At 42.4% G+C, this 46,667-nt stretch carries 43 protein-coding genes, 2 tRNA genes and 1 pseudogene; 38 read left to right on the plus strand and 8 right to left on the minus strand.

Features of this window, described 5'->3' with window-relative positions; all coding sequences use genetic code 11:
* The first annotated feature begins 177 nt into the window (after positions 1 to 177).
* The 5 genes from BLW31_RS12865 (at position 178) to BLW31_RS12885 (ending at position 3,099) form a co-directional block, all read left to right on the plus strand.
* On the plus strand, positions 178 to 1,023 hold the full coding sequence (locus BLW31_RS12865) for a helix-turn-helix domain-containing protein (protein ID WP_010538635.1): 846 nt from the start codon (positions 178 to 180) through the stop codon (positions 1,021 to 1,023).
* The gene (locus tag BLW31_RS12870) at positions 1,020 to 1,994 is read left to right on the plus strand and encodes a ketopantoate reductase family protein (protein WP_010538634.1); all 975 of its coding nucleotides are present in this window, start codon (positions 1,020 to 1,022) and stop codon (positions 1,992 to 1,994) included. The genes BLW31_RS12865 and BLW31_RS12870 overlap by 4 nt, the downstream gene beginning before the upstream one ends.
* A gap of 38 nt (positions 1,995 to 2,032) precedes the next feature.
* Positions 2,033 to 2,272, plus strand: a complete 240-nt coding sequence (locus tag BLW31_RS12875) for a hypothetical protein (protein WP_074759576.1) — start codon at positions 2,033 to 2,035, stop codon at positions 2,270 to 2,272.
* Complete coding sequence (locus tag BLW31_RS12880; protein WP_029425613.1) at positions 2,226 to 2,645, plus strand: RteC domain-containing protein; 420 nt, start codon at positions 2,226 to 2,228, stop codon at positions 2,643 to 2,645. The genes BLW31_RS12875 and BLW31_RS12880 overlap by 47 nt, the downstream gene beginning before the upstream one ends.
* 130 nt (positions 2,646 to 2,775) lie before the next feature.
* On the plus strand, positions 2,776 to 3,099 hold the full coding sequence (locus tag BLW31_RS12885; protein WP_010538631.1) for a helix-turn-helix domain-containing protein: 324 nt from the start codon (positions 2,776 to 2,778) through the stop codon (positions 3,097 to 3,099).
* 66 nt (positions 3,100 to 3,165) lie between these two features.
* On the opposite strand, the gene mobA is transcribed toward BLW31_RS12885, so the two are convergent.
* Positions 3,166 to 3,615, minus strand: a complete 450-nt coding sequence (gene mobA / locus BLW31_RS12890) for a conjugal transfer protein MobA (protein WP_010538630.1) — start codon at positions 3,613 to 3,615, stop codon at positions 3,166 to 3,168.
* Positions 3,616 to 4,102: 487 nt separating this feature from the next.
* Here mobA and BLW31_RS12895 point away from each other — a divergent pair, with 487 nt between their 5' ends.
* From BLW31_RS12895 to BLW31_RS12910, 4 genes are read left to right on the plus strand one after another with little or no spacing between them, the layout of a single operon-like run.
* Positions 4,103 to 4,402 carry a DUF3408 domain-containing protein gene (locus BLW31_RS12895; protein WP_010538629.1) on the plus strand — a complete coding sequence of 100 codons (300 nt, stop codon included), beginning with the start codon at positions 4,103 to 4,105 and terminating at the stop codon, positions 4,400 to 4,402.
* Positions 4,399 to 4,716, plus strand: a complete 318-nt coding sequence (locus BLW31_RS12900) for a helix-turn-helix domain-containing protein (RefSeq protein WP_010538628.1) — start codon at positions 4,399 to 4,401, stop codon at positions 4,714 to 4,716. Before BLW31_RS12895 ends, BLW31_RS12900 begins: the two co-directional genes overlap by 4 nt.
* Before the next feature lie 10 nt (positions 4,717 to 4,726).
* Entirely contained in the window at positions 4,727 to 5,029 is a 303-nt protein-coding gene (locus BLW31_RS12905; protein WP_010538627.1) for a DUF3876 domain-containing protein, read from the plus strand.
* Between the two features lie 40 nt (positions 5,030 to 5,069).
* Positions 5,070 to 5,363, plus strand: a complete 294-nt coding sequence (locus tag BLW31_RS12910) for a helix-turn-helix domain-containing protein (protein WP_010538626.1) — start codon at positions 5,070 to 5,072, stop codon at positions 5,361 to 5,363.
* Positions 5,364 to 5,597: 234 nt separating this feature from the next.
* Here the strand turns inward: BLW31_RS12910 and BLW31_RS12915 are convergent, their stop codons facing one another.
* The 4 genes from BLW31_RS12915 to BLW31_RS12930 all read right to left on the minus strand — a co-directional run bounded on the left by BLW31_RS12915 (position 5,598) and on the right by BLW31_RS12930 (position 7,836).
* A complete protein-coding gene (locus BLW31_RS12915) occupies positions 5,598 to 6,104 on the minus strand; it encodes a DUF6680 family protein (RefSeq protein WP_010538625.1) in 507 nt (168 codons plus the stop codon).
* Positions 6,105 to 6,159: 55 nt separating this feature from the next.
* Complete coding sequence (locus tag BLW31_RS12920; protein WP_010538624.1) at positions 6,160 to 7,389, minus strand: site-specific integrase; 1,230 nt, start codon at positions 7,387 to 7,389, stop codon at positions 6,160 to 6,162.
* Positions 7,390 to 7,632: 243 nt separating this feature from the next.
* Positions 7,633 to 7,706: transfer RNA gene (locus BLW31_RS12925), tRNA-Asp, on the minus strand.
* 56 nt (positions 7,707 to 7,762) lie between these two features.
* Positions 7,763 to 7,836 (minus strand) — tRNA-Asp (locus tag BLW31_RS12930).
* Between the two features lie 441 nt (positions 7,837 to 8,277).
* Between BLW31_RS12930 and purU the strand changes: the two genes are divergently transcribed.
* The 11 genes from purU to BLW31_RS12985 all read left to right on the plus strand — a co-directional run bounded on the left by purU (position 8,278) and on the right by BLW31_RS12985 (position 21,729).
* Entirely contained in the window at positions 8,278 to 9,135 is an 858-nt protein-coding gene (gene purU, locus BLW31_RS12935; protein WP_055268964.1) for a formyltetrahydrofolate deformylase, read from the plus strand.
* Positions 9,135 to 9,725 carry an imidazole glycerol phosphate synthase subunit HisH gene (hisH, locus tag BLW31_RS12940; RefSeq protein ID WP_010538621.1) on the plus strand — a complete coding sequence of 197 codons (591 nt, stop codon included), beginning with the start codon at positions 9,135 to 9,137 and terminating at the stop codon, positions 9,723 to 9,725. Before purU ends, hisH begins: the two co-directional genes overlap by 1 nt.
* Before the next feature lie 111 nt (positions 9,726 to 9,836).
* The gene (hisA, locus tag BLW31_RS12945; protein ID WP_010538620.1) at positions 9,837 to 10,556 is read left to right on the plus strand and encodes a 1-(5-phosphoribosyl)-5-[(5-phosphoribosylamino)methylideneamino]imidazole-4-carboxamide isomerase; all 720 of its coding nucleotides are present in this window, start codon (positions 9,837 to 9,839) and stop codon (positions 10,554 to 10,556) included.
* A gap of 55 nt (positions 10,557 to 10,611) precedes the next feature.
* Positions 10,612 to 11,367, plus strand: a complete 756-nt coding sequence (hisF, locus tag BLW31_RS12950) for an imidazole glycerol phosphate synthase subunit HisF (RefSeq protein WP_010538619.1) — start codon at positions 10,612 to 10,614, stop codon at positions 11,365 to 11,367.
* A 120-nt stretch (positions 11,368 to 11,487) separates the two neighbouring features.
* Positions 11,488 to 12,099, plus strand: coding sequence for a bifunctional phosphoribosyl-AMP cyclohydrolase/phosphoribosyl-ATP diphosphatase HisIE (gene hisIE, locus BLW31_RS12955; protein ID WP_010538618.1), 612 nt, complete (start codon positions 11,488 to 11,490; stop codon positions 12,097 to 12,099).
* Positions 12,084 to 12,809: a cell division ATP-binding protein FtsE gene (locus BLW31_RS12960; RefSeq protein ID WP_010538617.1), complete on the plus strand. Its 726-nt coding sequence runs from the start codon at positions 12,084 to 12,086 to the stop codon at positions 12,807 to 12,809. The genes hisIE and BLW31_RS12960 overlap by 16 nt, the downstream gene beginning before the upstream one ends.
* Positions 12,810 to 12,822: 13 nt before the next feature.
* Positions 12,823 to 14,142 (plus strand): aspartate kinase, encoded by a 1,320-nt coding sequence (locus tag BLW31_RS12965; RefSeq protein ID WP_010538616.1) that lies wholly within the window; start codon positions 12,823 to 12,825, stop codon positions 14,140 to 14,142.
* Between the two features lie 79 nt (positions 14,143 to 14,221).
* Positions 14,222 to 15,382 carry a diaminopimelate decarboxylase gene (gene lysA, locus BLW31_RS12970; protein WP_055269036.1) on the plus strand — a complete coding sequence of 387 codons (1,161 nt, stop codon included), beginning with the start codon at positions 14,222 to 14,224 and terminating at the stop codon, positions 15,380 to 15,382.
* A 121-nt stretch (positions 15,383 to 15,503) separates the two neighbouring features.
* Positions 15,504 to 15,983, plus strand: coding sequence for a ferritin (locus BLW31_RS12975; protein WP_010538613.1), 480 nt, complete (start codon positions 15,504 to 15,506; stop codon positions 15,981 to 15,983).
* Between the two features lie 175 nt (positions 15,984 to 16,158).
* Positions 16,159 to 19,449 (plus strand): TonB-dependent receptor, encoded by a 3,291-nt coding sequence (locus tag BLW31_RS12980; RefSeq protein ID WP_029425611.1) that lies wholly within the window; start codon positions 16,159 to 16,161, stop codon positions 19,447 to 19,449.
* A 15-nt stretch (positions 19,450 to 19,464) separates the two neighbouring features.
* Entirely contained in the window at positions 19,465 to 21,729 is a 2,265-nt protein-coding gene (locus tag BLW31_RS12985; protein WP_010538611.1) for a sensor histidine kinase, read from the plus strand.
* Positions 21,730 to 21,808: 79 nt separating this feature from the next.
* On the opposite strand, the gene BLW31_RS12990 is transcribed toward BLW31_RS12985, so the two are convergent.
* Positions 21,809 to 22,213: a DUF2721 domain-containing protein gene (locus BLW31_RS12990; RefSeq protein ID WP_010538610.1), complete on the minus strand. Its 405-nt coding sequence runs from the start codon at positions 22,211 to 22,213 to the stop codon at positions 21,809 to 21,811.
* 122 nt (positions 22,214 to 22,335) lie between these two features.
* Complete coding sequence (kbl, locus tag BLW31_RS12995) at positions 22,336 to 23,523, minus strand: glycine C-acetyltransferase (RefSeq protein WP_010538609.1); 1,188 nt, start codon at positions 23,521 to 23,523, stop codon at positions 22,336 to 22,338.
* Between the two features lie 136 nt (positions 23,524 to 23,659).
* Between kbl and BLW31_RS13000 the strand changes: the two genes are divergently transcribed.
* The 5 genes from BLW31_RS13000 to BLW31_RS13020 all read left to right on the plus strand — a co-directional run bounded on the left by BLW31_RS13000 (position 23,660) and on the right by BLW31_RS13020 (position 28,958).
* Complete coding sequence (locus tag BLW31_RS13000) at positions 23,660 to 24,616, plus strand: NAD-dependent epimerase/dehydratase family protein (protein WP_010538608.1); 957 nt, start codon at positions 23,660 to 23,662, stop codon at positions 24,614 to 24,616.
* Positions 24,613 to 25,461 (plus strand): DUF4348 domain-containing protein, encoded by an 849-nt coding sequence (locus BLW31_RS13005; RefSeq protein WP_010538607.1) that lies wholly within the window; start codon positions 24,613 to 24,615, stop codon positions 25,459 to 25,461. The genes BLW31_RS13000 and BLW31_RS13005 overlap by 4 nt, the downstream gene beginning before the upstream one ends.
* A 20-nt stretch (positions 25,462 to 25,481) precedes the next feature.
* Positions 25,482 to 26,477, plus strand: coding sequence for a UDP-N-acetylmuramate dehydrogenase (murB, locus tag BLW31_RS13010; RefSeq protein WP_010538606.1), 996 nt, complete (start codon positions 25,482 to 25,484; stop codon positions 26,475 to 26,477).
* Between the two features lie 60 nt (positions 26,478 to 26,537).
* Positions 26,538 to 27,296 carry an MBL fold metallo-hydrolase gene (locus BLW31_RS13015; RefSeq protein ID WP_010538605.1) on the plus strand — a complete coding sequence of 253 codons (759 nt, stop codon included), beginning with the start codon at positions 26,538 to 26,540 and terminating at the stop codon, positions 27,294 to 27,296.
* An 84-nt stretch (positions 27,297 to 27,380) separates the two neighbouring features.
* Positions 27,381 to 28,958: a DUF3352 domain-containing protein gene (locus BLW31_RS13020; RefSeq protein ID WP_010538604.1), complete on the plus strand. Its 1,578-nt coding sequence runs from the start codon at positions 27,381 to 27,383 to the stop codon at positions 28,956 to 28,958.
* 740 nt (positions 28,959 to 29,698) lie between these two features.
* On the opposite strand, the gene BLW31_RS13025 is transcribed toward BLW31_RS13020, so the two are convergent.
* Positions 29,699 to 30,073 (minus strand): DUF3127 domain-containing protein, encoded by a 375-nt coding sequence (locus BLW31_RS13025; RefSeq protein ID WP_010538603.1) that lies wholly within the window; start codon positions 30,071 to 30,073, stop codon positions 29,699 to 29,701.
* A 152-nt stretch (positions 30,074 to 30,225) separates the two neighbouring features.
* Between BLW31_RS13025 and dnaN the strand changes: the two genes are divergently transcribed.
* The 13 genes and pseudogenes from dnaN to BLW31_RS13090 form a co-directional block, all read left to right on the plus strand.
* On the plus strand, positions 30,226 to 31,350 hold the full coding sequence (gene dnaN / locus BLW31_RS13030; protein ID WP_010538602.1) for a DNA polymerase III subunit beta: 1,125 nt from the start codon (positions 30,226 to 30,228) through the stop codon (positions 31,348 to 31,350).
* A 151-nt stretch (positions 31,351 to 31,501) separates the two neighbouring features.
* Positions 31,502 to 32,281 (plus strand): 3'-5' exonuclease, encoded by a 780-nt coding sequence (locus BLW31_RS13035; protein WP_074759572.1) that lies wholly within the window; start codon positions 31,502 to 31,504, stop codon positions 32,279 to 32,281.
* Complete coding sequence (gene coaBC / locus BLW31_RS13040) at positions 32,281 to 33,483, plus strand: bifunctional phosphopantothenoylcysteine decarboxylase/phosphopantothenate--cysteine ligase CoaBC (protein ID WP_010538599.1); 1,203 nt, start codon at positions 32,281 to 32,283, stop codon at positions 33,481 to 33,483. Before BLW31_RS13035 ends, coaBC begins: the two co-directional genes overlap by 1 nt.
* Before the next feature lie 38 nt (positions 33,484 to 33,521).
* Positions 33,522 to 35,189: a DNA repair protein RecN gene (gene recN / locus BLW31_RS13045; protein ID WP_010538598.1), complete on the plus strand. Its 1,668-nt coding sequence runs from the start codon at positions 33,522 to 33,524 to the stop codon at positions 35,187 to 35,189.
* A gap of 33 nt (positions 35,190 to 35,222) precedes the next feature.
* A complete protein-coding gene (gene rlmB / locus BLW31_RS13050) occupies positions 35,223 to 35,966 on the plus strand; it encodes a 23S rRNA (guanosine(2251)-2'-O)-methyltransferase RlmB (RefSeq protein WP_010538597.1) in 744 nt (247 codons plus the stop codon).
* Position 35,967: 1 nt separating this feature from the next.
* Entirely contained in the window at positions 35,968 to 37,674 is a 1,707-nt protein-coding gene (locus BLW31_RS13055) for a serine protease (protein ID WP_010538596.1), read from the plus strand.
* Positions 37,675 to 38,291: 617 nt separating this feature from the next.
* Complete coding sequence (locus BLW31_RS13060) at positions 38,292 to 38,864, plus strand: UpxY family transcription antiterminator (protein WP_010538595.1); 573 nt, start codon at positions 38,292 to 38,294, stop codon at positions 38,862 to 38,864.
* A 43-nt stretch (positions 38,865 to 38,907) separates the two neighbouring features.
* Positions 38,908 to 39,276, plus strand: coding sequence for a UpxZ family transcription anti-terminator antagonist (locus BLW31_RS13065; RefSeq protein WP_010538594.1), 369 nt, complete (start codon positions 38,908 to 38,910; stop codon positions 39,274 to 39,276).
* Positions 39,277 to 39,293: 17 nt separating this feature from the next.
* On the plus strand, positions 39,294 to 41,705 hold the full coding sequence (locus BLW31_RS13070; protein WP_010538593.1) for an SLBB domain-containing protein: 2,412 nt from the start codon (positions 39,294 to 39,296) through the stop codon (positions 41,703 to 41,705).
* Between the two features lie 16 nt (positions 41,706 to 41,721).
* A complete protein-coding gene (locus tag BLW31_RS13075; protein WP_010538592.1) occupies positions 41,722 to 42,846 on the plus strand; it encodes a GumC domain-containing protein in 1,125 nt (374 codons plus the stop codon).
* 38 nt (positions 42,847 to 42,884) lie between these two features.
* Positions 42,885 to 43,988 (plus strand): MraY family glycosyltransferase, encoded by a 1,104-nt coding sequence (locus tag BLW31_RS13080; protein ID WP_010538591.1) that lies wholly within the window; start codon positions 42,885 to 42,887, stop codon positions 43,986 to 43,988.
* A 284-nt stretch (positions 43,989 to 44,272) separates the two neighbouring features.
* The gene (locus tag BLW31_RS13085) at positions 44,273 to 46,090 is read left to right on the plus strand and encodes an aminotransferase class I/II-fold pyridoxal phosphate-dependent enzyme (RefSeq protein WP_010538590.1); all 1,818 of its coding nucleotides are present in this window, start codon (positions 44,273 to 44,275) and stop codon (positions 46,088 to 46,090) included.
* Positions 46,091 to 46,134: 44 nt separating this feature from the next.
* Positions 46,135 to 46,578, plus strand: a pseudogene (locus BLW31_RS13090) (lipopolysaccharide biosynthesis protein); the annotation flags it as partial.
* Between the last annotated feature and the right edge of the window lie 89 nt (positions 46,579 to 46,667).

The following is a 46,667-nucleotide window of genomic DNA, read 5'->3' on the forward strand; positions in this document are numbered from 1 at the left end:
TTTTATTTACTCCTAATTTGCTTTGTACTCTTTCAATAATTCTATGGCAAACGGAGATTAAAAATCAATTCTGATACATTTTTCTATTAGCATTTAGGGCTTTTTTGTTAGAATGTCCCTTTTTTACACCTATTATCAATCTAAGAAATCTTACTTTTGTCTGATAGTTAAGGCAAAATGGAGAACATTCAAGTAATACAACCTACCAAATTGCTCGCTCCTTATATAAAGCAATATTGGTTTTTAAGGATAGATGATGTAAAGCAAGGCTTTCAGCGTTCTATCCCGGCGGGTTGTGTAGCACTTGTTTTTCATAAAGGAAATAAAATTATTTCTTCTTTTCATAAGGGAACGCAGCCACAATCCTATATAAGTGGGCAAATCAGTACTTATTCAGACATAGAGTTTTCTTTCTTGGATATGGTCATTATTTTATTCCAGCCTATCGGATGCAGGATATTTTTTCCATATCCTATGGAAGAGTTTACTAATCAGAATATAGGCATTGATTTGTTAGATAACACCTGTTTAGTAGAATTGGAAGAGAAAATAAATGAAGCATCAGATAATTATCAAATAGTCAGATTGATAGAAGAATATTTATTAAATAGACTATGCGAAAATATATCATGCAACGCCAATAGGATGATGGCTACTATACACAATATCAATGAAGGTGAAGGAAATATATCCGTTTTATCTCAAACGGCTTGTTTAGGATATAAGCAATTTAAACGGATATTCGCTGAATATGTAGGACTAAATCCAAAAGATTTTATCCAAATCACACGATTTAGAAAGGCATTCAATATTTTGCAACCAACTCCACAAATCAGTATAAGTAAGGTTGCCTATGATTGTGGATATTATGATAAATCACATTTAATAAAAGAGTTTAAAATGTTCACGGGCTATACCCCTAAACAACTACTTGAAATTTGTGATACTTATACCGAAAATCTATCGGTATTCAACTCTGTATTTATCAACGACAACAAAGAACTTAATAATATCGCTTTATGAAAATATTGATATACGGTGCTGGCGTAGTGGGTTGTACTTATGGCTGGCAATTATCCAAAGCTGGATGTGACGTTACTGTATTGGTGCGTAATGGACAAAAAGAATTTGTACAAAAAAATGGTATTCACATTATTTGTTCTGACTTTAGAGAGAAAGTAAGAAAAGATACAGATATAATCTTTAAGCCTACAGTAATAGACGAACTTTCGTCAAATAATGATTTTGAATACATTATTGTCTCCACCAATAAATTGCAATTATCAACTATATTGCCAAGTCTTTCAAAGTCAGCAGGAAAAGCAAATGTTGTATTTTTCCAAAATAATTGGGATGTTTTTACTGAAATAGATAAATATTTAAAACCTGAACAATACTTTTTTGCTTTCCCCTTTATGGTCGGAGGTGGAAAAGAAGATAAAAGCATACATTGTGCCATTTCAGGTCTAAAATATTCCAATACCCCGTTAGGGGAAAAAGACGGGCGGACAACTCCACGAGTAGAAAAACTTTCTATAGTACTGGATAAAGCAAACTTAAAGCCTACCATTTCTAATCAAATATTAGTATGGCTAATCACACATTATGCTGTCGCTGCCGGTCTTTCAGCGGGAATAATGAGTGCCGGAAGTGCCTCTAAATTTATAGAGAATACAGCTATTATTAAAACCACTATGAAAGCTATTCGGGAAGGCTTAGCTATTTGCAAAAGAATGGGTATCAATCCTAAAACAGAAAAAGCAAACAGATTATATCTTTTACCTTTATTTATCAGTGTGCCAATAGCAAAGAAAATTTATAGTAATGATGCTCTGCAACTTATGTTTGAAGGACATATAAATCACTCCCCTGCTGAAATACGGCAAATGATAGATGATATAATAGATAGTGGTGTAAAATATGGTGTTACAACTCCTAATCTAGCACAATTAAAAAGTTATATATCTTCTAATCAAACTAATAAAAGTAATTGAATAAGACTATCAATTCGATAGCCATTAAATATAAGCGTATGAAAGATATATTACAAGAGAGATTTTTCCGATTATTATTGGAATGCTCACAGCGTAAAGTTTCTGTAACAGAGTTTACAGAGGCTATTGAAGAATTGGCTACACATTTAGCTGATTTCAGTTTCAACGAACAGGATTATAGCGTTTTACTTCGCTATTTCTCCTTTGGTTTGCATCGACTTAAATCGTATCGTGTGCGGTTTGAGCAAGAAAAAAATGCCCTACTTGCATTTAATTGATGAAGCAATAGGATTACTAAATAATGAAATGCGTATTATCAAACTGCGCATAAAATATCCTGAACAGTTCCAGCAACATGCAAATAAGCTCTTTATTTCCCCTCTCCATTTAGCTGACAAAACAAGCCTTATCAATATCATGGAAATAGTCAGCGGCTTATTCCTTTCAAAACGTGTAATATATCAGAATGGAAAACCTATTCACTTGACGGACTTAGGCAAAACCTTTGAATGGCTTTTCAATATCAAGTTAGGTGATTATCACCAAAAGTACATGGATGTCATCAAGCGAAAGCCAGCCAAACTAACGGAGTTTCTTAATGAACTGGCAAACCTTATTCACAAAGAACACGAAAATAAAGGGTATAGATAATCAAGCATTTAGCATCAATTTATACGGGGTAGCGTATGCTACCTTGTAATTTGTTTGCTTCCCTTTGCCGAACTTTGCTTCATCAATCGATTGGTAATCATATAAGTATAACCTGAAAAATGAAGCAAATATGTATGTAGATAATTATGAGTTTAAAGACTGGATGCAAAAACTACTTGATAAACTGGAAGAAGTAGGAAAAGATGTAAAGAGCTTGCAAACCAATCCCGAAGTAATGCCGGGTGACAAGCTATTGGATAATCAGGATTTATGCCTATTGTTCAAAGTGAGTACCCGAACATTACAGCGATTGCGAAGCAAGAAACTACTGCCCTTTATGATGATTAGCGGAAAAGCCTATTATCGGGCTTCCGATGTGCGTGAGTTTATAAAGGAACGGTTTGATGTGGGAACGCTCCGAAAATTCGAGAAAGAACACGGAGCAAATAAGTAACAGTGAAATTCATCCCGAAGCTGTACACGTGGCAGCTTCGGGATGTTTTTCTTTTGGCAAGTACATCTACTTCTCTGCCGATATTATTCCCTCCTCTTTATAAGATGCTTCAAACTGTTTGGTAAGCGCAATAATCTGCTGGTTCGTCTTTACCAGTTCAACAGTGTATTGTTCCAGTTTGTAAAGCTGGGCAAGTGCTTTCTTTTCCGCAAAATTGGAATGAAGTTCTTTCACTACCTGATTATAGTTATTGCCTATGCTCCTGAATTGGGTAAATAACTGGGAGAGTTGAATATAATAATCAACCTTGCTTTTATCAATTCTAAGCACCTTAAACGACTTCCCGAAAATACAGTTCTTAATGAAATGTGCCTTTACCTTGTAACCTGACTGGTCGTAAAAAGCTAAGAACTTGGCGTTCTCCACATCGTCCAAATTCAGGGAATAACGGTGCGTTCGTGGGTCAAGTTTAGGCTTGCGCCCACCTTTGTTAAATGGCTTCTTTTTCTGTTCCATAATTGCAATTATTTACTGGTTTTACGACTTCGGAGTAAAACCAACCACCTTTTAAGGTGGCAAGGTTTTGAGGCACAAAAAACGAAGTGCGGGCCTCAAAACACAACTTGCTGTTATCATGTGATAACAAAAATCTTCCCTATGGTCAGATTACAAAAGCAAGCGGTTCGGCTTCCTCCTATGTCTATTTATCGGTTACAAAATTACAGACAGCAGTTTGCCCCTGAAAGATGGGCTATTACGCCAAACTGCGACACAAACGGACAAAGTACCCCCATTTTAAAAAGCATCTGTTTTTACCCTTTTCTTTGCTGAAAATTGATTGAATGGTGGTAATCTATAAGACAGTCTAACAAGGTTTGAATATGGCTTTAAAACATGTTTGAAAGGCGTTTAACGATTTGGCAATACTGCCATGAAACTGGCTTACCACTTTTAAATCATTATCAAAAATCAATCTATTCATAAACCATTAAAAATTGAAAGTATGGCAGAAGTAAAACAATCATTACAGGAAACAGCAAGTAAGGAACGGGAAAGCTATAAATCGGTATTCCTTAAAAAGCGGTCGGTTTGCAACCGTCAAAGCGTGTACATAAGTGGAGAGATACAGAAACGTATCATGCAGATTGTAGGCGTGATTACAAACAAACAGGTAAGCATCGGAAGTTTCATTGATAACGTACTGGAAGAGCATTTGAATACGTACAATGATGTCCTTTCGGTTCTCTACCGGGAAGAAATGCAAAAAGGAATATTCAACCAGCCAAAAGAGAATAAAGAATGAATATAATAACTATTGAGGAACAGACCTTTAAACAGTTATGCAGTCGGTTCGCCAACTTTGCTAATCAGGTGGAACGCATTTGCAGGTTGAACAATCATCAGTCCGATAAATGGTTGTCAGGTCGTGAAGTGTGTGCCCTGCTCGGCATCAGCATCCGAAGTTTGCAGAACTACCGGGACAGTGGTAAACTGGGTTACTCCCAAATCGGGAATAAGCTGTACTATAAATCTGTCGATATTGAAACACTGGTTGCTGAATGTACAGTTAACCATCTTTCAGGAAAGAAAAACAACTATATACCAACCAATAAATAAGTATCGCCTTATGACAAGAAAACAAGATGACAATTCAGAAGCAAACCAATCTTTTACCCTCCCGGCTATTGTGGGTACATGGGAAAGTTTAAATCTTCATCCTACGGTGATGATATATCCAAGTAAGAAAAAGTATCTCCTTTCGATGCTTCATGTATCGGATAACGGACAGGCGCAACCCGCTACTTACGAGATACAGAAAGAAGATAGCCGTTACTTTATTGTTTCAGCCTTTAAGCGGCTTTATATCGGCTATGACAAGGCAAAAGACAGCCTTTCCATTTCTTACTATGGCAATTATCTGCGTAATTGAAAATGTATATACTAATCATTCAAGCTAACTATAAATCAATATGGAACTAATAAACAGCAACAGTGAAATGATAAAAGAGTTCTTTCAATCTATGGATAGAATGTTAGACGGTATCAGCCGACTGGCAAAGGAGAGCAGACCGCATTTGAACGGCGAGAAGTTTCTAAGCAACCGGGAAGCAGCCAAATATCTGAAAGTAAGCATCCGCACGCTGCAAGAATGGCGAGATACGGGCGTTATCCCTTACATTCAGATAAAAGGCAAAATAATCTACCGTCAAAGCGATATAGAACGGCTTTTGCAGACCTACTACAACAAGGAACGGCAGGAATAACCCACCGTCCTAAAAAACACATTTTTTTCCTAAACTGACTAAGAACATTAACTCTATCAGTGTAGTATTCCGTCTGTGCAAGCCTTTGGAAGAAAATACTACCCGGAGCGTAGCGCAGGCGTGGAGATTTTCTTTCAAACCCGTAGGGCTTGGGCTTGAACGGACGGAATACGAAGCTTACCTTTGTTAATGTTTTATTCAGCTTTGGAAGAATCTTCGCTAATCAGTCTGTATTTACTCAAACTTCTTCTCTTGCTTATTGTCATTTTTCATGCCACTTTCACTCAATGATTGTGATATAGAAGATGTAATTGTTAATTGGGCATTTTTAAAATTAGCTTCTTGTTGATATTGAATGCTTAGCCATTGAGGGAAATAGAATGACTTTACATTTTCCCATTTTATGTTTGTATAATGTAAATCTTGCGCCATTGCTTCTATTAATAACAACTCTTTATCAAAAATCAAATTGGAATTTGGAGTAGGATTTTGCAATACAGAATAATAGTCACTCCATGCTTTTCGCACTTTCTTACTATCATAAAAAACAACATCAATAGAATTAAGCGCACGAACATATTCTATTGTACACCTATTATAACGTGTTGCCATTAATATCTTAAAAATTTCCATTTTATCTTTTTTCTTATCAGTTCTGATTGATAAATACCTTGTTATAAGAACTGCTATAATGGGTGATAAAACAATTGCTATTATATTTATAATATTCTGTATATCCATTTTTTACTTATTTTGAGACGAAAATAGAAATTATTTATCAAAAAAGCAATAAAATTCAGCTTATTGAAAAATTCTTTTCCACATTCACCATATCACGCATAATGGAGCTATCTAAAACCTTTGCATAATGCTGTGTCATTCTGATATTGGAATGTCCCAAAATCTTAGATACATTTTCCATTGATACATCATTAGCGAGAAAAACAACTGTAGCCGCAGTATGTCTTGCAACATGAGTAGTTAGGCGTTTGGTAATGCTGCACAAATCAGCGATTTCCTTTAGATAGGCATTCATGCGCTGATTACTAATTACAGGCAAAAGCACACCTTTCTTTATGCACTCTGCATTATCTTCATATTTCCTTAATATCCTTTGAGGAATAGATAAAACAGGAATATTGCACATTTGATTAGTTTTCTGTCTTGGCTTGCGTATCCATAAAGTACCGTTATTGTCTTTTATCAAGTGCTCACGGCTTAACTGCTGCACATCGACAAAAGCAAGTGCGGTAAAACAGCAAAAGACAAAAATATCCCTTACCTGCTCCAAACGTTTGATAGTAAATCCTTTGTTCATCAAAACATCCAATTCTTCACGTGAAAGGAACTCTACATTAACTTCTTCCTGCTTGAAGTGGATGCCGTAAAACGGGTCTTTCTTTATCCAGTCGTTAGCCAAAGCAATACGAACAACTTTTTTCAAGTTCTTCAAATGCTTCAATGCGGAATTGTTTTGGCAATGCTTATCCGTTTTCAGCCAAAAATCAAAATCACGGATAAATTGCCCGTCCAGTTCTGCCAGCATTATATCATCACGGTGGTAACAACTACGGATATATTCTTTCAAGCGGTTTATGGAAGTATCAAACTTGGTAACTGTGCTTTCCGTATATTCCTTACCAATCAGGGCACGGCATTTCTCGTTATGCTCCGCATACACTTCTAGCAAACTGCGCTGCACCTTGTCCCGTCCGTAGAAACAATCCTTTATTGTATCGGCTGTTATCGGTTTGTTGTCTATTTCCAGTTCACGGTGTATCTGCAATACTTTGGCACGAATCGTATTGATATAGTGGTTCAGTTCTGTAGCTACACGGTCTTTTCCTTTGGAACATTCCTTTTTCTGATTCCATAAATCTACGGGAATGCTCCGTTTAATCATAACTTCGACTACTCGTTTGTTTACGGTGATGCGCATACAAATAGGAGCTTCACCGTTTTTCAAAAGTTTCGCTTTCTTGATAATGAACAATACGCTTAGTGTGTTTCTTTTCACTGCTCCCATAATTCTTTGTTTTTTAAGTGGTACAAAATTAGTTTGCTACACTCAAAAACCAGCTACGCAAAAAGCTGACAATCAAAGACAAAAGCGTCAATTCGTGGGAGCAAAAACAGTTTTCAAAAAGTCCCACGAATAAGCCACGTGAGAACTGCTTTAAACCGCTATTTTTTGCCTAAGCGGGGAAAAAGAAAAAGCTCTGAAATCCTTGAATTTCAGAGCTTTGCTTTAATTTGCTATTTGCTTTCGCGGTGCGTACGGGACTCGAACCCGTGACCCCATGCGTGACAGGCATGTATTCTAACCAACTGAACTAACGCACCAAATTTTAATTAAACTAACTCATCTTATTCTTCCTGCTTCTCTATTACTTAAGAAGCGGTCCGGACGGGACTCGAACCCGCGACCCCATGCGTGACAGGCATGTATTCTAACCAACTGAACTACCGAACCAGAATGTCAATTTGTTAATCTGCATCTCTCTTGATTGCGGGTGCAAAGGTAGATGTTTTTTGTAAATCTGCAAATGTTTTGATGAAATTTTTTTTCAATAAAAAGCAAGAAAAATGCTTAGTGTCTCATTTTGAGTACTTTTATAAAGAAAAAAAAGTTGTTTTTCCTTCTGTCAGGATGGTGACGCTATCCGGTCGTCATAGTGACGGTATCCCATCAAGATAGCGTCACTATCCGAAGGTGATAGCGTCACCATCCTGAAACTTGTCATCCTCATCATAGGAAATAACTTTGGATATCTTTCTATCTGTAAGAAATCACCGTTTTTATATCAACTTTCTGCTTGAATAATTCGTAGTTTTGCAATAAATCGTTATTTTTGCACCCTAAAATAGGAGAGGTAGAACATTTTCTGCCCGGAATAGTAAATTAGTAAAAAGAATGATGACTACAGCCAAACTGTTATTGCACTGTCCCGATAAACCGGGAATCCTTGCGGAAGTGACAGATTTTATTACGGTAAACAAAGGAAATATTATTTATTTGGATCAGTATGTAGACCATGTGGAAAACATATTCTTCATGCGTATAGAATGGGAGTTAAAAGACTTTCTGGTGCCGCAGGAGAAGATTGAAGATTATTTCAGAACGCTTTATGGGCAGAAATATGAAATGGATTTCCGTCTTTATTTCTCGGATGTGAAACCGCGTATGGCTATATTTGTCTCTAAAATGTCCCACTGTCTTTTTGATATGCTGGCTCGTTATACGGCAGGCGAATGGAATGTAGAAATACCTCTTATTATAAGTAACCATCCGGATTTGCAGCATGTGGCTGAACGTTTCGGTATTCCTTTCTACTTGTTTCCTATCACCAAAGAGACAAAAGAAGAACAGGAACGTAAAGAAATGGAATTGCTTGCCAAACATAACATTACCTTTATCGTATTGGCACGTTATATGCAGGTGATCTCCGAACAAATGATTAATGCGTATCCGAATAAGATTATTAATATCCACCACTCTTTCCTTCCGGCATTTGTGGGAGCAAAGCCTTATCATGCCGCATTTCAGAGAGGTGTGAAGATTATCGGTGCAACCAGTCATTATGTGACTACGGAACTGGATGCCGGTCCGATTATCGAACAGGATGTAGTGCGTATTACACACAAAGATTCTATAGAAGATCTTGTAAATAAAGGAAAGGATCTGGAAAAAATCGTTCTTTCGCGTGCGGTACAAAAACATATCGAACGTAAGATTCTGGCTTATAAAAATAAAACAGTAATATTTAGTTGATGAAAGTAGCAGTCGTAAAATACAATGCCGGAAATATCCGTTCTGTGGATTACGCCTTGAAGAGGTTAGGGATAGAAGCAGTGATTACTGCTGATAAGGAAATTCTTCAATCTGCCGATAAGGTGATTTTCCCCGGAGTAGGAGAGGCGGAAACTACCATGAATCATTTAAAGGCAACAGGACTTGATGAACTGATTAAGAATCTGCGTCAGCCTGTGTTCGGAATTTGTCTCGGTATGCAGTTGATGTGCCGGTATTCCGAAGAAGGAGGGGTAGATTGCCTGAATATCTTTGATGTGGACGTGAAACGTTTTGTTCCGCAGAAGCATGAAGACAAAGTTCCGCACATGGGTTGGAATACAATCGGGAAAACAAATAGCAAACTGTTCGAGGGATTCACCGAACCGGAATTTGTCTATTTTGTGCATAGCTTTTATGTGCCGGTTTGTGACTTTACTGCTGCTGAAACCGATTATATTCATCCGTTTAGTGCGGCTTTGCATAAGGATAACTTTTATGCCACCCAATTCCATCCGGAGAAAAGTGGAAAGACGGGAGAGAAGATTCTGAAGAACTTTCTGGATCTCTAATAAACGTTGCAGCAGTTTATAATAAACTCCGCTATCGTTTATAATAAACTCGGTTGTCGTTTATAATAAACTAAATAGTAAATCGTAAATTATCAAATTGTAAATAGACAGATGATAGAAATTATTCCAGCCATTGATATTATTGACGGGAAATGTGTACGCCTTTCTCAGGGAGATTACGACAGTAAGAAGGTATATAACGAGAGTCCGGTGGAAGTTGCCAAGGAGTTCGAAGCGAATGGAATTCGCAGGCTTCATGTGGTAGATCTGGACGGAGCTGCTTCTCACCATGTAATCAACCATCGGGTATTGGAGCAGATTGCTACGCGTACCTCTTTAATAGTAGATTTCGGTGGTGGAGTAAAGAGTGATGAAGATTTGAAGATAGCTTTCGAAAGCGGTGCTCAGATGGTGACGGGTGGAAGTATTGCCGTGAAAGATCCGGAACTGTTCTGTCATTGGCTGGAAGTATATGGCAGTGAGAAGATCATCCTCGGAGCAGACGTCAAAGAACATAAGATTGCTGTAAACGGCTGGAAAGACGAAAGTGCCTGTGAGCTTTTCCCCTTTCTCGAAGATTATATGAATAAAGGTATCCGGAAAGTTATTTGTACGGATATTAGTTGCGACGGGATGCTGAAAGGGCCATCTATTGACTTATATAAAGAGATGCTGGAGAAATTTTCGGACCTCTACCTGATGGCTAGCGGCGGGGTGAGTAATGTGGATGATATCATTGCCTTGAACGAAGCCGGAGTCCCCGGAGTTATCTTTGGTAAAGCATTGTACGAAGGACATATCACGTTGAAAGACCTGAGAATCTTTTTATAATCGGGCTTTCGGATAGGAAAATTACAAATTGTCAAATAGTAAATAAGATAGTATTGTGTTAGCAAAAAGAATTATACCTTGTCTGGATATAAAAGACGGACAGACCGTAAAAGGAACGAACTTTGTCAATTTGCGTCAGGCCGGTGATCCGGTGGAACTGGGGCGGGCTTACAGTGAACAAGGAGCTGATGAACTTGTTTTTCTGGATATCACTGCGAGTCATGAGGGGCGTAAGACTTTCACGGAACTGGTAAAGCGGATTGCTGCCAATATCAACATCCCGTTTACCGTAGGGGGAGGGATCAACGAATTGAATGATGTCGACCGCCTGCTGAATGCCGGTGCAGATAAGATTTCAATTAACTCTTCCGCTATTCGCAATCCTCAGCTGATTAATGATATTGCCAAGAATTTCGGGTCTCAGGTTTGTGTGCTGGCGGTAGATGCCAGACAAACGGAAAACGGATGGAAATGTTATCTGAATGGCGGACGTATTGAAACCGATAAAGAATTACTTTCGTGGACCAAAGAAGCGCAGGAGCGTGGAGCCGGTGAAATCTTGTTTACGAGCATGAACCATGACGGTGTAAAGACCGGCTACGCAAACGAAGCGCTTGCCTCTTTGGCGGAGCAACTTTCGATTCCTGTGATCGCTTCGGGTGGTGCGGGACTGAAAGAACACTTCCGTGATGCCTTTTTGGTGGGAAAAGCAGATGCGGCATTGGCTGCCAGCGTTTTTCATTTCGGAGAAATTAAAATTCCCGAATTAAAATCGTATCTTTGCGGCGAAGGAATAACCATCAGAGGGTGAGGTACCCCGGGCAGGCTTCCATGCAGATAGGAAGCATAATAGGACGTGGACTGTGAACAACGGTATGATGTCACACAAACGGCATAGTAATTTGAAATAGTAATTAGAACTTAAAATAAGATGGAATTGGATTTCGATAAGATGAACGGACTTGTTCCGGCTATCATACAGGACAACGAGACACGTAAAGTCTTGATGCTGGGTTTCATGAATAAAGAGGCCTATGACAAAACGGTGGAAACCGGAAAAGTAACTTTCTTCAGCCGTACCAAGAATCGTCTGTGGACGAAAGGAGAAGAAAGCGGTAACTTCCTTCACGTTGTTTCTATCAAAGCAGATTGTGATAACGATACCCTGTTGATTCAGGCAGATCCGGCAGGTCCTGTTTGTCATACGGGCACAGATACTTGCTGGGGGGAGAAAAATGAAGAACCTGTCATGTTCCTGAAAGCATTGCAGGATTTCATCGACAAACGTCACGAAGAAATGCCCGAAGGATCTTATACCACCAGCTTGTTCGAATCCGGAATCAACAAGATTGCACAGAAGGTGGGAGAAGAAGCTGTGGAAACAGTGATCGAAGCGACCAATGGAACAAACGAACGTTTGATCTATGAAGGAGCCGACTTGATTTATCATATGATTGTGTTATTAACTTCAAAAGGCTATCGTATCGAAGACCTTGCACGTGAATTGCAGGAAAGACATAGCAGTACATGGAAGAAGCATTAATTCAATATAGGAACGTAGAAATCCATCAACAGGAACTCTGTGTGCTGAGCGATGTAAATCTGGAATTGCGCAAAGGAGAGTTCGTCTATCTGATCGGGAAGGTAGGTTCGGGAAAAACGAGCCTGCTCAAAACACTGTATGGCGAACTGGACGTGATCGACGGTGAAGCGGAAGTATTGGGCTATAATATGCGTTCAATCAAACGCAAGCATATCCCTCAGCTGAGAAGAAAGCTGGGAATCGTATTTCAGGACTTTCAGCTGCTGACGGATCGTACCGTATACAACAACCTGGAATTTGTACTTCGTGCCACCGGCTGGAAGAACAAGCGGGAAATTCAGGAAAGGATAGAGGAAGTGCTCGATTTGGTGGGAATGTCTAACAAAGGCTACAAACTCCCCAATGAACTTTCCGGTGGCGAACAGCAGCGCATCGTAATAGCACGTGCCGTACTCAATTCTCCGGCTATTATTCTGGCGGACGAACCGACCGGAAATCTGGATGTGGAGACAGGTAAGTCCATTGTTGAATTGTTGCACAACATCTGTGAATCGGGTTCTTCCGTGGTGATGACGACGCACAATCTGCAATTGCTGAAAGAATATCCCGGCAGCGTATATCGTTGCTCCGAGCATCGCATAACGGATGTGACCGACGAATACATGCCCAGGCAGAGAACAATAGAAATAGATTTAAATATAGATAACTAAAACAGTAACGAAAATGAAAGTTTTAAAGTTTGGAGGAACTTCCGTAGGTTCTGCTCAGCGGATGAAGGAAGTAGCCAAATTGATTACCGATGGTGAACAAAAGATTGTTGTCCTTTCTGCTATGTCAGGAACAACAAATACATTGGTGGAAATTTCGGACTATCTGTATAAGAAGAATCCGGAGGGTGCCAACGAGATTATCAATAAGCTGGAATCAAAATATAAACAGCACGTTGATGAACTTTATGCAACTCAGGAATATAAACAGAAAGGGCTGGAAGTCATCAAGTCTCACTTTGACTACATCCGCTCCTATACTAAAGACCTTTTCACTTTGTTCGAAGAGAAAGTGGTTTTGGCACAGGGAGAGCTTATTTCTACGGCTATGGTGAACTTCTACCTGCAGGAATGTGGTGTGAAGTCCGTGTTGCTCCCGGCTTTGGAATTCATGCGTACTGACAAGAACGCGGAGCCGGACCCCGTATATATTAAGGAGAAACTGCAGACACAACTGGAACTTTATCCGGATATGGAGATTTACATCACACAAGGTTTTATCTGCCGCAATGCTTACGGTGAGATCGATAACCTGCAGCGTGGTGGCAGCGATTACACCGCTTCTTTGATCGGTGCTGCCGTGAATGCTTCTGAAATCCAGATATGGACAGATATCGACGGTATGCACAACAACGACCCGCGCATTGTTGACAAGACAGCTCCGGTTCGCCAGTTGCATTTTGAAGAAGCTGCCGAGTTGGCTTACTTCGGTGCAAAAATCCTGCATCCGACTTGCATCCAGCCTGCTAAATATGCCAACATCCCTGTACGTCTGTTGAATACAATGGACCCGGATGCGCCCGGAACGTTGATTTCCAATGACACGGAGAAAGGCAAGATCAAAGCTGTAGCTGCTAAGAATAACATTACGGCTATCAAGATCAAGTCAAGCCGTATGTTGCTGGCTCACGGTTTCCTGCGTAAAGTCTTCGAAATTTTTGAAAGCTACCAGACTTCCATCGACATGATCTGTACTTCTGAGGTAGGTGTATCTGTTACGATAGACAACACCAAGCACCTGAATGAGATTCTGGACGACCTGAAAAAATACGGTACGGTCACTGTAGACAAAGATATGTGTATTATCTGTGTAGTAGGCGACTTGGAATGGGAGAATGTAGGTTTTGAAGCAAAAGCACTTGATGCGATGCGTGATATACCGGTACGAATGATTTCATTCGGAGGAAGTAACTACAACATCTCTTTCCTTATCCGGGAATGTGATAAGAAGATAGCGTTACAGTCGCTGAGTGACATGCTTTTCAACAACAAATAATTCCACAAATAATACTGAGCGCTTTTACCGATACTGATAAAAGCGCTCTTTTTAACTAACTAAACAAGTTTCTTGAATGATGAAAGGAATATTTCCAATCGATAAATTCCGTACTTTGCAGACACCTTTCTATTATTATGATACGAAAGTGCTGCGTGATACATTGTCGGCTATTAACCAAGAGGTTGCCAAATATCCTAGCTATTCCGTACACTATGCTGTCAAGGCAAATGCCAATCCGAAAGTAATGACCATTATCCGTGAAAGCGGAATGGGAGCCGACTGCGTGAGCGGTGGAGAAATACGTGCCGCTATCCGTGCCGGGTTTCCGGCCAATAAGGTTGTTTTTGCCGGAGTCGGTAAAGCAGACTGGGAGATCAACCTCGGACTGGAGTATGGCATCTTCTGTTTCAATGTAGAGTCTATTCCCGAACTGGAAGTCATCAATGAACTGGCTGCGGCACAGAATAAGATTGCTAATGTCGCTTTCCGCATCAATCCGGATGTAGGAGCACATACGCATGCTAATATCACTACCGGTCTGGCTGAAAACAAATTCGGTATCAGTATGCAGGATATGGACAAGGTGATCGATGTCGCCTTGGAGATGAAGAACGTGAAATTCATCGGCCTGCACTTCCATATCGGTTCTCAGATATTGGATATGGGCGATTTTATCGCGCTCTGCAACCGTGTGAATGAATTGCAGGATAAACTGGAAGCGCGTCATATTCTGGTAGAACACATCAATGTCGGCGGTGGCTTGGGTATTGACTACGGACATCCGAACCGTCAGTCCATTCCCGATTTCAAGAGCTACTTTGCTACCTATGCCGGACAACTGAAACTGCGCCCTTATCAGACACTGCACTTCGAACTGGGACGTGCGGTGGTAGGACAATGCGGTTCTCTGATATCCAAAGTACTGTATGTAAAGCAGGGAACCAAGAAGAAATTCGCCATCCTCGATGCAGGTATGACAGACTTGATTCGTCCGGCTTTGTATCAGGCTTACCACAAGATGGAAAACATTACTTCGGAAGACCCCGTAGAGGCATATGATGTAGTAGGCCCCATCTGTGAATCATCAGACGTTTTCGGTAAAGCGATTGATTTGAATAAGGTAAAGCGCGGAGACTTGATTGCACTTCGTTCTGCAGGGGCTTACGGCGAGATTATGGCATCCGGATATAACTGCCGTGAACTGCCGAAAGGATACACTTCTGACGAATTGGTGTAAATAAAATGTGAATGTAGTTTAAAAATACAGGGAGGATGGAACAATTTTAACTGAAATCTTGTTATTTTTGTAATGAGTTCAAAAGAAAACTACATTAACAACTTAATAAAAATATACGATTATGATTTCAGAAAAATTACAGAAAGCAATCAATGAGCAGATCACTGCGGAAATGTGGTCTTCTAACCTGTATTTAGCAATGTCTTTCTATTTTGAGAAAGAAGGTTTCAGTGGATTTGCACATTGGATGAAGAAGCAGTCTCATGAAGAACTGGAACATGCTTACGCAATGGCCGATTATATCATTAAACGTGGTGGAATGGCCAAAGTCGACAAGATCGATGTGGTTCCTAACGGCTGGGGTACTCCGCTGGAAGTGTTTGAGCATGTTTACAAACATGAATGCCATGTATCGGAAATGGTAGACAAGCTGGTAGATGTGGCTGCTGCTGAAAAAGATAAAGCTACTCAGGATTTCTTGTGGGGATTTGTTCGCGAACAAGTAGAAGAAGAAGCTACCGCACAGGGAATTGTGGATAAGATCAAGAAAGCCGGTGATACTGGTATTTTCTTTGTTGATTCACAGCTGGGACAACGTTGATGGCAATCTGAAAAATAGAAAATAAGATAGGAGAAGCTGTTTGGATTTATATTCAGACAGCTTCTTTTTTTTAACTTACTTTGCTCATATTTAAAAATCTGTTATCTTTGCCCACTGCAATGAGTTATTCTGCACACAAAGGATCATTCATTTGCTACAGTCTAATTTGGAGTATATGATCAGATTTTTATGGCTCCTGATGATGTTTAGCTGTTTGGCAGCCGCATCTTTTGGACAAGCAACTACTTCCTCTATGAGCGGAAGAGTTGAGGACGAACAAAACGAACCGTTACCGGGTACTACTGTAATTGCAATACACGAACCGTCCGGAACACGCTATGGTACAGTGACTAACCTGCAGGGAACTTACCATTTGGAAGGTATGCGCACCGGCGGGCCATATCGGATTGAATTTTCGTATGTCGGCTATCGGACAGCTATTTTTACCGGCATATCTCTGAAACTTGCCGAAACCTATGTCTGTGATGCCAAATTGAAAGAATCTGCCGAACTGGATGAAGTATTCGTTATAGGCACGGCTTCTAAATTTGCCGGAGAAAAAACCGGAGCATCTACCCATATTACATCAAAAGATATTTCTCGTCTCCCTAATATTTCTCGTGGTCTGACGGCCATCACCAAGATGTCTCCTTACGCTACTAAAAATGGCTTTGGGGGGCGTGACCAACGTATGAACAACTACACGATTGACGGAGCGAACTTCAATTACAGTGCGGGACTGGATGGTGCTGTTTTGCCCGGAGGCGGAAATCCGATTTCAATTGATGCGCTGGAAGAGATACAGGTGAGTATCGCTCCTTTTGATATACGTCAGAGCAATTTTGTCGGAGGTTCGGTAAACGCGGTGACAAAGAGCGGAACAAATCGGTTTCGTGGTTCCGCCTATATGTACACAAAGAATGAATATCTGCGTGGGAACAAGGTAGACGGTTATGACCTCGGCGACCGGGAGGAAGAGCGGCGTAATGTATATGGATTTACTTTCGGCGGACCGGTTATAAAGAATAAGCTATTCTTTTTTGTGAATGGAGAATATGAATATAGTCCGCAGCCCATCCATAAATGGAAACTGTCCGATGACGGTAAGGACGATAGCCAGAATATGATTTCACGTGTGACGGCGGAAGACATGAGCCGTTTTTCGCAGGATCTGAAGAACTTGTATGGATATGATACCGGTTCGTGGACAGATTTTGCCGGACGTACGGATGTGTATCGTGTCATGGCACGTATGGACTGGAACATAACTGACAAACACCGTTTCATGCTACGTTATAACTATACCGGACAGAAAAAAGATAATAATCTGGTAGGATCGGCGTTGAGCATTAATGGCGGACCGGTCAGCCGCTATTCGATGTCTTTCCGTAATTCCACCTGGCAGCAATTGGATAATGTGAATTCGCTGACTGCAGAGTTGAATAGCCGTTTGAGTGCTGCTTTGACCCATCAGCTTTTGGTGAGTCTGACTTTTAATGATGGAAACAAAAGAGAATGTAAGGGCGATTTTCCTACGGTCGATATCATGAAACCCGATGAAACGGGGACAAACCGTGCATTTATGAATGCAGGATACGAGCAGCATGCGTGGAAAAACGGAATCCGTGAAAAGGTTTGGAGCATTACAGATAACTTTTCCGTTCATTGGGGAAACCATAGTCTGACATTAGGGGCAAGTTTTGAATCGCAGAACGTTTCAAATAGCTATATGCGCTACGGAGCAGGGTATTACCGTTACAACAGTTACGAGGACTTCGTGAATAAGGCGGCTCCTGTAGCCTTTGCTCTCTGTTATTCTTTAACGGGAGACGCAGAAGCTCCGGCTTCCGTTCATTATGATCAGTTTTCGCTGTATGCGCAAGATCAATATAACGTGAATGAACGGCTTAAACTGCTTTATGGTATCCGCATGGATATTCCGCTTTATGTCAACAAGCGATATGAGAATCCTTCCATCACCTCTTACGAATTTTATGGTACGAAGCTGAGTACCGCTTACTGGCCGAAGGCGACTCCGCTGTTTTCGCCGCGTATTGGCTTCAATTACGATTTATCAGGTGATCAGACACTGAAACTTCGAGGAGGAACGGGAATCTTTACCGGACGCTTCCCATTAATTTTCCTGTCGAAGATGCAGGAAGGAAGCGGTATGCTGAAGACGACCGTCTCGGTACTTCAGAATACAAACGATCCTCGTGAGAAAGAGCTGTTGGCGGCTTTGGCAGGCGGTATTCGTAATCCTCAGCAGATCTTGTCGGAGATTGCCCCTCAGTATCCGGATTGTTTCCCCACAGAACCGGGAGCAGTAAATGAGATCATAACGATTGACCGCCACTTTAAGACTCCGCAGGTATGGACAACTTCTCTGGCACTGGACTATCGTTTGCCATTTCCTTTCCGGTCCGATTTGACGTTGGAGGCTATGTATATCAAGGATATCAATGCCATTCTGCAACAGAACGTGAACATGATTGCTCTGGATGACTCCAAGATGTCCCGCCTGTCCGGTGCTGACGATCGCTATATTTATCCGGGAAATAAGGACAACCGCATCAATGCGGATATCACCCGTGCCATGCTGATGACGAATACAAGCAAAGGACATAGCTATACGCTGAACGCCACTATGAATATGGAGCCGGTCCGAAATCTGAATCTGATGGTATCCTATACTTATACCCGTTCCCGCACGTTGTCGAATAACGCGAGCAACCAGATCGAAAATGCGTGGCAACAGGAACCTTCCGTGCAGGGAGCCAACTATCTGTCCATGCACAATGCTTCTTATCTGGACTCCCCCCACCGTGTCATTGCATCTGCATCCTATACCATCGAATACGCCCGAAACTTTGCCACCGGCATTTCTCTGTTTTATACCGGGCAGTATAATGGTTCTTATACCTATCTGATTGATGGAGACCTGAATAACGACGGCTCTCAATATGACCTGATGTATATACCGGCTACCCGTGATGAACTGAATTTTACCGACTTGAAGAAAACAGACGGAACCGTGCTGTTTCCGGCGGCTGAGCAGAGAGAGGCTTTCTGGGCTTTTGTGGAGCAAGATCCGTATCTGAGAAAACGAAAGGGAAAATATGCGGAGACAAACGGAGCGTTTCGACCTTGGTATCACCGTTTTGATTTGCGTGTGGTACAGGACTTTAAGGTGAAGGCGGGAAAGACTACAAATACCCTTCAACTGAGTGTGGATATAATGAATATCGGAAATTTGCTGAATGATGCCTGGGGAGTACCCAAAGGTTCTACTATCAACAAACCGCTGCAATATAAGGGCTTGAATGAAAAGAATGAACCGATATATACCATGGGTACATTGACAGAAGACGGAGAGACAATATTGCCTTACCGTAGTTTTGCTCCCGTTCGTTCCTCTGTCAATTGTTGGCAGTTGCAATTTGGAATCCGTTACATCTTTAATTGAAAGGATAATCTTTAGATGAATAATGAAAATAGAAAAATAATCTTCCTGTTTCCTTTACTGATCTATTTAATTTCAGCACTGGTCGGTTGTACCTCTTCCCAAGAGCGGCGTATACTGGTTGTTCATTCTTATGAAGAAACGTACACTGCTTATCCCGAGTTTAATCGTCTGATAGCTAAACAATTCAAGAAAGAAGGAGTCAATGCTGATATTCGGACGCTCTATCTGGATTGTGAATCCTATAAGGAAGAGACGGAACTGAAGCGAATGAGATATTTGCTTGATTCTGTATCCGGAGACTGGCGACCGGAAGTGATTCTGGTGAATGAAGATCAGGCGACTTACTCTCTTCTGAAGTGTGGTGATCCGCTAGTGAAAGAGGTGCCGGTGGTCTTTGCCGGAGTCAATTATCCGAATTGGGAGTTGTTGAAGCAATATCCCAATGCGACGGGCTTTCATGATAAGATCGGCTTTGTTCAAAATGCTGAAATGGCCAGAAAACTCTTTGGGGATAGTGTCCGTCTGTTTACACTTCTGGATTCTACTTTTCTGGATGTGCAGATAAGAAAGGACGCGAGGAAGCAATTGGCAGGACATAGAGTAACAGGTTTCATGGATTATCCCGACATTCCTTCTGTGGAACAGTATCGGCTGGTAAGGGAAGAGGGATATATTCGTTTTCTTTCCATTTCTATACGTAGCAACCGGGACAAGTCTGAAGCCAATCTGATGTGGGCGTTGAATAAGAACTATCGGGGGCAATGCTATATTCAGTTGAAGCGGGATTTTACGACCATCAATATTGGGGCCATCTGTGTGAGTCCCAGTCTGACTGTGATCAATGAGGGTTTTGAATGTGGAGAGAAACTGCTTGGAGGATATCTGACTTCGTTGCCGGTTCAGGTAGAAGAGGAGGTAAGAGCTGCTGTACATATATTGAATGGAGCTTCATCGTCGGATATGCCGGTGACTGAGAGCAAGAAGGAATACCTGGTTGACTGGAATGTGATGAAACAGTTGGGGATAAAGAAGGAGAAGATTCCTGCTAATTATAAGATTGTCAATATTCCCTTTAGTAAGGAATATCCATATTTTTATATTTCTTCCATCGTGTCTTTGGCTGGATTGTTGTTTGCCATTGTTACCTGTTTGTTGTGGCTCTATCTTCGTGAGCAGAAAAGGAAAAAGCAGGCACTTTATGCATTGGCAGACGAAAAGGAAACTCTGGCATTGGCTATTGAGGGAGGAACCACTTACGCATGGAAATTGGAAGACGAGTTCTTTGTCTTTGAAGATGCCTTTTGGAGATCACAAGGTATGTCTCCCCGCAAATTGCCTTTTACGGACTTGGGGAAGTTTGTACACCCCGGCCATTGGGACAGTGTAAAGCTTAGCCGGAGAAACCTGAAAGAAGCAAGTAAAAAGATAGTTCAGCTACGCTGCGATTTTAGCGGAAGAGGATATCAGTGGTGGGAGTTTCGCTATACGACTAATCTGCTGGAAGGAGGGGGATACAAGACCGCCGGACTTTTGCTCAACATACAAGAGATGAAGGATCGGGAAGAAGAACTGGACGCTGCCCGTTTGCTGGCAGAAAAGGCGGAACTGAAACAATCCTTTCTGGCGAATATGAGCCATGAGATACGTACACCGCTAAATTCAATCGTAGGTTTTTCCAATATTCTGGCTAGCGATGAAGAATTAAGTTCGGAAGATAAACAGGAGTATATTGACACCATTAATAAGAATAGCGATTTGCTGCTCAAACTGGTTAATGACATTCTGGAACTTTCCCGCATCGAGTCCGGATATATGTCTTTCTGCTATAAGAAATGTATAGTGAAGGAACTGCTTAATGACGTCTATATGACTCACCAAGTGTTGATTGCACCCCGTCTTGATTTTCAGAAAGAGGAAGAAGATATATGTCTGGAAATTGATGTTGACAGAGAGCGGCTGATACAGGTCCTTACGAACTTTCTGAATAATGCGACCAAGTTTACGGAAAGTGGATTTATCAAAATCGGCTACTACTATATGGAGGAAGAAGAGGCAGTGCACATTTATGTAGAAGATACCGGCAGAGGCATTCCCCGTGAAGAACAGCAGATGATTTTCAGCCGCTTCTACAAGCAGAATGAATTTTCGCAGGGAGCCGGACTGGGACTGTCTATTTGCAAAGTGATTGTGGAAAAGCTGGGTGGCAAGATAACCCTTCAATCGGAAGCGGGCAAAGGAAGCCGATTCACGGTCATTATACCTTGCCGGGTCATATCATGACGTATCGCGTAAAATGAGTCGTACCGACGTATAATAAATATGTAATATTCAAAACATAGCTCTCCGGAAATGGGCAGAGCTATTTCTTTTTCCCTTTCTCCATAGTTCCCAGATAGATTTCCAGTGAACGGGTAGAAATCTGTATTTCACGGAAAGATACTCCTAAAGAAGCGATCAACAGAATCAAAGCCAGCCCGAACACATACGCCGACAGTAATTGCAGTCCGATGTAGATGAGGAACATGCTGACTACACAGAAAAAAAGACTTGCAATGCCCAGCCCCTGCATCGTTCGTGTCAGGTTTAAGCGTTTTCTTAAATTCTCGATTTGTGCTACCGTGATATCCGTAGGATTTTCCATGTAACGGTCCCGCAACTGTCGTACCAATTGTGCATACGATAAAAAACGGTTGGTATAAGCCAGTAAAATCAGCGAAACAGCCGAGAAAAGCAGGGCAGGAGTAGTGAGAGTCAATTCTTCCATCTTGAAAACAAATTAGTAAGTATTAGGTATTAAAGTATTAAGTATCAAGTATTAGGTATTATGCTATGCAGATAAACGATCGGCAGCTACGGTAATACCTAATACTTAATACCTGATACTTATTATTTAAGCACTCCGAGTTCTTTGCCGACTTTGATGAAGGCAGCGATACATTTGTCGAGGTGTGCTTTCTCGTGTCCGGCGGAGATCTGTACGCGGATACGAGCCTGTTCTTTCGGAACGACCGGATAATAGAATCCAGTCACATAAATCCCTTCTTCCTGCATGCGTGCAGCATAAATCTGCGACAGTTTGGCATCATACAACATAACGGCGCAGATTGCACTCTGTGTCGGTTTGATGTCGAATCCGGCGGCTGTCATCTGGTCGCGGAAGTAGTTTACATTCTCTACAAGCTTGTCATGCAGCGCATTGCTTTCTTTCAGCATCTTGAATACTTCGAGACTTGCACCGATGATACCCGGAGCCAATGAGTTGGAGAACAGGTAAGGACGGCTGCGCTGACGCAGTAAGTCGATAATCTCCTTGCGACCGGTAGTGAATCCGCCCAATGCACCTCCGAAAGCTTTGCCCAGTGTGCCTGTATAGATGTCCACACGTCCGTGAGTTTTGTACAGTTCGCTGACGCCGTGGCCTGTAGCGCCAACCACACCGGCAGAGTGCGATTCGTCTACCATAACCAGCGCATCGTACTTCTCGGCAAGATCACAAATCTGATCCATCGGCGCTACGTTGCCGTCCATAGAAAATACACCGTCGGTGACAACGATACGGAAACGTTGCGCCTGAGCCTCTTGCAGGCATCTTTCCAGGTCCTTCATATCCGCATTGGCATAACGATAACGTTTCGCCTTGCAAAGACGTACACCGTCGATGATAGAAGCGTGGTTCAGAGAATCGGAGATAATGGCATCCTCTTCGCTGAAAAGCGGTTCGAATACACCCCCGTTGGCATCGAAGCAAGCTGCGTACAGAATCGTATCTTCTGTCTGGAAATAATCCGAGATGGCAGCTTCCAGTTCCTTATGTATATCTTGCGTTCCGCAGATGAAGCGGACAGATGACATACCATATCCGCGGCGGTCCATCATTTCCTGAGAAGCTTTGATCAGGCGGGGGTGGTTGGACAGTCCCAGATAGTTGTTGGCGCAGAAGTTCAGCACTTCTTTGCCTTTTACAGTGATGGCAGCTTGCTGCGCACTTTCGATAAGTCGTTCTTCTTTGTAAAGTCCGGCTTCCTTAATTTCAGCCAGTGTCTGGCTGAGATATTCCTGCATTTTACCGTACATAGTGTTTGAGTGATTAAGTTATACTGCAAAGGACACGATTTTTCTTGGAATAAACAATATCTTTTTGATTTAAATCTGAAAAAAAAGTGCTTACTTTGCGCACTATTTAGCTTAACACTTTTATTTAAAAGGAAAAATGAAACACATTTTGATTATTGGAGCCACCGGACAAATAGGGTCCGAGTTGACGATGGAGTTGCGCAGGCGTTATGGAAACACAAACGTAGTAGCGGGTTATATTCAGGGCGCAGAGCCCAAAGGCGAGTTAAAGGAGTCGGGACCGTCGGCTGTTGTCGATGTAACGAATGGTGAAATGATTGAATCGGTGGTGAAAGAACACCACATAGATACAATATATAATTTGGCTGCACTGCTTTCGGTGGTAGCCGAGTCCAAGCCGAAGCTGGCCTGGAAGATTGGTATTGACGGATTGTGGAATGTTTTGGAAGTGGCGCGTGAGCAGGGATGTGCGGTATTTACCCCCAGTTCTATCGGATCGTTCGGTGCAAGCACGCCTCATACACTGACACCACAGGATACCGTTCAGCGTCCTCGCACCATGTATGGTGTCACCAAGGTGACGACAGAGCTGCTGAGTGACTACTATTTTAACAAATACGGTGTCGATACCCGTGCTGTCCGTTTCCCGGGCATCATTTCGAATGTGACCCCTCCGGGAGGAGGAACTACCGATTATGCCGTAGATATTTATTATTCGGCAGTGAAAGGAGAAAAATTTGTGTGCCCGATCAAAGAAGGCACTTTAATGGATATGATGTATATGCCGGACGCGCTGAACGCAGCAATCATGCTGATGGAAGCAGATCCGACCAGGCTGATACACCGCAACGCTTTCAATATCGCCTCTATGAGTTTCGACCCTGAGACGATATACCATGCCATCAAGAAGCATGTGCCTGCGTTCGAAATGGTCTATGACATAGATCCTTTGAAACAGCGCATAGCCGACAGCTGGCCCGATAGTCTGGACGATACCTGCGCCCGTGAGGAGTGGGGATGGAAGCCGGCTTACGATTTGGAGAGCATGACGGTGGATATGCTTGAAAAGCTAAGAGAGAAACTGAAAAAATGAAAAAACTTATTGCGGGGGTACTGGTGCTCAGTGTTCTGGGTTCCTGTGGAAACAAGAAAACGAGCATCGACCCCTTTGCATCTATCACACATGAGGTGGATTCTATCCGGCATAAAGCCGATTCAATCCATCAGGAGGAGTTGCCGGAAGAACCTAAACCGACAGAAGCGGACGAATCTTTCGACGATTTCATCTACAATTTTGCTTCCGATGATGCTTTGCAGCGTCAGCGTGTGAAATTCCCGTTGCCCTATTACAAGGGAGACGAGAAGACCAATATCGAAGAGCGCAACTGGAAGCATGATGACTTATTTACCAAACAGCATTATTATACGCTCCTGTTTGATAAGGAAGAAGATATGGATCTGGTGGGGGATACCTCGCTGACCTCCGTTCAGGTAGAATGGATATTCGTGAAAACCCGAATGGTGAAAAAGTATTATTTTGAGCGTATCAAGGGGGCATGGATTTTAGAGGCTATCAATCTGCGTCCTATTGAGCGGAATGAGAATGAGGACTTTGTGGAGTTCTTCAGCCATTTTGCTGCCGACAGCCTTTTTCAGAGCCAACGTGTGCAGGACCCTTTGGCTTTTGTCACCTCAGATCCGGATGATGACTTCTCTATTCTGGAGACCTCTCTGGATTTGAACCAGTGGTTCGCCTTCAAACCGGCACTGCCTGCAGACCGTCTCTCGAATATCAATTACGGACAGCGGAATGATGATAACTCGCCGACAAAGATTCTCGCATTGAAAGGAATTGGAAACGGCTTCTCTAATATTCTCTACTTCAAGCGGAAGGCAGGCGAATGGCAGCTGTATAAGTTTGAAGATACCAGTATTTAGCAACCAAAAAAACAGAAGAAATGTATTCTCTTTTATCACACAATACGTTTGGCATTGACGTCAGTGCCGAACGGTTTCAGGAATATGCTTCGGTAGAAGAACTGAAGACATTGATAGCTCAAGGTGCCCTTACGACACCTTTTTTACATATAGGCGGTGGGAGCAATCTGCTTTTCGCCAAAGATTATGACGGGCTGGTTCTGCATTCCCGTATCGAAGGAATCGAGGTGATGGAGGAGGACGACCGTAGTGTGTCCGTACGGGTAGGAGCAGGCGTGGTCTGGGATGACTTCGTAGGTTATTGTGTAGAGCACGGCTGGTATGGAACGGAAAACCTTTCCCTGATTCCCGGTGAAGTGGGAGCAAGTGCCGTGCAGAATATCGGTGCTTACGGGGTAGAGGTGAAAGACCTGATCATCTCCGTAGAGACGGTGAACATTCACGGTGAGGAGCGCGTTTATGCTGTAGAAGAATGCGGCTATGCCTATCGCGACAGCATTTTCAAACGTCCGGAGAATAAATCCGTATTTGTGACCTATGTTTGCTTCCGGCTCAGTAAGGAAGAACATTATACGTTGGATTACGGCACCATCCGTCAGGAACTCGAAAAGTATCCCGCACTGACATTGCCGGTGCTCCGGAAAGTGATCATCGATATCCGTGAAAGTAAACTGCCCGACCCGAAAGTGATGGGAAATGCCGGCAGTTTCTTTATGAATCCTATCGTTCCGCGCGAAAAGCTGGAAGCTTTGCAGCAGGAATTTCCCCGAATCCCTTTCTACGAACTGAATGACGGACGAGTGAAAATTCCGGCAGGATGGATGATCGACCAGTGCGGCTGGAAAGGAAAATCCCTGGGACCGGCAGCAGTGCATGACAAACAGGCATTAGTACTGGTGAACCGGGGCGGTGCAAAGGGGAGTGACATTATAGCACTTTCGGATGCGGTACGGGCTTCTGTTCGTGAGAAATTCGGCATAGACATCCATCCGGAAGTAAACTTGGTTAATGGATAATGGAGAATGATCAATTATCCATTAAAGAGTTATCCATTAGAGAAATTGTTGATTAAAGAAATGAAAGTAAGAATACTTGGAAGCGGAACATCGACGGGAGTTCCCCAGATAGGGTGTAGTTGTCCGGTCTGCACTTCTCCCGATCCCAAAGATAACCGTTTGCGTGCGTCTGCTATCGTTGAAACGGAAGACGCCCGGATACTGATCGATTGCGGACCCGATTTTCGGGCGCAGGTGTTGCATCTTCCTTTTGAGAAGATAGACGGGGTACTTATCACGCACGAGCATTATGATCATGTGGGCGGACTGGATGATTTGCGTCCGTTCTGCCGTTTCGGGGCGGTTCCTATTTATGCTGAAGAATATGTGGCACAGGCACTGCGTCTGCGGATGCCCTACTGTTTTGTCGATCATCGTTATCCCGGTGTTCCTGATATTCCTTTGCAGGAAGTGGTTGCCGGGCAAGCCTTTTCCATTCATCGTGCGGAGGTGGTTCCTTTGCGGGTGATGCATGGGCGGTTGCCGATTCTGGGCTATCGTATCGGTCGGCTGGGCTATATCACGGATATGCTCACCATGCCCGAAGAATCTTATGAACAATTGGAGGGGATAGATGTTCTGATAATGAATGCGCTTCGCATCGCTCCTCATCCCACCCACCAGAGTCTGGAGGAGGCATTGAAGGCGGCAGAACGTATTCGGGCAAAGGAGACATACTTCATCCACATGAGTCATGATATGGGGCTGCATGAGAAGGTAGAGAAGGGACTTCCTGAAAATGTTCACCTTACATACGACGGAATGGAAATCATTTTCTGATTATCGGTGACTTTTTTTAGCAAAAGTTTTGTTTTCTTTGTAGAAATTATTATTTTTGCCCCTAGCCGATAAACAGCAAATATTATGAAACTTCGTACGATAGTGAAAATAGCGATCACTTCTTCTGTTGTACTTTTGTGCTCAGGTTTTGCGTTGTACTCTTTTTTCAGGTTATCGGCTGCCGAAGATCAGAAGGATTTCGATCTCTACACCTTGGTTCCTTCCTCCGCTTCAGCAGTGTTTGTGACAGAAGACGTGGCGGAATTTGTAATGGAAGTAGATGAGCTGACTTGTAGCAGAGACCATCAGTATCTTTATGTATCCAAACTGTTTTCTTATCTGAAACAATACCTTTACTCTCTTCTGGAAGATGCGCCTCACGGTTTGAGCAGGCAGATGAATCAGATGCTGATTAGTTTCCACGAACCGGACAATGATCGTAATCAGGTGCTTTATTGCCGGTTGGGGAATGGTGACCGTGAGCTGATCGACCGTTTTGTGCAGAAATACGTTTCGTCGGGCTATCCTCCGAAAACATTCGATTATAAGGGCGAGGATATTATCATTTATCCGATGGCTGACGGCGATTTTCTCGCTTGTTATCTGACGGAAGATTTCTTGGTGCTCAGTTGCCAGAAGAAACTGATAGAGGAGGTGATCGATATTCGTAAGACAGGCAAGTCATTGTCCGGAGACCCTGATTTTGAGGAAGTGCGTACACCGAAAAAAAGTACGGCTATCGCTACTGTTTATACCCGTCTGGCAGGAATGATGGGGTGGACGGAGTTTGATATGAAACTGAAAGATGATTTCATCTATTTCTCCGGCATCAGCCACCATGTAGATACTTGTTCCACCTTTATAAATGTAATCCGGCAACAGGAATCCGTCAAGGGATTTCCGGGTGAAACGCTGCCTTCTACCGCTTTTTATTTCAGCAAACAGGGAATTACGGATTGGGCGTCCTTGCTTTCCTATGGTGACCGGCAGGAATATGCGACGGCGGGCAGGACAGGTGAGGTCCTGAACCGGGATCGGGAACTGTCGCGCTATCTGGCGGAAAATACGGGGCAGGACTTGGTGGCGTGTCTTTTCCAGCGGGAAGATTCGCTGATGGGGCCTGCGGCTGTTTTGAGCCTCTCTGTGATGGATGTGACTGAAGCGGAAAGAATGTTGCGCTCGTTGGTAAATACGGCTCCGGCAGAGGAAGGAATGGGGCGGAATTCCCGTATAACTTTTTGTTATACTCCCGCTAAGGCCTATCCTGTATATAGGTTGCCTCAGACAACGTTGTTTACGCAACTAACCAGTTTCGTAGAGCCGTCTATGCATGTTTATGCCACATTCTATGGAGGGCGTTTGCTGCTGGCTCCGGATGAGGATAGTTTGTTGAGATATATCCGTCAGTTGGACAACGGTGAAGTGCTCGATGGAGCATTGGCTTATCGGGCGGGCACGGACGGATTATCTGATTCGTACCACTTCATGTTGATGGCGGACTTTGCCCATGTGCTCGACCAGTCCGGCTATCAGGTTCGCTATGTGCCGGAATTCTTTCTCCGCAACTCCGACTTTTTCCGTAATTTCGTTCTTTTTGCACAGTTCACTTGTGCGGATGGGGTGGTGTATCCTAACCTTGTTTTGAAGTATAAATCCGAGTAGAATCCGATGAAAAAAACAGGCGAAAAATAGAGGGGGAAAATAGCTCTTAATTTGCGAAACTAAAAGCTCTGAAACGCCTTCTGGCAGGGCGCGAAAACCGAATGGAAACCAGTAGAGTAGAGAAGAGTATATAATTCTATTCTAAAGAAATAGAATTAATAAGAAAAAAGATAGAGGATTTTGCCGCCGCCGACTTACTTTTTATTCCATTCCGTAAGATGTCTTTGAGGGAACTCATGAAGGGGTGTCAAAAGTAACTAAAGTGAGGACTGTTTAGTTACTATTGACTTTTGGGGTCAGTCCGAAAACCCTGTTTGAGCTCCATGCTATACCGAAAAGAATATATTTAGGCACGGATTACACGGATTTCACGGTTTTAGTGCTATGATTACGTAAAACAACCGTGTTAATCCGTGTAATCCGTGCCTAATCCTCAATTTATAATTTTGTTCATTTCCGTACAAAAAATAATCTGAAAACAACCGGGTTTTCGAACTGATCCGACTTTTGGCGCACCTTCATGGGGCTTTTTTTGTCTCGCTGCCCAATCTCCTTCAGCTCGCTGCTCGATTTCTTTCGCCTCGCTGCTCAGTCCTTTTCAGCTCGCTGCTGAATCTGCGTTGGCTCCGAGGTGAATTCACTTCAGTTCGGTGTACGGTTACTGCAGGGGACAGTCATAAAAAAAACTCCCGATAGAAATGGTTTCATCGGAAGTCTTTTTATGCGGATCATTTTAATTCTTAGAACGGCAGGTCGTCTTTTGCATCGCCCGGAGTGAAATCCGGAGTAGCAGACGGAGCCGGAGGAGGAACGGGAGCACCCGGAGCCATAGGGGCACCTGCGCTTACACGCTCAACTTTCCATGCACGGATACTGTTGAACCAACGGTCGTTCCATTGACGGGCGTCAACGTCGAATGATACGGTCAGTTCTTCGCCCATCTGAATGTTGAACTGTTCGATTTTGTCGGCACCAAATACGTCGAAACACATTTTGCGCGGATATTGGTCATGGTTTTCAATTACGAACTCTTGTGATTTCCACTCGTTGCCGCTAGTCTTTGAAACTCCACCTCTCGGAGGGAGGATAGCGATGATTTTTCCTGTAAATTCCATTGCGATAATTTTAAATTCTGCGGCGAAGTTACAATTTTTTAGGAATATCCCTCACACAATGCTTGTTTTTTCTTTCGTTTTCTTGGGCAGCACGAATCTTTTTTCGTAACTTTGTGCGATATATAATTCAAAACTTAAATACTCGAAAATATATGAAATTTATCGTTTCAAGTACTGCTCTTTCCAGCCATTTACAGGCTATCAGTCGTGTAATTAACTCAAAGAATGCGCTGCCTATTCTCGATTGTTTTCTCTTCGAATTGGAAGACGGAACATTGTCTGTGACTGTTTCTGACAGTGAAACGACTATGGTGACTACCGTAGAGGTAAATGAAAGCGATACAAACGGGCGTTTTGCCGTAGTAGCAAAAACATTGCTTGATGCACTGAAAGAAATTCCGGAACAACCGTTGACATTCTACGTCAACACGGACAATTACGAAATCACAGTGCAGTATCAGAACGGAAAGTATAGTCTGATGGGACAGAATGCTGACGAATTTCCTCAGTCGGCTGTATTGGGCGACAATGCAGTCCGTGTGGAAATGGAAGCGAACGTACTGCTCGGCGGTATCAACCGCTCGGTATTTGCGACTGCCGACGATGAGCTCCGTCCGGTAATGAATGGTATATATTTCGATATTACAACAGAAGACATCACAATGGTGGCATCGGACGGTCATAAGCTGGTACGTTGCAAAACGCTGGCTGCCAAAGGAAACGAGCGTGCCGCGTTCATCCTTCCGAAGAAACCCGCTACATTGCTGAAAAACCTGCTTCCGAAAGAACAGGGAACCGTGACCATCGAATTTGACGAACGCAACGCCGTGTTTATGCTGGAAAGCTACCGCATGGTCTGCCGTCTGATCGAAGGACGTTATCCGAACTACAACTCGGTGATTCCGCAGAACAACCCTCATAAAGTGACCGTAGACCGCCAGCAGCTGATCGGAGCTTTGCGCCGTGTGTCTATCTTCTCTTCCCAGGCAAGCAGCTTGATCAAACTGCGCATGCAGGAAAATCAGATTGTGATTTCCGCACAGGACATCGATTTCTCCACTTCTGCCGAAGAAACGCAAGTTTGCCAATATGCAGGCGCTGCCATGAGCATCGGATTCAAGTCTACTTTCCTCATCGATATCCTGAACAATATTTCAGCCGATGAAGTGGTAATCGAACTTGCCGATCCATCCCGTGCCGGAGTCATTGTACCGGTAGAGCAGGAAGAAAATGAAGACTTGCTGATGCTGCTGATGCCGATGATGTTGAACGATTAGTTATTTAATGGATAATTGAGAATGGATAATGGATAATGAGCTGCGCTGTCAGTAGTCAGGAGTTATCCATTTTTTATGTTTCCTGTCCATTCTTCATTATCCATTATCAATTGTCCATTATCCATTGAATAATTATCCATTAAAGAAAGATATGAGATTAAATTTGAAAAACCCGATTGTTTTCTTCGATTTGGAGACGACGGGAACCAATATCAACACAGACCGGATCGTTGAAATTTGTTATCTGAAAGTATATCCTAACGGGAATGAGGAAACGAAAACAATGCGTATCAATCCCGAAATGCATATTCCTGAAGCCTCTTCTGCCGTACATGGCATTTATGATGCAGATGTGGTGGATTGTCCGACTTTCAAGGAAGTGGCAAAGAATGTTGCCCGTGACATTGAAGGCTGCGATTTGGCCGGATTCAATTCCAACCGTTTTGATATTCCGGTATTGGCAGAAGAATTTCTTCGTGCCGGCGTAGATATTGATATGACAAAACGCAAGTTTGTGGATGTACAGGTGATCTTTCATAAGATGGAGCAACGCACCCTTTCGGCTGCCTATAAGTTCTATTGCGAAAAGAGTCTGGAAGATGCCCATACGGCTGAGGCTGATACACGTGCCACTTACGAGGTGCTGAAAGCACAGCTCGACCGTTATCCGGATCTTCAGAACGATATCGCTTTCCTGGCAGAATATTCTAGTTTCAGTAAAAATGTAGATTTTGCCGGACGAATGGTGTATGACGACAACGGTGTGGAAGTATTTAACTTCGGAAAATATAAAGGAATGTCTGTAGCCGAGGTGCTGAAGAAAGATCCCGGATACTACAGCTGGATTTTAAACAGTGATTTCACGTTGAATACCAAAGCGGTGCTGACCAAAATCCGTTTGCGTGAAATGAGTAATTTGATTACAAAATAATGCTAAAAGGAAAAAAGATAATTCTTGGAATAACCGGTAGCATCGCTGCTTATAAGGCTTGTTACATTATCCGCGGGCTGATAAAGCAAGGAGCGGAAGTGCAGGTTGTCATTACTCCGGCGGGAAAAGAATTTATTACTCCCATCACTCTTTCGGCTCTGACCAGCAAACCGGTCATCAGCGAGTTTTTTGCCCAGCGGGACGGCACGTGGAACAGCCACGTAGACCTGGGATTGTGGGCAGATGCCATGCTGATTGCACCCGCCACTGCCTCTACCATCGGAAAGATGGCGAATGGGATAGCCGACAATATGCTGATAACCACTTATCTTTCGGCTAAAGCTCCGGTATTCGTGGCACCGGCTATGGACCTCGATATGTATGCCCATCCTTCTACACAGAAGAATCTGGATATACTGCGTTCCTACGGCAACCATATTATCGAACCCGGAACGGGCGAACTTGCCAGCCATCTGGTAGGCAAAGGGCGTATGGAAGAACCGGAAAACATTATTCGTGTGCTGGATGAATTTTTCTCTGCAAGTGCCGAACTTCAGGGAAGGAAAATCATGATAACCGCCGGACCGACTTACGAAAAAATTGATCCTGTCCGTTTTATCGGCAACTATTCTTCCGGTAAGATGGGATTTGCACTGGCGGAAGAGTGTGCACGCCGTGGGGCAGAGGTGACGCTGATTGCCGGACCGGTACAACTGAAAACGCAACATTCACGTATTCACCGGATTGATGTGGAGTCTGCCCGGGAAATGTATGAAGCAGCGCAAGCCTGTTTCCCGACTGCTGATGTAGGGATTCTTTGTGCGGCGGTTGCTGATTTCCGTCCCGAAACGGTGGCCGGCCAAAAGATCAAGCGAGAGAAAGAAGAAGAACTGACCTTGCACCTTCAGGCTACGCAGGACATTGCTGCAAGCTTGGGAAAGATCAAAGAAGAAAATCAACTGTTAGTGGGCTTTGCCCTCGAAACGAACAACGAACAGCAGAATGCCGAAGGAAAGCTCGAACGCAAAAACTTCGACTTTATCGTCCTTAACTCCCTGAATGATGCAGGAGCCGGCTTCCGTCATGATACAAACAAGATTAGCATTATTGATCGCAAAGGTCGCAAGGATTATTCTTTGAAGCCTAAACAGGAAGTAGCACAGGACATTATCGACCATCTGGCCGCTGTCTTAACTATCTGATCTTTAATTCTCATTTTTTAATTTTTAAATTACAGAAAGTGTTACGTTCACTCTATATTCAGAATTACGCATTGATAGAAAAACTGGATATCGGTTTTGAAACCGGGTTCTCTGTCATCACAGGTGAGACAGGAGCCGGAAAATCGATTATTCTGGGAGCAATCGGTCTGCTGCTGGGGCAGCGTGCCGATGTGAAAGCGATTCGTCGTGGAGCTTCTAAATGTATTATCGAAGCACGTTTTGATATCTCGGCATACGGCATGCGTCCGTTTTTTGAAGAGAACGAACTGGAATACGACGACGAAGAATGTATCCTGCGACGCGAAGTGCAGGCATCCGGCAAAAGCCGTGCATTCATTAATGACACGCCCGCTTCGCTGGCACAGGTGAAGGAACTGGGCGAACAGCTGATCGATGTGCATTCGCAACATCAGAATCTTTTGCTTAATAAGGAAGGTTTTCAGTTGAATGTGCTCGACATTCTGGCTCATAATGACGACGCACTGGAGAAATACCATTCATTGTATAACGAATGGAAACAGCTCGACCGTGAACTCTCCGAGTTGACGGCACTTGCCGAGCAAAGCCGGACAGATGAAGACTATCTCCGTTTCCAGCTGGAACAGATTGAAGAGGCTCATCTTGCCGAAGGAGAGCAGAGCCTGCTGGAACAGGAAGCGGAAACATTGAGTCATGCCGAAGAAATCAAAGCGGGACTTTACCGCATCGAGCAGTCCTTTTTCTCGGATGAAGGCGGACTGCTTTCGTTCTTGAAAGATAATCTGAATACGCTGAATGGCCTGAAAAAAGTATATCAGCCTGCCGGCGAACTAAGCGACCGCATGGAAAGCGCTTATATCGAACTGAAGGATATTTCGCAGGAAGTATCATCGCAGGGAGAATCGATAGAGTTTAATCCTGCCCGGCTGGACGAAGTGAACGACCGTCTGAACCTGATTTATTCTTTGCAGCAGAAGCACCGGGTGCAGACACTCGAAGAATTGATTGCCTTGGCGGATCAATACCGGAATAAACTGTCCGAGATTACCTCTTATGATGACCGGATAGCCGAACTGACTGCCCGCAAAGACGCCCAGTATGACCGGGTGAAGAAACAGGCAGCCGTACTGACAAAAGCCCGTGCGGCAGCCGCCCGCGAAGTAGAGAAACAGCTGGCTGGCCGGCTTGTCCCGCTGGGGATGCCCAACGTCCGCTTTCAGGTGGAAATGGGCTTGAAGAAAGAACCGGGCGTACAGGGTGAGGATACTGTCAACTTCCTGTTCTCCGCTAACAAGAACGGAACCTTGCAAAGCATATCTTCTGTCGCTTCCGGAGGAGAGATTGCACGTGTGATGCTTTCTATCAAAGCGATGATTGCCGGTGCGGTGAAATTGCCGACGATTGTATTTGATGAGATTGACACCGGAGTTTCCGGTGAGATAGCCGACCGCATGGCAGATATGATGCAGGAAATGGGTGACCGCAACCGCCAGGTGATCAGTATCACGCACCTGCCGCAAATTGCAGCTCGCGGGCGCGCTCATTATAAAGTATATAAGGAAGACAGCGATACGGAAACGAACAGCCATATCCGCCGTCTCACCGATGAAGAACGGGTAGAGGAAATAGCTCATATGCTGAGTGGAGCCACACTGACAGAGGCTGCTCTTAGCAATGCGAAAGCCTTGTTGACCCGTATTTCATAATCCATAATTCAAAATTTATAATTCAAAATTACAATGACCGATAAAAGTGAAATGATTTTCGGCGTCCGTGCCGTCATAGAAGCCATTCAGGCAGGAAAAGAGATTGATAAGATCCTCGTCAAGAAAGATATTCAAAGTGATCTTTCAAAGGAACTTTTCGCAGCATTGAAAGGCTTGCTGATTCCTGTTCAGCGTGTGCCGGTGGAGCGTATCAACCGCATCACACGGAAGAATCATCAGGGTGTGGTTGCCTTCATTTCCTCTGTGACTTATCAGAAGACGGAAGATCTTGTTCCTTTCCTTTTCGAGCAAGGCAAGAATCCGTTCTTTGTGATGCTGGATGGCATAACGGATGTGCGTAACTTTGGCGCGATTGCCCGTACCTGCGAGTGTGCAGCGGTAGACGCGGTGATTATTCCTGCACGTGGCAGCGTGTCGGTGAATGCCGATGCCATGAAGACTTCCGCAGGTGCATTGCATACACTCCCTGTTTGCCGCGAACAAAATTTGCGTGCTACTTTGCAGTATCTCAAGGATAGCGGTTTTCGTATCGTTGCCGCTACCGAGAAAGGAGATTATGACTATACGAAAGCCGATTATACAGGTCCGATGTGTATTATTATGGGGGCGGAAGATACGGGTGTATCCTATGAAAATCTGGCTCTCTGTGACGAATGGGTGAAAATACCGATGCTGGGAACCATCGAATCTCTGAATGTTTCCGTGGCTGCCGGTATTTTGATTTATGAAGCTGTGAAACAAAGAAACAACGACTGATATGAAGAAACTTTTAATCTTACCTCTGGCGCTTTTCCTTTTGGTACAGAGCGGTTGGGCGCAAACCCCGAAATGGGTGGAGAAGGCGAAACGTGCTGTATTCTCAGTAGTGACTTATGACAAGAATGACAAGATACTGAATACCGGGAACGGATTTTTCGTATCCGAAGACGGGTTGGCTCTGTCCGATTACAGTCTTTTCAAAGGGGCCGAACGTGCGGTGATTATCACGGCTGAAGGCAAGCAGATGCCGGTCAGCCTGATTTTGGGAGCAGATGATATGTACGATGTGATTAAGTTCCGTGTGGCCATCACTGAGAAGAAAGTGCCGGCGTTGACCGTAGCAAATACGGCTCCGGCTGTAGGGGCTGATGCGTGGATGCTTCCTTATTCTACGCAGAAGAGTATCGCCTGCGTTTCGGGTAAAGTGAAAGAAGTATCGAAGATTGCCGGCGAATATCATTATTACACCTTGAGTATGCAGATGAAGGACAAGATGGTGAGTTGCCCGGTGATGAATGTGGAAGGACAGGTGTTCGGTATTTCCCAGAAGTCTTCCGGTGCCGATACAATAACGACTTGTTATGCGGCAGGAGCGGCTTTTGCGATGTCGCAGAAGATTAATGCTTTGTCTTTGGGAGATGTAGCCTTGAAAAACATTGGTATCCGTAAAGGATTGCCCGAAGCTGAAGATCAGGCATTGGTGTATCTGTTTATGGCTTCCACGCAGATGTCGGCTGATGACTATGAGAAATTGATGGACGATTTCATCCGCCAGTTCCCTGGCAGTACGGATGGATATATTCGCCGTGCCGGCTATTATGTGGCAAAAGGGAAGGAAGATCAGTCTTATTTCGATAAGGCGGTAGCTGATTTTAATCAGGCCCTGAAGATTTCAACCAAGAAGGATGATGTGTATTATAATATCGCCAAACTGATATACGGTTACCAGCTCTCGAAACCGGAGCAAACTTATAAAGACTGGACGTACGATACGGCTTTGAAGAATGTCCGTCAGGCGGCGGCTATCGATCCTCTGCCCGTTTATACGCAGTTGGAAGGTGATATACTTTTTGCTCAGCAGGATTATGCCGGTGCGTTGGCTGCTTATGAGAAGGTGAATGCCAGCAATCTGGCTTCGGCTGCTTCGTTCTTTAGTGCTGCCAAGACAAAAGAGTTGCTGAAGGCAGATGCAAAAGAAGTAATCGCATTGATGGACAGTTGCGTAGCTCATTGTCCGCAGCCTGTCACAGCAGACTTTGCTCCTTATCTGTTGGAACGTGCACAACTGTATATGAATAACGATCAGGCAAGAAATGCAATGCTCGATTATGATGCTTATTATAAGGCTGTGAATGGTCAGGTCAATGACCTTTTCTATTACTATCGTGAGCAGGCTGCATTGAAAGCCCGCCAATACCAGCGTGCATTGGATGATATCGTGAAAGCGATAGAACTGAGTCCTAAGGATCTGACTTATCGGGCAGAGCATGCGGTTATTAATCTGCGGGTAGGGCGTTATGAAGAATCTATGCAGATATTGAACGATATATTGAAGGATGAGCCGAAGTATGCAGAAGCATACCGCTTGTTGGGACTTTGTCAGATACAGCTGAAGAAGACAGATGAGGCTTGTGGAAACTTCAATAAAGCGAAAGAACTGGGCGATCCGAATGTGGAGGGGCTTATAAAGAAATATTGTAAATAAGCGTATATCTGCCGACCGGAGATATATACTTAATGTTGAAAAAGTAAACCCCTGCCGACTACAGAAGTCGGCAGGGGTTCTTCGTTTTTGGGGACGTTGTAAAATACTCTCTCTCTCTAATTTCTCCCCACTTGTCAAGTTCAGGTTTCAGGTCTTAATATGATATATAGGTTTGATTCTTTTTTGTCTTGTTTATAAGTTAAATGCAGTAATTTGTGAAATACTGCATCCGCTCTTCATTTTTTTTCTCCAAATGGTTACTTTTTTACTTTTTGACCTATAAAAAGCCTGAAATCGACTTTGTTCAGTGAGTAAATTTAAAATATAGTATCTATGTCGTGCATACTCTTGTTGTATTTTCATGTTTTTAGTAATCCTGTCTTCGTTTTTCTTGTTTATAAGTGGAAAATAGTAGAGTTGCAGAAAGAGTTTTTTGAAAGGCGAAAATTAGAAGTAGCAAGTTTGGGAATTGCAAAATTAAACTAGAGTTATCTATATTTTAGGCGCAAATCGAAACTTATATTAAATTTATTTGTTTGTTTTCATAAATATGCCCATCTTTGTGCCGTTATTTGATTCGTTGCGTAATAGGTAACGGATAAGTGTGGGGTAAATAGATGATTTATAGCAAAAAAAGCATACAAGAAGTTCTGCCGGCAGATGTGACTGGCAGGAGCGTAGCGCACCCTAAACGTTGGTTAGTGGCTTTAGTACGTGTTTCTCATGAGAAGAAAACGAGTGAGCGGCTATCTAAAATGGGGATTGAAAATTTCCTTCCTGTTCAGCAAGAAGTGCATCAATGGAGTGATCGTCGAAAGGTAGTCGAGCGTGTTCTTCTTCCGATGATGATATTTGTGCATGTCGATCTTTATGAGCAGAAAGAAGTTTTAACATTGGGTTCTATCAGCCGATATATGGTGTTGCGTGGAGAGAGTACTCCTGCTGTCATTCCCGATGAACAGATGCACCGCTTTAAGTTCATGCTAGACTATTCTGACGAGACGATTAATATGAGTACGTCTCCCTTGTCACCAGGAGAAAAAATTAAGGTTATCAAAGGACCACTATCCGGACTTCAAGGAGAATTGGTTACTGTAAATGGGAAATCGAAAGTCGCAGTCCGGCTTACTATGCTGGGATGTGCTTTTGTAGATATACCAGTAGGGTGTGTGGAACCGCTGGAAAAATAAGGGTTTAAATAAGTGAAACAAGCATTAAGTGAACAAAAGGGGTATGGTGAATTTTTTACTGCAAGAAAACATAGATGATCTGCAAAAGCTGTCGGATCGTCTACTTCATATCAGCGATGAAAATGGGTATATATACGCTGATGACCTTTCAGAATTACATCAAGCAATTCACGAAAAAATCATAGATCTATATTCCCAACGGGGGAAGACACCGGAGCAGGATGCTACCCTGTGTTTGGCAATCCTAATGGGATATAATGTGTCGATGTACGCCAATCCGGAAGACGAAGAAAGAAAACAGGCTGTTTTGATCCGTTCTCTGTCTCTTCTCGATGTTCTTCCCCCTTCTCTTCTTAAGCAACAGTTATCTGCCGTTTGTCACGAGATGCAGGAGCTGTGCGAAATCAACTGAAACTTTTTTATTTGTCAATGAAAATGCAAAAACTTTTTGGCATTCTACTCTTTTGTTTGATGCTGGGAAGTGGCTCGCTTATGGCTCAGTCCATGAGTGACTCACAAGTACTGGAATATGTAAAGGACGGTATCCGGCAAGGTAAGGAACAGAAGCAGCTCGCTTCCGAACTGGCCCGTAAGGGTGTAACCAAGGAACAGGCAATGCGTGTGAAGCAGCTGTACGAGCAGCAGAACAATGTAAATACCTCGAAATCAACGGGTACGGACATCAATGAATCCCGCCTGCGTGAAGAAACAAAGGAAAATACTTCCGACATGCTGGAGGACCATCCCACCACTCAGGACCTTGCCCGTGGTGATCAGGTCTTCGGACGCAACATCTTCAATACCCGCAACCTGACATTTGAACCCAGTGTCAATCTGGCTACTCCCTCCAATTACCGTCTAGGTCCCGGTGATGAAGTAATCATTGATATCTGGGGTGCCAGTCAGAACACCATCCGCCAGCAGATCTCTCCGGAAGGTACCATCAATATTTCGAAGATCGGTCCTGTCAACCTCAGCGGTATGACGGTCTCTGCCGCCAATGACTATCTGAAAGCGGCATTGAATAAGATATATAACGGTTTAAACAATACTACCGACCCCACTTCGGACATCCGTCTGACACTTGGTAATATCCGTACCATCCAGATCAATGTGATGGGAGAAGTAGTGCAGCCGGGTACCTACGCCTTGTCTTCCTTCTCTACGGTCTTCCATGCGCTTTATCGCGCAGGCGGCGTGAGTGATATCGGTAGCCTCCGGAATGTGCAGCTGGTACGAAACGGAAAGAACATCGCCACCATTGACGTCTACGAATTCATCATGAAAGGCAATACGCAGGACGACATCCGCCTGCAGGAAGGTGATGTCGTGATTGTTCCCGCTTATGATGTATTGGTAAAGATCAGCGGCAAGGTAAAACGTCCTATGCGTTTCGAAATGAAAAAGGGGGAGTCGCTGTCTACCCTTATCACCTATGCCGGTGGCTTCGATGCCGATGCCTACACGCGTTCATTGCGTGTTGTCCGTCAGAATGGTGAGGAATACGAAGTCAACACGGTCAAGGACATGGATTACAGTATCTACAAAATGCGTAACGGTGATGTCGTAACCGCCGAAGCCATCCTTAACCGCTTCACAAATAAACTGGAAATCCGTGGTGCGGTGTACCGTCCCGGCATCTACCAGCTCAGCGGCAAACTGAATACCATCCGCGAATTAGTCAATGAGGCTCAGGGTCTGACCGGTGACGCTTTCCTGAATCGTGCCGTCCTCTATCGGCAGCGTGAAGATTTGACGAGTGAAGTTGTTCCCGTAGATATCAGGTCTATCATGGACGGTACTTCCCCGAATCTTGCCTTGATGAAGAATGACATCCTCTACATTCCAAGTATCCATGATCTGGAGGACCGTGGCAATGTCACAGTTCATGGTGAGGTCGCGCATCCCGATTCATATCCCTATGCGGATAACATGACTCTTGAGGATCTGATCATTCAGGCCGGTGGTCTGCGCGAAGCTGCCTCTACTGTCCGGATTGATGTCTCGAGACGAATCAAGAATCCCCGCAGTACTGCGGATAATGATACGATCGGCCAGATGTACAGCTTCTCTTTGAAGGATGGCTTCGTAATAGACGGCCAGCCCGGTTTTATCCTTCAGCCTTATGATCAGGTATATGTCCGTCGCAGTCCGGGTTATCAGGCACAGCAGAACGTCGCCATTGAGGGTGAAATCCTTTTCGGAGGAAATTACGCCATGACCAGCCGTGAGGAACGTCTTTCTGATCTGGTGAATAAAGCCGGTGGTCCGACCAGTTACGCTTACCTGCGTGGTGCAAAGCTGACTCGTGTGGCTAATGCCAGTGAGAAGAAACGTATGAGCGATGTCGTCCGCTTAATGCAGAGACAGTTGGGTGAGGCCATGATTGATTCTTTGGGTATCCGCGTTGAAGATACCTTTACGGTTGGGATTGATTTGGAGAAGGCCTTGAGTAACCCTAAAGGTAATGCCGATCTTGTTTTGCGTGAAGGTGATGTGATCTCTGTTCCTAAGAATAATAATACCGTAACTATCAATGGTGCTGTCATGGTTCCGAATACGGTTTCTTATATACAGGGAAAAGATGTGGACTACTATTTGAATCAGGCCGGTGGTTATTCAGATAATGCGAAGAAGAGTAAGAAGTTCATCGTTTACATGAATGGTCAGGTGACGAAGGTGAAGGGTAGTGGTAAGAAACAGATTGAACCGGGTTGTGAGATTATTGTGCCTAGTAAGGCTAAGAAGAAGGCGAATATTGGGAACATACTGGGTTATGCTACTTCCTTCAGTTCTTTGGGGATGATGATTGCTTCTATTGCCAATTTAATAAAAAAATGATAACCTTTTTATTGCTATGATGGAACAACGATTAGAAAAGGAGGCTCTTTCTGAATTAGATAAGAGCTTAAACAAAGAGATCGAAATTGATTTGATAGATATTTTACGTAAAATAATTACTTATCGTAGAGTGCTATATAAAGCCGCTGGCATAGGATTGATTGTTGGTGTCGTTGTAGCATTGAGTATGCCTAGTCAATATACAGTTCAGGTAACTCTTTCACCTGAAATAGGGAACTCGAAAGGAAGTGGTGGTCTAGCTGGGCTTGCTGCTTCTTTTTTGGGAAATGGAGTTACTATGGGAGAAACAGTAGATGCTTTAAATGCATCTCTTTCAGCAGATATAGTTTCTTCAACGCCTTTCTTATTAGAGATTTTAAACATGCAAGTTATTGTATCTCCAAAAGGGGATAGAATGGATTTAGGTTCCTATTTAGATCACTGCTCTTCGCCTTGGTGGAGTTATATAATTGGTTTTCCGAGTCTGATTATCAATGGAGTTCAGTCATTCTTTAAAGATGAACAAATAACAGATAAGATATCACAAGGAGCTATTGAACTGAGTAAAGAAGAAAATGATAGAATTAATTTTCTGAAAAATCATATAACTGCTGGAATAGATAAAAAAACTGCAATAACTAGTATTTCTGTAACTTTGCAAGATCCCAAAGTTACTGCAATTGTTGCAGATTCTATAATTCATAAATTACAAGAATATATTATTAATTATCGTACATTCAAGGCTAAAGAGGATTGTGCTTATTTGAGCAAATTATTTGAGGAACGGAAAGAAGAATATTATGTGGCCCAAGGAAATTATGCTGATTATATGGATAGTCATGATGATTTAATTCTCCAAAGTGTACGTGCTGAACAAGAACGATTGCAAAACGATATGAACTTAGCTTATCAGGTATATAGTCAAGTCGCTAATCAGTTGCAGGTTGCTAGAGCAAAAGTACAAGAAGAGAAGCCAATATTTGCAGTGGTTGAACCGGCAGTTGTGCCATTGGAGCCTTCAGGCGTGAGTAAAAAAGTATATGTTTTATTGTTTGTGTGTATAGCAGTGATTTGTACAGGTATTTGGATCCTATTTGGTAAGGATATATTGCTTCTTTTAAAAAATGAAATCAAAAAATAATTTCTAAACTAGTCTCATTTTATGGGGTAACTATTTATATGAATTATATATTTATAATCTTAGCTTTTGTAATCTCTGTTTTCATAGCGAGACTTATTATTCCTCGCATTCTCATGATTTCTCTTCGTAAGAAACTATTCGATATTCCTGATGAGAGAAAAATACATAAACGTGCTATACCTCGCTTGGGGGGCGTCTCTTTCTTTCCTACGATATTGTTCTCTTGTTGTATAGTATTGGCATTTCGTACTTTGACGGGGTATAGTATTTCAACTGTGCAAACAATATATGTGCTGCCAGAATATTTACTATTGGTGTGTGGTATGGTTCTTTTATATTTGACAGGCATTGCTGACGATCTCATGGGGGTTCGTTATCGGCAGAAATTTGTGATTCAAATTATTTGTGCATGTTTTTTTTCAATTGCAGGACTTTGGATAAATAATCTTTATGGATTGTGTGGCATCTATTTTTTACCTGCATGGATTGGTATACCTTTAACTATATTAATTGTTGTTTTTATTACTAATGCTATTAATTTGATAGATGGTATTGATGGGCTTGCTTCGGGGTTAAGTAGTGTATCTTTATTGGTTTTTGGACTTCTCTTTATTAATAAAGGTTTGTGGTCATATAGCATGATTGCTTTTAGTACTGTTGGTGTACTTGTTCCTTTTTTTTATTATAATGTTTTTGGTAGTGCTGAACGTGATCGAAAGATATTTATGGGTGATACAGGTAGTTTAACATTAGGATATATATTAAGTTTTTTAGCCATAAAATATAGTCAGAATAATGAAACTGTAACTTCTTATGCTGAAGGTGCCTTTGTTATTGCTTTTAGTACTTTAATAGTTCCTGCCTTTGATGTTATTCGCGTTGTGATTGTCCGTGTTCGTAATAGGACGAGTCCTTTTGAACCTGATAAAAATCATATTCATCATAAGTTTCTTGCAATGGGATTCACCCCACGTAGAGCTATGGTAGTTATCTTGATGATTTCATGTGGTTTTAGTGGAGCGAATATATTGCTAATGCCTTATGTTGATAATACGATAATGTTAGTAATGGATATTATTGTGTGGATTGGATTAAATTTATGGTGGGATAAGGTAAGAGATCGGAAAAAATATAGTAGCTAACTTTGGGCATTAAGTTCGATTGCTTTTTTTAGACTATCAATTACTTTGTAAACTATACGAGAAAATGTGTAAAAATGGGCTGGTAGATTTTATTAACTCTCCGATATTTTTAGTCCAATAATGTTTTATCATATTTTTTCATCTTTATAACTCGATTAGTATTGCAATTTTGAAAATATTTGGCCTATAACATACTGTTTGTAATACTTTGATATAGTATAAGATGGATAATAAAGAGATAGAATAGTGTGTAAAAATAAGATGATTCCTCAATTTAAATAAGTATGCAAGTTATAATTTTAGCAGCCGGTATGGGGCGGAGACTGGGTGAACTAACCCAAGATAATACAAAATGTATGGTTACGGTAAATGGTGTTCGTTTAATTGATCGTTTACTTCGACAACTAGTTTCAGTTTCTAATCCCTTACATCGTATTGTGATTGTAATTGGCTATGAGGGTAAAAAACTGAAAGAATATTTAGGTAACTCTTATCAACATATTCCTTTGGAATATGTTGAAAATCCTATTTATAATAAAACGAATAATATCTATTCCCTGTTTCTTGCGAAAGAGGAATTAGCATATGATGATACATTATTGGTAGAATCAGATTTGATTTTTGAAGATGGCGTTTTTGAAAAAGTATTGTCAAATCCTTTTCCAAATTTAGCTGTAGTAGCTAAATATGAAAGTTGGATGGATGGTACAATGGTTGTTCTTGATGGTGAGAATAATATTGTTACTTTTGTCCCAAAGTCGGCATTCAGCTACAATGATGTGGAACGCTATTATAAAACAGCTAATATATATAAATTTAGTCGTGATTTTTCGGTGACTAAATATATTCCTTTTTTAGAGGCTTACAGTAAGGCGATGGGGACGAATGAATATTATGAATCAGTTCTTCGGGTTCTTTCCATGCTAGATAAAACAGGATTGAAAGGATTGCCAATAGATAATATGAAATGGTATGAAATAGATGATGTACAAGATTTAGATATTGCAGAAACTCTATTTGCTACAGATGGTAAAACAAAACAGCTTCGTTATCAACAACGTTATGGGGGGTATTGGCGTTTTCCGCATTTATTGGATTTTTGTTATTTAGTAAACCCTTATTTCCCGACTGAGAGAATGCGAAATGAACTTCGTGCTAGTTTTGATACATTATTGAGTGAGTATCCTTCAGGTATGAAAGTAAATACTTTGTTAATGAGTAAATACTTTAATATTTATCAGGATTATGTTTGTATAGGTAACGGTGCTGCTGAACTGATAAAAACTCTTATGGAGCAACTTACAGGAAAATTAGGAGTTGTTTATCCTACTTTCGAAGAATACCCTAATCGTAAGGATAAAAACACATTGGTTCTATACATTCCCAATAATAGGGATTTTAGATATACGGTAAAAGAGTTGGAAGAATATTTTGAAGATAAAGATATTAGTTCGTTATTATTAATAAATCCAGATAATCCTTCGGGTAATTTTATTTCTTGCGAGGATGTATTAAGTCTAGCAACTTGGGCCAAAATTAGAAATATTCGTTTGATTGTAGACGAATCATTTGTAGATTTTTCGATGGGGTCAGTTTCTAATACACTATTGTTAAATAGTATATTAGATAGCTTCTCAAATTTAGTTGTGATAAAAAGTATTTCTAAGTCTTATGGGGTACCAGGTTTACGTTTGGGAGTTCTTGCGACAAGTGACGCCTCGTTAGTTCAGATAATTCGTAAAGATGTTGCTATTTGGAATATCAATTCTTTTGCGGAATATTATATGCAGATCTTTGGTAAATATGAGAAAGATTATTTGGAGGCATGCCAGAAATTTATAGCAGAACGGGAACGTTTTTATATGGAACTTCAGAAGATTCCATTTTTGCGTGTAATTCCTTCCCAAGCAAATTATTTTTTATGTGAGATTATGGAAAAATATTCTTCATCTGAATTGGTTGGTGCGTTATTGGAGTCTGCAAATATATTGATCAAAGATTGTTCTATGAAATTTGGATTTGAGCATAAGAATTATATACGTATTGCAGTAAGAAATGAACAAGAAAATAACAAGCTCCTTAGTGCTTTGATACATTTATAGTATTCTTCTTTATATCTTTTAATAAATTAATAGGAAGTAACTTCATGAACCAGTTAAAAATAGGTGCTGTCCTTTCTTATATCTCAATCTTTTTAACTAATATTATTGCTCTACTTTATACACCTTATTTGCTTCGAATGCTAGGGCAAAGTGAGTATGGGCTTTATTCATTAGTTGCTTCCGTTATAGCATATCTTACCGTACTAGATCTAGGGTTTGGAAATGCTATTGTTCGCTATACTGCTAAATATCGGGTAGAAAACAGGCAAGAAGAACAATATGAAATGTTTGGTATGTTTCTGATTCTTTATATAGGTATTGGTGTTTTTGCTTTATTAATAGGTTTAGGCTTATATTTTAATGTCGATACTTTGTTTAGTTCATCAATGGATTATGATGAAATACGAAAAATACAAATTATGATGCTATTAATGACATTAAATTTGGCAATAACTTTTCCCTTTAGCCTTTTTGGTTCCATTGTAAGCAATCAGTAAACCCCGTATCCTAGACCATAATAGTTCTTCATACCTTTGCGTGTGAATTATAAAACGTAAAAGATATGAAGGTAAGCAAT

This window comes from Bacteroides faecis MAJ27 (genome assembly GCF_900106755.1).
Taxonomy (GTDB): Bacteria; Bacteroidota; Bacteroidia; order Bacteroidales; family Bacteroidaceae; genus Bacteroides; species Bacteroides faecis.

Coding starts and splice junctions, on each gene's coding strand:
- BLW31_RS12865 (WP_010538635.1), top strand. CDS start 178: ATGGAGAACATTCAAGTAATACAACCTACCAAATTGCTCGCTCCTTAT.
- BLW31_RS12870 (WP_010538634.1), top strand. CDS start 1,020: ATGAAAATATTGATATACGGTGCTGGCGTAGTGGGTTGTACTTATGGC.
- BLW31_RS12875 (WP_074759576.1), top strand. CDS start 2,033: ATGAAAGATATATTACAAGAGAGATTTTTCCGATTATTATTGGAATGC.
- BLW31_RS12885 (WP_010538631.1), top strand. CDS start 2,776: ATGTATGTAGATAATTATGAGTTTAAAGACTGGATGCAAAAACTACTT.
- mobA (WP_010538630.1), bottom strand. CDS start 3,615: ATGGAACAGAAAAAGAAGCCATTTAACAAAGGTGGGCGCAAGCCTAAA.
- BLW31_RS12895 (WP_010538629.1), top strand. CDS start 4,103: ATGGCAGAAGTAAAACAATCATTACAGGAAACAGCAAGTAAGGAACGG.
- BLW31_RS12900 (WP_010538628.1), top strand. CDS start 4,399: ATGAATATAATAACTATTGAGGAACAGACCTTTAAACAGTTATGCAGT.
- BLW31_RS12905 (WP_010538627.1), top strand. CDS start 4,727: ATGACAAGAAAACAAGATGACAATTCAGAAGCAAACCAATCTTTTACC.
- BLW31_RS12910 (WP_010538626.1), top strand. CDS start 5,070: ATGGAACTAATAAACAGCAACAGTGAAATGATAAAAGAGTTCTTTCAA.
- BLW31_RS12915 (WP_010538625.1), bottom strand. CDS start 6,104: ATGGATATACAGAATATTATAAATATAATAGCAATTGTTTTATCACCC.
- BLW31_RS12920 (WP_010538624.1), bottom strand. CDS start 7,389: ATGGGAGCAGTGAAAAGAAACACACTAAGCGTATTGTTCATTATCAAG.
- purU (WP_055268964.1), top strand. CDS start 8,278: ATGATGACTACAGCCAAACTGTTATTGCACTGTCCCGATAAACCGGGA.
- hisH (WP_010538621.1), top strand. CDS start 9,135: ATGAAAGTAGCAGTCGTAAAATACAATGCCGGAAATATCCGTTCTGTG.
- hisA (WP_010538620.1), top strand. CDS start 9,837: ATGATAGAAATTATTCCAGCCATTGATATTATTGACGGGAAATGTGTA.
- hisIE (WP_010538618.1), top strand. CDS start 11,488: ATGGAATTGGATTTCGATAAGATGAACGGACTTGTTCCGGCTATCATA.
- BLW31_RS12960 (WP_010538617.1), top strand. CDS start 12,084: ATGGAAGAAGCATTAATTCAATATAGGAACGTAGAAATCCATCAACAG.
- BLW31_RS12965 (WP_010538616.1), top strand. CDS start 12,823: ATGAAAGTTTTAAAGTTTGGAGGAACTTCCGTAGGTTCTGCTCAGCGG.
- lysA (WP_055269036.1), top strand. CDS start 14,222: ATGAAAGGAATATTTCCAATCGATAAATTCCGTACTTTGCAGACACCT.
- BLW31_RS12975 (WP_010538613.1), top strand. CDS start 15,504: ATGATTTCAGAAAAATTACAGAAAGCAATCAATGAGCAGATCACTGCG.
- BLW31_RS12980 (WP_029425611.1), top strand. CDS start 16,159: ATGATCAGATTTTTATGGCTCCTGATGATGTTTAGCTGTTTGGCAGCC.
- BLW31_RS12985 (WP_010538611.1), top strand. CDS start 19,465: ATGAATAATGAAAATAGAAAAATAATCTTCCTGTTTCCTTTACTGATC.
- BLW31_RS12990 (WP_010538610.1), bottom strand. CDS start 22,213: ATGGAAGAATTGACTCTCACTACTCCTGCCCTGCTTTTCTCGGCTGTT.
- kbl (WP_010538609.1), bottom strand. CDS start 23,523: ATGTACGGTAAAATGCAGGAATATCTCAGCCAGACACTGGCTGAAATT.
- BLW31_RS13000 (WP_010538608.1), top strand. CDS start 23,660: ATGAAACACATTTTGATTATTGGAGCCACCGGACAAATAGGGTCCGAG.
- BLW31_RS13005 (WP_010538607.1), top strand. CDS start 24,613: ATGAAAAAACTTATTGCGGGGGTACTGGTGCTCAGTGTTCTGGGTTCC.
- murB (WP_010538606.1), top strand. CDS start 25,482: ATGTATTCTCTTTTATCACACAATACGTTTGGCATTGACGTCAGTGCC.
- BLW31_RS13015 (WP_010538605.1), top strand. CDS start 26,538: ATGAAAGTAAGAATACTTGGAAGCGGAACATCGACGGGAGTTCCCCAG.
- BLW31_RS13020 (WP_010538604.1), top strand. CDS start 27,381: ATGAAACTTCGTACGATAGTGAAAATAGCGATCACTTCTTCTGTTGTA.
- BLW31_RS13025 (WP_010538603.1), bottom strand. CDS start 30,073: ATGGAATTTACAGGAAAAATCATCGCTATCCTCCCTCCGAGAGGTGGA.
- dnaN (WP_010538602.1), top strand. CDS start 30,226: ATGAAATTTATCGTTTCAAGTACTGCTCTTTCCAGCCATTTACAGGCT.
- BLW31_RS13035 (WP_074759572.1), top strand. CDS start 31,502: ATGAGATTAAATTTGAAAAACCCGATTGTTTTCTTCGATTTGGAGACG.
- coaBC (WP_010538599.1), top strand. CDS start 32,281: ATGCTAAAAGGAAAAAAGATAATTCTTGGAATAACCGGTAGCATCGCT.
- rlmB (WP_010538597.1), top strand. CDS start 35,223: ATGACCGATAAAAGTGAAATGATTTTCGGCGTCCGTGCCGTCATAGAA.
- BLW31_RS13055 (WP_010538596.1), top strand. CDS start 35,968: ATGAAGAAACTTTTAATCTTACCTCTGGCGCTTTTCCTTTTGGTACAG.
- BLW31_RS13060 (WP_010538595.1), top strand. CDS start 38,292: ATGATTTATAGCAAAAAAAGCATACAAGAAGTTCTGCCGGCAGATGTG.
- BLW31_RS13065 (WP_010538594.1), top strand. CDS start 38,908: ATGGTGAATTTTTTACTGCAAGAAAACATAGATGATCTGCAAAAGCTG.
- BLW31_RS13070 (WP_010538593.1), top strand. CDS start 39,294: ATGAAAATGCAAAAACTTTTTGGCATTCTACTCTTTTGTTTGATGCTG.
- BLW31_RS13075 (WP_010538592.1), top strand. CDS start 41,722: ATGATGGAACAACGATTAGAAAAGGAGGCTCTTTCTGAATTAGATAAG.
- BLW31_RS13080 (WP_010538591.1), top strand. CDS start 42,885: ATGAATTATATATTTATAATCTTAGCTTTTGTAATCTCTGTTTTCATA.
- BLW31_RS13085 (WP_010538590.1), top strand. CDS start 44,273: ATGCAAGTTATAATTTTAGCAGCCGGTATGGGGCGGAGACTGGGTGAA.